Source organism: Pseudomonas sp. MWU16-30322, from assembly GCF_020515535.1.
GTDB lineage: Bacteria > Pseudomonadota > Gammaproteobacteria > Pseudomonadales > Pseudomonadaceae > Aquipseudomonas > Aquipseudomonas fluorescens_H.
The window spans coordinates 1-54818 of sequence record NZ_JAIWYL010000013.1; the positions used below are offsets into that span (position 1 = coordinate 1).

Below are 54818 nucleotides of genomic sequence, written 5' to 3' on the forward strand. Positions count from 1 at the left end.
TTGCTCGCGAAGGCGGCCTGACAGCCGACCAATCTCTTACTGATATACCCGGCCCTACTGTGGGAGCGGGCTTGCTCGCGATGGCGGCCTGACAGCCGACCAATTTCTTACTGATATACCCGACCCCACTGTGGGAGCGGGCTTGCTCGCGAAGGCGGCCTGTCAGCCGAACAATCTCTTACTGAATACACCCAATCCCATGTGGAGCTGCCGAAGGCTGCGATCTTTTGATCTGGCTCTGGCTCTGGCTCTTGATGTGGCTTTTGATCTTCAAGCCCCATCGGCAGGCCGAGCGAAGGTGTCCATCAGGGGGTAGGCGCGCAGCGCCATGCGGCGGAGCCGCATACATCGAGAGGAGGTGCAGCGAAGCAAACCGGAGGCGATGCCCCCGGATGGACACCGTAGCGAGGGAACACTGAGCCTAAGCGAAGTGCCGTACGCCGGGGCAAAGCCTTTTGGGTCACCTTTTCGGCGTTTGGAAAAGGTGACTCGCTGTAAGAGCGAAACCGCCAGCGGCAGCACCCGCAACAACGGATATGTCCCCAATCCAACTCCAACCAAAACAAAAAAGGCGCGATCCTCACGAATCACGCCTTTCTCATGTGCTGCGGTCTATCAGCTACCCAACGCTTTGGACGCCAACCAGAACAACCCAGCCGACAACGCCACAGTCGCCGGCAGTGTAAGCACCCACGCCAGCAGGATAGTGCGAACAGTCCCGCCCTGCAGGCCGCTCTTGTTGGCGACCATGGTGCCGGCCACGCCCGAGGACAGGACGTGGGTGGTGGACACCGGCAGGCTGAAAATGTTGGCCATACCGATCAGACTGGCAGTGGTGATCTGCGCCGACATGCCCTGAGAGTAGGTCATGCCTTGCTTGCCGATCTTCTCGCCGATGGTCAGTACCACGCGTTTCCAGCCGACCATGGTGCCCAGGCCCAGGGCCAGTGCGACCGCCAGAATCACCCAGAACGGCGCGTATTCAGTGGTGGTGGTCAGGTCTTTGCGCAGTTTGTCCAGGTCAGCTTTTTCACGCGCTTCGAGGCCTGGCAGCTTGCCGACTTTCTTCGCGGTGTCGTCCAGGCAGAGCAAGTAGCGACGGACTTCGATGCGGCTTTCCGAGGACAGCGAATGGTAGTCCGCTACACCTTTAAGGGTGCCAAGCAGGGCGTTGATGGTCGGTTCGGTCTGCTGCGGGTTGCAGCGGAATTTTTCCGGCAGATCGCCTTCAACACTTTTGCCCAGGGCCAGGAATTCGCCCAGGGAGTCGGCGTTGCGCTTGTAGAACTGGCTCAGGTGCAAGGTCGCGTCACGGGTGCGCTCGATCTGATAGGTGGTGCTGCTCAGGTCAAGCACGAACTGCGCAGGCACGATACCGATCAGTACCAGCATGATCAGGCCGATGCCTTTCTGACCATCGTTGGAACCGTGCACGAAGCTCACGGCCATGGCCGAGATCACCAGGACCAGGCGATTCCAGAACGGCGGATGCTTCTTGTCGTCGATCTTGCGGCGCTGTTCCGGAGTCTTGTGCATCTTCGACAGCGGGCGCCACCACTTCAGGCCGATCAGGATCAGCGCGGCGATCAGGAAACCGGCCATTGGCGAGAACACCAGCGAGGCGCCAATGTCGATCGCTTTCTGCCAGTTCACGCCGTCGGCCAACGGGATGTTGTTGATCAGGGCGTTGGCCAGGCCGACGCCGAGGATCGAGCCGATCAGGGTGTGGGAGCTGGAGGCCGGGATACCGAAGTACCAGGTGCCCAGGTTCCAGGTGATCGCCGCGGCGAGCAACGAGAACACCATCGCCAGGCCATGGCCGGTGTTCACATTGATCAGCAGTTCTACCGGCAGCAGGTGAACAATGGCATACGCCACGCCAACGCCGCCCAGCAACACGCCGAGGAAGTTGAACACACCGGAGAAGAACACCGCCAGGTGAGGCGGCATGGCTTTGGTGTAGATAACAGTGGCTACCGCGTTAGCGGTGTCATGAAATCCATTGATGAACTCGAAGGCGAGGACAAACGTCAGGGCGAGCAAGAGGCTCACAAGCACCCAAGCATCCAGTCCGCTGAATAAATCGATCATGAAGGTTTTCTGACCCGGTCATAAGGGGGCGCGATTATGCCAGAAAAGACTGGAAATCGATCCCCTACCTGCTCATCGGTAGCAATCAATGTCGAATTAAATTGTTGCAAGGTGCAAAGCCCGAGCGTGTTGCAGGGTTTTTCAAGTGCTTGATTGGCTTGGAAAAACTTTCAGGCAGCAGGCATTTTGTCGAGCGCGCAGGGGCCTCAAACGTTTGTGTGAAATATCTCTGAAACGAGTCAGACACGCTCCTTTCCCGTGCAGGACGGGGGAGGTGGCCGCTGCCCGCGGGTAGCGGGCGCGCAAGGCATCATCGGGTCACCGTGCTTGTAGCCGGTGGCGACGCAGGCCCTCGAAAAACTCAGGATCGCCCGTTCATGGCTCTTCGGTTTTGAGTTCTTCTTCCATTTTTTTCAGTTCTTGCTGGAAAACCTGATCCTGAACTGTGGGGCGTTTACGCCATGCCTTGCGTTCCGGTTCGGGTTGGGCGGCGTAGGTGGTGACTTCCCCGCCGTAAACTTCCTTGTAACGTTGTTCCTGGCGCTCAAGTTCCGCGCGCAGTTCGTCTTTCGTCACAGTGCTACCTGTTTGAGTTGAGATAAATGTCTGGTGAAACGCACGGCAACGAGTCGATTGAACACGTCCACCGAGGGGCAATGCCAGTTCAGGCATTGGAGTTGTCGGCAGGGCGATCAAGACTTCCATGTTGCAGGCGGCTACGGCACCAGATTAAAACTGACGCAGCATCAGTTTCCTGTTTCAGCAAGCGCGCTGGCGGTGCATGAATAATGAGCGTCAGGCGCTGGCCGGGGCTGACGGCAATAGGCAGCGCATCAGCGGGCGGCACCCTCGGCCAGTGAAAACGCGGCGCCACTGATGTGCATTATAGCGGTCGAATCGGGATTGACTATCTTTGCCAAGTTAAAAACGGTTCGGGATGTGTGATCGTTTTGTTGCTGACAAGTTTTATCGCTAGTTGAAATTTGTCGAAACCTTTAAGGACGCGCGTTCAGTTTCTGGCGCCATTAAGTCGAGCAACTAATGGGTCATGCAAAGTTGGCTGAACAGGTTGGCCCAACGATTGAAGAAGCCGCGAAGGACGGCGGCTGATGGATTGCGATAATCGGTCGGCGGTTCGATAATCGCCCAATCTTGGCGTCTCGGCCCTTGTGCATCTGTCGGCGAGCCGCTTGTATAGCCATTGATCCGTGATGCAAAAGGACAAGAAATGAACGATCAAATGCGCAACTCCTTCACCTCCGTGGCGCCGCCGATCGTCGCTTCGCCGGCCAAGCGCATCCAGGCGCTGACCGGCGACCCGGATTTCATGACCTCGCTGGCCCGTGGCCTGGCGGTAGTGCAGGCGTTTCAGGAGCGCAAGCGACACCTGACCATCGCCCAGATCAGCCACCGCACGGAAATTCCCCGCGCCGCCGTGCGTCGTTGCCTGCACACCTTGATCAAACTGGGTTACGCCACCACCGATGGCCGCACATATTCGTTGCTGCCCAAAGTCCTGACCCTTGGCCACGCCTATTTGTCATCGACGCCGCTGGCGGTGTCGGCCCAGCCGTACCTTGATCGCATGAGCGAGCAACTGCACGAAGCCTGCAACATGGCCACACTTGAAGGCGACGACATTCTGTACATCGCCCGTTCGGCGACCACGCAGCGGCTGATTTCGGTGGACCTGTCGGTGGGTGGGCGGCTGCCGGCCTATTGCACGTCGATGGGCCGCATCCTGCTGGCGGCGCTGGACGACACCTCGCTGGGCGAATACCTCGACCATGCCGAACTGGTGGCCAAAACCAGTCGCACGCTGCACACCCCGGAAAGTCTGCTCGAATGCCTGCAGGAAGTTCGGCAGCAGGGCTGGTGCATCGTCGATCAGGAACTCGAGCAAGGCCTGCGTTCGATTGCCGTGCCGGTATACGACGCATCGGGCCAGGTGGTCGCGGCGCTCAACGTCAGCACCCACGCCGGCCGCGTCAGCCGTACCGAGCTGGAGCAACGCTTTCTGCCGGGCCTGCTCAGTGCCAGCCGCGACCTCAGCGCCCAGTTGTTCGCCTGATGAAGCTGTTCGATAAACGCACAGTGTTGCGTTTATCGAATTGACGCTAAAAGCCTCGGATCATTAATGTCGCGGCAGCGTCATCCGGCGCAGATGTGAATGAGCCTGCCGGATTGTCGACTCCCATAATAATGACAAGAGGCAACTCACCATGCGCATGCTCCCCGACTGTCTCAGCCCCATTCCCTGTTGTCGTATTCACCGCAACGCCTGATTCCAGCCTTCTATTCTTGTGACCGTGCCGCTTTTTGGCCGGCCGCCGTTCGACTGCGTTTTTTGCGTGGAATAAAAATAATGAACCAGCCTCAGTCCGCTGTAGGTAACTGCCTCGACGTGCAGACCTTCATCAATGCCCAACCGATCTCGCGCTATCAGTGGCGGGTGGTGATCCTGTGTTTCCTGATTGTGTTTCTCGATGGCCTCGACACCGCGGCGATGGGCTTTATCGCCCCGGCCTTGTCCCAGGACTGGGGCATCGACCGCGCCAGCCTCGGCCCGGTGATGAGTGCCGCGCTGATCGGCATGGTGTTCGGCGCACTGGGTTCCGGCCCACTGGCTGACCGCTTCGGGCGCAAAGTGGTACTGGTCGGCGCGGTGCTGCTGTTTGGCGCTTTCAGTCTGGCTTCGGCCTACAGCACCAACGTCGAACAATTGCTGGTGCTGCGTTTCCTCACCGGCCTCGGTCTGGGCGCCGGCATGCCCAACGCCACCACGCTGCTCTCGGAATACACCCCGGAGCGCAAGAAATCCTTGCTGGTGACCAGCATGTTTTGCGGTTTCAACCTCGGCATGGCCGGCGGCGGATTCATTTCGGCGAAGCTGATCCCGGCGTTCGGCTGGCACAGCCTGTTGCTGATCGGCGGGATCCTGCCGCTGATCCTCGCCGTGGTGCTGCTGTTCTGGCTGCCGGAATCCGCGCGTTATCTGGTGGTGCGTAATCGCGGCACCGACAAAGTGCGCAAGACCTTGTCGCCGATCGATCCGGTCACCGTGGCGCAAGCGGCGAGTTTCAGTGTGCCGGAACAGAAAACCGTCAAGGCGCGCAACGTGTTCGCGGTGATTTTCTCCGGCACCTACAGCGCCGGCACCTTGCTGCTGTGGCTGACCTACTTCATGGGCCTGGTCATCGTTTATCTGCTGACCAGTTGGCTGCCGACCCTGATGCGTGACAGCGGCGCGAGCATGGAGCAGGCAGCGTTCATTGGCGCGCTGTTCCAGTTCGGCGGGGTATTGAGCGCGGTGGCTGTAGGCTGGGCGATGGACCGCTTCAATCCGCACAAGGTCATCGGCACTTTTTACCTGCTGGCCGGGGTGTTTGCCTACGCGGTAGGGCAGAGCCTGGGCAATATCACCTTGCTCGCGACCTTGGTGCTGGTGGCGGGGATGTGCGTCAACGGCGCGCAATCGGCGATGCCGTCGCTGGCGGCGCGGTTTTATCCGACCCAGGGGCGCGCAACCGGGGTGTCGTGGATGCTCGGGATTGGCCGGTTTGGCGCGATTCTCGGGGCGTGGATGGGCGCGACGTTGCTGGGGTTGGGCTGGAACTTTGAGCAGGTGTTGACGGCGTTGGTGATTCCGGCGGCGTTGGCGACGACGGCGGTGGTGATTAAAGGCGTGGTGAGTCATGCGGATGCGACTTGAGTCGAGTCATTTTGATTTGCGTTGAATGTTCCGACGCCTTCGCGAGCAAGCCCGCTCCCACAGGGAAAACACATTTCAAATGTGGGAGCGGGCTTGCTCGCGAAGCTTTTGCTTGTGATTGATAGGGGGGTAACAATCTGTTCGATAAACGAACACTCAGTCGATTATCGGATTGTTTGGCGATTTTCAGCGGCTTAATCTGCAGTGACTCCGGCGCTGAACCTCGCGCCTTTTTATCACTGGCGATTCACTACAAAAACGGGAGCCTGCTCCATGGCTGAGATCCTTTCGCTGCACGCCGCGGTGAAGCAATTCGTCAACGACGGTGACACCGTCGCGCTCGAAGGCTTCACGCACCTGATCCCTACGGCGGCAGGTCATGAAATCATACGTCAGGGCAAGAAAGATCTGACCCTGGTGCGGATGACGCCTGACCTGATCTACGACCAACTGATCGGTGCCGGTTGTGCACGCAAGCTGATCTTTTCCTGGGGCGGCAATCCGGGTGTGGGTTCGCTGCACCGTCTGCGCGATGCGGTCGAGAAACAATGGCCGCATGCCCTGGAAATCGAAGAACACAGCCACGCTGACCTCGCCAATGCCTACGTCGCCGGCGCGTCCGGCCTACCATTCGCCGTGCTGCGGGCCTACGCCGGTTCCGACTTGCCGAAGGTCAATCCGCTGATCAAAACGGTCACTTGCCCGTTCACCGGTGAAGTGTTGGCGGCGGTGCCGTCGGTACGTCCGGACGTGACCGTGATCCACGCTCAGAAAGCCGACCGTCAGGGCAATGTGCTGCTGTGGGGCATTCTCGGGGTGCAGAAAGAAGCGGCACTGGCGGCCAAGCGCTGCATCGTCACCGTCGAGGAAATCGTCGACAACCTCAACGCCCCGATGAATGCCTGCGTGCTGCCGACCTGGGCTTTGAGCGCGGTGTGCCACGTTCCCGGTGGCGCGCATCCGTCCTACGCCCACGGTTACACCGAGCGTGACAATCGTTTCTATCAGGCGTGGGATCCGATCGCTCGCGACCGTGAGACGTTTACCGCGTGGATCAACGAATACATCCATGGCTGCGCTGACTTCAGCGAGTTCCAGGCCAAACTGGCTGCTGCTTCGGAGGCCAAGTAATGACTTACACCACCAATGAAATGATGACCGTCGCCGCGGCCCGTCGCCTGAAGAACGGCTCGGTGTGCTTCGTCGGCATCGGCCTGCCATCGAAAGCCGCCAACCTCGCGCGCCTGACGTCGTCGCCGGATGTGGTGCTGATCTACGAATCCGGCCCGATTGGCGCCAAGCCCAGCGTGCTGCCGCTGTCGATCGGTGACGGCGAGCTGGCGGAAACCGCTGACACCGTGGTGCCGACCGGTGAGATTTTTCGCTACTGGCTGCAGGGCGGGCGCATCGACGTCGGTTTTCTCGGCGCCGCGCAGGTCGACCGTTTCGGCAACATCAACACCACGGTGGTCGGCGACTATCACGCACCGAAAGTGCGCCTGCCGGGTGCCGGTGGCGCGCCGGAAATCGCCGGTTCGGCGAAAAGCGTGCTGATCATCCTCAAGCAGTCGGCGCGTTCGTTCGTCGACAAGCTCGACTTCATTACCTCGGTCGGGCACGGCGAGGGCGGCGATTCGCGCAAGCGTCTGGGCCTGCCGGGTGCCGGCCCGGTCGGGATCATCACCGACCTGTGCATCATGGAGCCGGAAGCGGGCACTCACGAATTCGTGGTCACCGCCCTGCACCCGGGCGTGACCCGCGAGCAGGTGGTCGCCGCCACCGGTTGGTCCATCCGCTTTGCCGACAACGTTGAAACCACGGCGGCACCGACCGAAGTCGAACTGACTGCACTGCGCGATCTCGAAGCGCGCACCGCCGCCGCCCACGGCCAGGCACCAGGAGAAGCATGATGCGTGACGTGTATATCTGCGATGCGATTCGCACCCCCATCGGCCGTTTTGGCGGCGGTTTGTCCGCCGTGCGCGCAGACGATCTGGCCGCCGTGCCGATCAAGGCGCTGATGGAACGCAATCCCTCGGTGGACTGGAACGCGATCGACGAAGTATTCCTCGGCTGCGCCAACCAGGCCGGCGAAGACAACCGCAACGTGGCGCGCATGGCGCTGCTGCTGGCGGGCCTGCCGGACAGCGTGCCGGGGGTGACCCTCAACCGTCTCTGCGCTTCGGGCATGGACGCGATCGGCACGGCGTTTCGCGCCATTGCCAGTGGCGAGATGGAGCTGGCGATTGCCGGCGGCGTCGAGTCGATGTCCCGCGCGCCGTTCGTGATGGGCAAGGCGGACGCGGCGTTCTCGCGCAACATGAAACTGGAAGACACCACCATTGGCTGGCGTTTCATCAACCCGCTGATGAAGGCTCAATACGGCGTCGATGCGATGCCGCAGACCGCCGACAACGTTGCCGACGACTATAAAGTGTCGCGCGAAGATCAGGACGCGTTTGCCCTGCGCAGTCAGCAGCGCACCGCCGCTGCACAAGCCGCGGGCTATTTCGCCGAAGAAATCATCGAAGTGCGGATCGCCCACAAGAAGGGCGAAACCGTGGTCAGCCAGGACGAGCATCCACGCGCCGACACCACGCTTGAAGCCCTGAGCAAACTCAAACCGGTCAACGGCCCGGACAAGACCGTCACCGCCGGCAATGCGTCCGGGGTCAACGACGGCGCGGCGGCGCTGATTCTCGCTTCGGCCGAAGCGGTGAAAAAACACGGCCTGACCGCCCGCGCCAAAGTGCTCGGTATGGCCAGCGCCGGGGTTGCACCTCGGGTGATGGGCATCGGCCCGGTGCCGGCGGTGCGCAAACTCACCGAGCGCCTTGGCGTGGCGGTCAGCGATTTCGACGTGATCGAACTCAACGAAGCCTTCGCCAGCCAGGGTCTGGCGGTGCTGCGTGAATTGGGTCTGGCCGACGATGCACCGCAGGTCAACCCGAACGGTGGCGCGATTGCCCTGGGCCATCCGCTGGGCATGAGCGGCGCGCGACTGGTACTGACGGCGTTGCATCAGCTGGAAAAGACTGGCGGCAGGAAAGGTCTGGCGACCATGTGCGTCGGCGTCGGGCAGGGTCTGGCCCTGGCCATCGAACGCGTCTGACGCACAGCTGCACCAATAAGAACTGAGGAAAGCGAAATGACTGACAAGCCTGGCTACCGTCGTCCGCAGGAAGGCACCCAGCCTGAGTACCTGCACCCGACGTATCAATCCACCAACCTGCGCTCGCCGTCCAAGCCATTGGTGTTTCTGCCGCATTCGTTGTCGGAGATCACCGGCCCGACCATTGGTGCCGAACGCGTCGCCGAGAAAGACAACGACCTGACTGCCCAGCACGACGGCGAGCCGTTGGGCGAGCGGATCATCATTCACGGCCGTGTGCTCGACGAAAACGGTCTGCCGGTGCCGGGGATTCTGGTGGAGATCTGGCAGGCCAACGCCGCCGGCCGCTACAACCACCAACGCGACCTGCACGACGCACCGCTGGACCCGAACTTCACCGGCACCGGCCGCACCGTGACCGACGCCGACGGCTGGTATCAGTTCCAGACCATCAAGCCCGGCGCCTATCCGTGGGGCAACCACCACAACGCGTGGCGCCCGGCGCACATCCATTTCTCGCTGTTCGGGCCGAGCATCCTCACCCGTCTGGTGACGCAGATGTATTTCCCCGGCGACCCGCTGCTGGCCTACGACCCGATCTACAACTGCGTGCCGGACACCTCCGCGAAGGAACGTCTGATCGCCGCTTTCGATCTGGAAAAAACCATTCCGTCCTACGCCCTCGGCTATCGCTGGGACATCGTCTTGCGCGGCCGCGACGCCACGCCGATGGAGAAATAAGATGACGCTGACTGCCACCACGTCCCATACCGTCGGGCCGTACTACCACATCGGCCTGACCTGGCTGAACCGCGAAAACCTCGCGGTCGAACAAACCCTCGGCGAGCGCGTGGCGATCACCGGCCAAGTCGTTGACGGCAACGGCGATGTGGTCAACGACGCGATGCTCGAAGTCTGGCAGGCCAACGCCGCCGGCAAATACGCGCACCCGGAAGACGAGCAGGACAAACCGCTGGACCCGCACTTCGAAGGTTTCGGCCGGGTGCCGGTGGACGCCGAAGGGCGCTTCCGTTTCACCACGATCAAACCGGGCACGGTCGAAGGCCTGAAGGGCTCGACCCAGGCCCCGCACCTGGTGGTGCTGGTGTTTGCCCGTGGCCTGGTCAAACACTTGCTGACACGCATCTACTTTGAAGGCGATCCGGCGAACGTCAATGATCCGCTGCTGGAATGTGTGCCGGCCGAGCGCCGCGGGACGTTGCTGGCGAAGCCGGATGGGGCGGGGGGTTATCAGTGGAATGTGATTTTGCAGGGCACTGAGGCTGAGACGGTGTTCTTCGATTATTGAAGTACACCACAAAACCTTGTAGGAGTGAGCCTGCTCGCGATAGCGGTGGATCAGACGAATAAGGGCTGAATGACACACCGCCATCGCGAGCAGGCTCACTCCTACAAGGGAACTGTGTTGGATGTATCTGTGGAACGGGACTGTTGCGAAGTGTGTCTAGACTCTCACCTGTCCCCTCAGAGTAAAAACAATGACAACTACCACCGCTCATTACACCGGCGAAGAGCGCAGCAAGCGCATCTTCGCCATTGTCGGTGCCTCGTCCGGCAATCTGGTCGAATGGTTCGACTTCTATGTCTATGCCTTCTGCGCGATCTATTTCGCCCCGGCGTTTTTCCCCTCCGACAACCCCACGGTGCAACTGGTCAACACGGCCGGGGTGTTCGCTGCCGGATTCCTGATGCGCCCGATTGGCGGCTGGATTTTCGGGCGGCTGGCGGACAAGAAGGGCCGCAAGACTTCGATGATGATTTCGGTGCTGATGATGTGCTTCGGCTCGTTGCTCATCGCCTGCCTGCCGACTTACGCCAGCATCGGCGTGTGGGCACCGCTGCTGTTGCTGTTCGCGCGTCTGCTGCAAGGTTTGTCGGTGGGTGGCGAATACGGCACCACCGCGACCTACATGAGTGAAGTTGCGCTCAAGGGCCAGCGCGGCTTTTTCGCTTCGTTCCAGTATGTGACGCTGATCGGCGGACAACTGCTGGCGGTGTTGCTGGTGGTGATCCTGCAGCAGTTCCTCAGTGAAGACGAACTGCGTGCCTACGGCTGGCGGATTCCGTTTGTGGTCGGTGCGGTGGCGGCGGTGATCTCGCTGTTCCTGCGGCGTTCGCTGAAAGAAACCGCCAGCAAGGAAATGCGCGAGAACAAGGACGCCGGCAGCATTCGCGCGCTGTTCCGTGATCACAAAGCCGCGTTCATCACCGTGCTCGGTTACACCGCCGGTGGCTCGCTGATTTTCTACACCTTCACCACCTACATGCAGAAGTACCTGGTGAACACCGCCGGCATGCACGCGAAGACCGCCAGCTACATCATGACCGGCGCGCTGTTCCTGTATATGTGCATGCAGCCGCTGTTCGGCATGCTCGCCGACAAGATCGGCCGACGTAATTCGATGCTCTGGTTCGGCGCGCTCGGCACGCTGTTCACCGTGCCGATCCTGTTGAGCCTGAAAAGCATCAGCAGCCCGATTCTGGCCTTTGTGCTGATCACCGTGGCGCTGGCAATTGTCAGTTTCTACACCTCGATCAGCGGCCTGGTGAAAGCCGAAATGTTCCCGCCGGAAGTCCGCGCCCTCGGCGTCGGTCTGGCCTACGCGGTGGCCAACGCGATCTTCGGCGGCTCGGCTGAATACGTGGCCCTGAGCCTGAAGGCCGGGGGCATGGAAAACGCCTTCTACTGGTACGTCACGGTGATGATGGCGGTGGCGTTCCTGTTCAGCCTGCGCCTGCCGAAACAGGCGGCGTACTTGCATCACGATCTGTAAACCGATGAGCGCGGGCCGTGAAGGCCCGCGCCGGCAAGGACTGTTTATGACTCAGCGACCGGGCAATCAATTGTTCGATGCCTACTTCACTGCCCGCGATATGCGCGACGTGTTCTGCGATCAGGGCCGGGTGCAGGCGATGCTCGATTTCGAAGCGGCGCTGGCCCGGGCCGAAGCGCGGGTCGGGGTGATTCCGGCGTCCGCCGTCGAGCCGATTGCCGCCGCCTGCAACGCCGGTCTGTATGACTTCGCGGCGCTGGGCGAGGCGATTGCCACGGCCGGTAACTCGGCGATTCCACTGGTCAAGGCGTTGGGCAAGCAAATCGCCGCGAGCAGTGCCGAGGCCGAGCGCTATGTGCATCTGGGGGCGACCAGTCAGGACGTGATGGATTCCGGGCTGGTGCTGCAATTGCGTCAGGCGCTGGAGCTGATTGAAAGCGATCTGGCAGCGCTCGCCGATTCGCTCGCCGCCCAAGCCCAACGTCATGCGGCGACGCCACTGGCCGGGCGCACCTGGCTGCAGCACGCCACGCCCGTCACGCTCGGGATGAAGATTGCCGGTTGGCTCGGCGCGGTGACCCGCAGTCGTCAGCGTCTGCGTGAACTCAAGCCACGGCTGCTGGTGCTGCAATTTGGCGGAGCGTCCGGCACCCTCGCGGCACTCGGCGGGCAAGCATTACCGATCGCCCAGGCCTTGGCGGAAGAATTGCGACTGACGCTGCCTGAGCAACCGTGGCACACCCAGCGTGATCGCATTGTCGAGTTCGGCGCGGTACTCGGTTTGATCGCCGGCAGCCTCGGCAAACTCGGGCGCGACGTCAGTCTGTTGATGCAGACCGAAGCGGCGGAAGTGTTCGAGCCGTCGGCGCCGGGCAAGGGCGGTTCGTCGACCATGCCGCACAAGCGCAATCCGGTCGGCGCGGCGGTGTTGATCGGTGCCGCGACGCGGGTGCCGGGGCTGGTCTCGACGCTGTTCAGCGCCATGCCGCAGGAGCACGAACGCAGCCTCGGTCTGTGGCATGCCGAATGGGAAACCCTGCCGGACATCTGCTGCCTGGTGTCCGGTGCGCTGCAACAGGCACGCCTGCTGGCCGATGGCCTGGAAGTCGACGCCGAACGCATGGCGCGCAATCTCCAATTGACCCAAGGCCTGGTGCTCGCCGAAGCGGTGAGCATCGTCCTCGCGCAGCGGGTCGGACGCGACACCGCGCACCATTTGCTCGAACAATGTTGCAAACGCGCGGTGGCCGAACAGCGCCACCTGCGTGCGGTACTCGGCGACGAGCCGCAAGTAACTGCCGAACTGAGCAGCACCGAACTCGATCATCTGCTCGACCCTGCGCATTACCTCGGCCAGGCGCAAACCTGGGTCGAGCGCGCAGTGGCCGAACACAATGCTTTGACTGTCTGAAGGAGAGGGCTGTGGCTTTCGTTCAACTCGCCGATGGCGAACTGCACTATCAATTGGATGGGCCGGTCGATGCGCCGGTGCTGGTGCTGTCCAACTCGCTGGGCACCGACCTGCACATGTGGGACGCGCAGATACCGGCGTTCACCGAGCACTTCCGGGTGCTGCGTTTCGACACGCGCGGGCACGGCCAGTCGCTGGTGACGCCGGGGCCGTACAGCATCGAGCAACTGGGTCGCGACGTGCTGGGTCTGCTGGATGCGCTGCACATCGAGCGTGCGCATTTCTGCGGATTGTCGATGGGCGGGTTGATCGGCCAGTGGCTGGGGATCAATGCCGGTCATCGTCTGCACAAACTGATTGTGTGCAACACCGCCGCGAAGATCGGCGACCCGTCGGTGTGGAATCCGCGCATCGAAACCGTGTTGCGTGACGGCCCGGCAGCGATGGTCGCACTGCGTGATGCGTCGATTGCCCGTTGGTTTACCCCGGACTTTTCCACGGCCAATCCGGCCGCGGCGAAGAAGATCACCGACATGCTCGCGGCGACGTCACCTGAAGGGTATGCGGCCAATTGCGCGGCGGTACGCGATGCCGATTTCCGTGAGCAACTGGCGTCGATCAACCTGCCGCTGCTGGTGATCGCCGGCACCGAAGATGCGGTGACGCCACCGTCCGGCGGGCATTTCATTCAGGAGCATGTGCGCGGCGCCGAGTACGCCGAGTTCTATGCCGCGCACCTGTCCAACGTGCAGGCCGGTGCCGCTTTCAGTGATCGGGTATTGGCGTTTCTGAACGCTTAGTGAGGGAAGATTTGTGGACGAGAAACAACGTTACGACGAAGGCTTGCAAGTACGCCGCGCGGTATTGGGCGATGCCCATGTCGATCGCAGCCTGAATGCGCTGACCGAGTTCAACTCGGAATTCCAGGAGATGATCACCCGTCACGCCTGGGGCGACATCTGGACCCGCCCGGGTCTGCCTCGGCATACCCGCAGCCTGATCACCATCGCCATGCTGATCGGGATGAACCGCGAGGCCGAGCTGAAATTGCATCTGCGTGCGGCGGCCAACAACGGTGTGAGCCGGGGCGAGATCAAGGAAGTGATCATGCAGAGTGCGATCTATTGCGGGATCCCGGCGGCGAATGCCACGTTCCATCTGGCGGAGTCGGTGTGGGATGAGCTGGGGGTCGAGTCTCGGGAGTGATGGTGTTTGAGCCGACGCCTTCGCGAGCAAGCCCGCTCCCACATTTGGAATGCATTTCCCCTGTGGGAGCGGGCTTGCTCGCGAAAGCGGCAGAAGCCGTGATGCATTAATCAGCACAGGCACTCAGACCCTGGCGACAATGAAAATCCGCTTGAACGGAAACAGCGTCTGCCCGTTTTTCTCCGGCGGATAATGCTTATGCACCCGCATCAGATAGTGGTAGATAAATCGCGCCTGTTCCTGTGGCGTCAGCGCCTGCATCACCGGCCGTAGCGCCGAGACCTTCACCCAGTCGTAGATCGGCGACTTGCCGCCGACCACCTGCAATTGCTCGGTTTCCCAGATATCCAGCGACGTGGTCAGCGGCGCCAGCAAGCGGTAGTAATCCTCCAGCGACAATAGCGGTCGCGCCGCCATGTACTGGCGCAGTTGCGGCGTGCCGATGGAGGTATGGCCCGGGCCGGCGTCTTCCAGGGTGTCGAGCATCAGGCGATACCACAAGGCATCGCGCCAGTCCGGCATGTGCGCCGCCAGACAGCCGCCGGGGTTCAGATGCCCCAGCAGGCGCGGCAGCAGTTGTTGATGATCGCCAATGAAATGCAGCACCGCCGCGGCGAGCAGCAGGTCGGCGGGTTGTCTGGGTTGCCATTCGAGCAGGTCGCACTCTTGCCAGCGGGCGTTGATCGGCAGACATCGGGCCTGATCCAGCATCTGCCGCGAACTGTCGACGCCCAGCAACTGCGCTCGCGGCCAACGTTCGGCCAGCAGCTGCGTGGCAATGCCAGTGCCGCAGCCCAGGTCGTAAATGTGTTTGGGGTTATCCAGTTCGACGCGATCGAGCAATTCGTTGACCGGGCGCTGGCGTTGACGGGAAAACTGCTGGTACGCCTTGGCGTCCCAGTCGAGGGCTGCGTTGAGTGGGTTGATCATGAGGTGGTCCTCCGATGATCAGCAGTGTCTTCCGATGACAATCTGGCCAAAACTTGAGGACCAACAACTTTGGATAGCGGAAGCGGGGAGGGTGTGGCGCCTGAGTCCTTCAGGTGTTTCCTACTCTACCCGAGGCTTTGCGAAGCGCTACAGATCCTGACGGATGGCACAACACCCCTGTGGGCGCGGGCTTGCTCGCGAAGGCGGAGGGTCAGGCAGCATTGAAGTGACTGATAAACCGCTTTCGCGAGCAAGCCCGCTCCCACAGGGACTTGGTGTTTACAGCAAGCTGATCGGATAGCTGATGATCAGGCGGTTTTCGTCGAACTCGTTGTTGCTGAAGTCGCGGCGCATGGTCGAGTTGCGCCAGCGCACGTTCAGGTCGCGCAAGGCGCCGCTCTGCACGGTGTAGCCCAGTTCCGATTCGCGGCCCCATTCCTTGCCATCGGTGATGGTTCCGGTGTGCACGTTGTCGCCGCTGATGTAGCGGTTCATCAAGGTCAGGCCGGGGATGCCCAGGGCGGCAAAATTGTAGTCGTGGCGCACCTGCCAGGATCGCTCCTGAGCGTTGTCGTAGCTGGAGTTGTAGCTGTCGTTGGCCAGGGTGCCGCCGCTGGTGCCGTTGACGCGCATCCAGGCGCTGTCGCCGGTGAGTTTCTGCAGGCCGACGTAGAAGGTGTTGCCGCCGTAGCGGGCCGAGAACATCCCAGACCAGGTCTTGTTGTCGAGTTCGCCGGCGCGGGCGCTGCCGTCATCCTTGCCATAGAAGAAGCCGAGGTTGGCGCCCAGCGTCCAATCGCCCAGTGGCTGGCTGTGCGTCAGGTTGACGTATTGCTGGCTGTAGATGTCCTTGAGTTCGGCGTTCCACAGGCCGATCTGCGTGCGCTTTTCGTTGAAAACGTATTCACCGCCCTGAAAGTTGAAGCGGTCCGAGGTGAACGCCGGCTTACCGAACATCGACATGTCGCTCATGCTGCTGTCGTCGCGCGGACTGTTGGCGCGGAACTGCCCGCCGTACAGGGTCAGACCGTTGATCTCCTTCGAGGTGATCTGCCCGCCACGGAAGGTTTGCGGCAGCGAACGGCCGTCGTCCGAACGCAGGATCGGCAGCACCGGCATCCATTCGCCAACCTTGATTTCGGTCTGCGACAGCTTGGCCTTGAACGCGACGTTGGTGCGGCCGAAATTGTCCGCCGGGCGCCCGTCGTGATCCAGTGGCAGCAATTGCGTGCCGCCGGTGCCCTTGCCGCCGTCGAGCTTCACCGAATACAGGCCCAGCACGTCCATGCCGAAGCCGACGGTGCCTTGGGTGAAGCCGGATTTGGCGTCGAGGATGAAGTTCTGCGTCCACTCTTCAGCCTTGCCCTGAGCCTTGGTCGGGTTGGTGAAGTTGCGGTTGATGTAGAAGTTGCGCAGGTTCAGGTTGGCGCTGGCGCCTTCGACAAAACCGGCTTCTTCGGCTGCGGCGGGTAGGGCGACGCCGGTCAGTGCGAGGGCGATCAGGCCGGGGAGGGCGTACGGCGCAGTTGGATGAGTCATCGCAGGGTCTCTTGTTATTTTTTTTGGGTCGAACGGGTCCGTTGCCGCCACTTTCGGGGCAGGCAAGAACTTGCAGAATCTGGAATGCAGCGGCGGCGATCAGCCGGACGGGACAGGGCGCGGGGGCATGGTGTCGAACCTGTTGTTATTGGTTTTGTGGAACGAATGGTGCGGGGCGCGGATGTTTTGATTCAATTGGTAAAAGCGGGTTCTGGGCGATTATCGAACGCAAGATTGAGCCGGGTTTTGTGGTGGTCGATAAGGCGCTATCGCGAGCAGGCTCACTCCTACAATTGGTATGCGTTCCCCTGTAGGAGTGAGCCTGCTCGCGATAGCGCCATTCCAGACAACACATTTGTTGCAGGCAACAAAAAGCCCGCCAAGTGGCGGGCTCCCTGTGTTCACCGGATGATCAGAACAGCTTCATCTTCGGTGCTTCTTCTTTCAGCGGTTCGTTCTGCGCGGTCTGCGCATTCCAGCCACCACCCAGCGCCTTGTACAGGTTGACCGCACTGGTCAGCTGCGCGAGGCGGTCGGTGATCAGCGCCTGTTGCGCGCTGAACAACTGACGCTGGGCGTCGAGGAAGGTCAGGTTGCTGTCGACACCGATGCGGTAACGACGCTCGGCCAGGCGATAGTAATCCTGGTTGGCCGCGACGAAGTCACGTTGCGCTTGCAACTGCTCGGTGTAGGTCTGGCGGGCGGCCAGGCCGTCGGCGACTTCCTGGAAGGCGGTCTGAATCGACTTCTCGTAGTTCGCCACGTCGATGTCTTTCTGGATCTTCGCCGCGTCGAGGCTGGCGCGCAGGCTGCCGGCGTTGAAGATCGGCAGGTTGATCTGCGGCGAGAACAGCCAGGTACCCGAACCACCCTTGAACAGACCGGACAGGTCCGGGCTCAGCGTACCGGCGTTGGCCGTCAGGCTGATGCTCGGGAAGAACGCTGCACGGGCCGCGCCGATGTTGGCGTTGGCCGCTTTCAGGTTGTACTCGGCTTGCAGGATGTCCGGACGACGTTGCAGCAGGTCCGAAGGCAGGCCGGCCGGTACGTCGCTGAGCAGGTCATCCGAGAGCGGTTTGGCCGCTTGCAGGTTGGCCGGGATACCGGTGCCGAGCAGCAGGGTCAGGCTGTTTTCGTCCTGAGCCACCTGACGGGTGTACTTGGCCAGTTGCGCCCGGGCGTTTTCCACCGAGGTACGCGACTGCGCCAGGTCCAGCGCCGAGGCGACACCGACTTCGTTGCTGCGGCTGGTCAGCTTGTAGCTTTCTTCGAAGGCACCGAGGGTGTCCTGCGTCAGCTTGAGCAGTTCCTTGTCGGCCTGCCAGGTCAGGTAGGCGTTGGCCACGCTGGCCACCAGGCTGATCTGGGTGCTGCGACGCGCTTCTTCAGTGGCGAAGTATTGTTGCAGCGCTTGTTCGCTCAGGCTGCGCACCCGACCGAACAGGTCGAGTTCGTAGGCGCTGATGCCGACGGTGGCGGAGTAGGAGCTGGTGATGCCCGCTTCACCGGTCTGCGAAGCCCGTGCCGGAACGCGCTGGCGGCTGCCGGTGGCGTTCGCCGAAACCGCCGGGAACAGATCGGCCCGCTGGATGCGGTACTGAGCGGCGTAGGCGTCGATGTTCAGCGCCGCGACGCGCAGGTCGCGGTTGTTTTCCAGCGAGACCTGGATCAGCTGTTGCAGGGCAGGATCATGGAAAAACTGCTTCCAGCCTTGCTCGGCAGCGGCTTGCGCCGGTGCCTGGGCCGGCGAGTACGCCGGGCCCTGCGGGAACTGGTTCGCAACCGGTGCTTCTGGTCGCTGATAATCAGGAATCAGCGAGCAACCGCTCAGCACGAAGGCTGCGACCGCGATGGAGAGTAGCGACTTGCTCATTGGCCAGCCTCTTTAGGAGTTTCTGTGGTGTCATCCTGGTCCGCATTTTTGCGCTGGCCCATGGACGACACGGTGACGAAGAACAGGGGGACCCAGAAAATTGCCAGGATCGTGGCCGTGAGCATACCGCCAATCACGCCTGTACCGATTGCGTGTTGACTGCCCGAGCCGGCGCCGGTGGAGATCGCCAACGGTACTACACCGAGGACGAATGCCAGCGAGGTCATGATGATCGGTCGCAGACGCATGCGGCAGGCTTCGATCGCCGCATCGCGCAGACTGCGCCCTTGCTCATGCAGCTCCTTGGCGAATTCGACGATCAGAATGGCGTTTTTAGCTGCCAGACCGATGGTCGTCAACAGGCCCACCTGGAAGTACACGTCGTTGGACAGACCGCGCAGGCTGGTAGCCATCAGCGCACCGATGATCCCCAGCGGTACCACGAGCATGACCGCGATCGGAATCGACCAGCTTTCATACAACGCCGCCAGACACAGGAACACCATCAGCAGCGACAGGGCGTACAGCGCTGGCGCCTGCGAACCGGACAGACGTTCCTCGTAGGACAGACCCGTCCAGGAGATACCGACACCGGCCGGCAGCTTCTTGGCAATCGCTTCGACTTCGGCCATCGCTTCACCGGTGGAGTAACCCGGCGCCGGAGAACCGAGGATCTCCATCGCTTCCACACCGTTGTAACGCGCCAGTTTCGGCGAACCGTAGATCCACTCGCCCTTGGCGAACGCGGAGAACGGCACCATGGTCCCGGCGCTGTTGCGCACGTACCACTTCTTCAGGTCTTCAGGGCTCATGCGCGAACCGGCCTGGCCTTGCACGTATACCTTCTTCACACGACCGCGGTCGATGAAGTCGTTGACGTAGCTACTACCGAAGGAAATCGACAGGGTGCTGTTGATGTCGGTAATGCTCACGCCCAGGGCGCGGGCCTTCGCATCGTCGATTTCCAGGTGGTATTGCGGCTCGTCGTTCAGACCGTTCGGACGGACCTGGTAGAGCACCTTGCTCTGTGCGGCCATGCCGAGGAACTGGTTACGCGCTTCCATCAGTTTTTCGTGACCGATACCGGCGCGGTCCTGCAGGAACACGTCGAAACCGGTGGCGTTACCCAACTCCAGTACTGCCGGCGGGGCAAAGGCAAACACCATCGCGTCGCGGAAGCTGAAGAAGTGCTGCTGGGCGCGCTGGGCCAGGGCAAACACGCTGTTGCTCGCATCACGCTCGTGCCACGGCTTGAGCATGATGAATGCCAGACCCGAGCTCTGACCACGACCGGCGAAGTTGAAGCCGTTCACGGTGAACACCGAGGACACCGCACCGGACTCTTTTTCCAGCAGGTAGGAGCGCATTTCGTCGATCACGACTTGCGTACGTTCGGCACTGGAACCGGCCGGGGTCTGCACCTGGGCGAACAGTACGCCCTGGTCTTCTTCCGGGAGGAACGCGGTCGGGATGCGGGTGAACAGCCAGATCATGCCGACCACGATCAGTACGTAGGCCAGCAGGTACGGCGCTTTGCGCGACAGCATGTTGCCGACACCGCGCTCGTAGCTTTTCACGCCACGGTCAAAGCTGCGGTTGAACCAGCCGAAGAAGCCTTTTTTCGGTGTGCCGTGCTCGCCTTTCGGAATCGCCTTGAGCATGGTGGCGCACAGCGCCGGGGTGAAGATCAGCGCCACCATCACCGACAGGGCCATGGCCGAAACGATGGTGATCGAGAACTGCTTGTAGATCACACCGGTGGAGCCGCTGAAGAACGCCATCGGCAGCAGTACCGCCGACAGAACCAGGGCGATACCGACCAGAGCGCCCTGGATCTGGCCCATGGACTTCTTGGTCGCTTCCTTCGGTGACAAGCCTTCTTCGCTCATCACCCGCTCGACGTTTTCCACCACGACGATGGCGTCGTCCACCAGCAAGCCGATGGCCAGCACCATACCGAACATGGTCAGGGTGTTGATGCTGAAACCGAACGCCGCGAGGATGCCGAACGTACCAAGCAATACCACCGGCACGGTCATCGTGGTGATGACGGTCGCGCGGAAGTTCTGCAGGAACAGGAACATCACCAGGAACACCAGCACGATCGCTTCGACCAGGGTTTCAACCACACCCTTGATCGACTCGGTCACCACCGGAGTGGTGTCGTACGGGAACACCACTTCCATGCCTTGCGGGAAGAACGGGCTGAGCTCGTCGATCGTTTTACGCAGGGCTTTGGCGGTGTCGAGGGCGTTGGCGCCGTTGGCCAGTTTTACCGCCAGACCGGAAGAAGGCTTGCCGTTGAACTGGGCCGAGATGGTCGAGTTTTCACCGCCCAGGCCAACGTCGGCAACATCACCGATGTGTACTTGCGAGCCGTCCTGGTTGACCTTCAGCAGAATTGCCTTGAACTGCTCGGCAGTCTGCAGACGGGTTTTGCCGATGATCGTGGCGTTCAGTTGCTGGCCAGGCAGCGCCGGCAAACCACCGAGCTGACCGGACGACACCTGGACGTTCTGCGCCGAAATCGCGGTGCTGACATCGGCCGGGGTCAGGTTGTACTTGTTCAGCTTGGCCGGGTCGAGCCAGATGCGCATCGCGTACTGGGCACCGAAGACCTGGAAGTCACCGACACCGGCAGTCCGCGATATCGGGTCCTGCATGTTCGACACGATGTAGTTGGACAGGTCGTCCTTGGACATGCTGCCGTCACGCGACACCACGCCGATCACCAGCAGGAAGTTCTTCACTGCCTTGGTCACGCGGATACCCTGTTGCTGCACTTCCTGCGGCAGCAGCGGGGTGGCCAGGTTCAGCTTGTTCTGAACCTGAACCTGCGCGGTGTCGGAGTTGGTGCCTTGCTCGAAGGTCGCGGTGATGGTCATGCTGCCGTCGGAGTTACTTTCCGAGGACACATAACGCAGGTTGTCGATACCGTTGAGCTGCTGCTCGATCACCTGGACCACGGTGTCCTGCACGGTTTGTGCCGAAGCACCCGGGTAGGTCACGGAGATCGCGATGGCCGGAGGCGCAATGCTCGGGTACTGGTTGATCGGCAATTTCAGGATCGATAGTGCCCCGACCAACATGATCACCAGGGCAATTACCCAGGCGAAAATCGGACGGTCGATAAAAAATTTCGACATGAGTTACTCCCCTTTGCCGCCAGCGGCTTTGTCAGCTGCCTGAGCGGGGGCCGGGTTCTTGGCTACGTTGGTCGCTTCAGTCGGGTTGACCTGAACACCTGGTCGAACATATTGCAGGCCTTCGGTGATCAGACGATCGCCGGCTTTCAGGCCATCCTCGATCAGCCACTGGCTGCCGACGGTGCGACTGGCCTTGAGCTGACGCAGTTCAACCTTGTTGTCCGGGCCGACAACCAGTGCGGTCGGGGTGCCCTTGAGGTCGCGGGTCACGCCTTGCTGCGGCGCCAGAATGGCGGCAGCGTTGACCCCAGCCTGCAACTGGGCACGGACGAACATGCCGGGCAGCAGGGTGTGATCCGGGTTCGGGAACACGGCACGCAAGGTCACGGAGCCGGTAGTCGGATCAACCGACACTTCGGAGAATTCCAGCTTACCGTCGAGCTTGTACTGGCTGCCGTCTTCGAGGGTCAGTTTGACCGCTGCCGAGTTGTCGCCGACCTTCTGCAGGCGACCGCTTTCCAGCTCGCGGCGCAGTTCCAGCAGTTCAACCGAGGACTGGGTGACATCGACGTAGATCGGGTCCAGTTGCTGGATCGTCGCCATCGCGTCAGCCTGGCCATTGCTGACCAGCGCACCTTCAGTCACCGAAGAGCGGCCGATACGCCCGGAGAGCGGTGCGTAGACCTTGGTGTAACGCAGGTTGATCTGCGCGCTCTGCAGCGAGGCTTCCGACTCCATGCGGTTGGACACGGCAGTGTCGTATTCCTGGCGGCTTACGGCCTGCTCGTCAACCAGTTGCTTGTAGCGGTCGGAGATCGACTTGGTCGAACGCAGGTTGGCTTCGGCGCTTTTCAGGGTGGCTTCATAGACGGCCGGGTCGATCTGATACAGCTGCTGACCGGCCTTGACGTCGCTGCCTTCCTTGAACAGGCGCTTGAGAATGATGCCGTTGACCTGTGGTCGAACTTCAGCGATGCGGTACGCACTGGTGCGGCCCGGCAGTTCGGACGTGAGTGTAAAGGCTTGTGGTTGCAGGGTGACGACGCCGACCTGAGGAGGCGGAGCGGCTGGGGCCGCTTCTTCCTTTTTACATCCGCTGAGCAGCGATGCCAGGGCGACGGCAGTGACCAGAGCGGTAACAGCTGGCTTGAATTGCATGAAGATCCTCGGGTCAGGCGCGCACAGTGCGCACAAGAAGTGTGGAAGGGTAAAAAAATCGGGTCGAGTGGATAAGTAGCTTGCTAAGGAATATACTTACGTTCATGGTTGTTTGTAAATAGCTTGGCGTCGTACCCACCCTGTTACAAAATGCGTCGCAACGTTTGAAATTGTAGGCCGGGGAGCCGATTCGTGAGAGATCGGCCCCCTCTTTATTCAGCGGATATTCAGCCATCCCTGAAACATCCTGTTTGAGGTTTTACTGCCATGGTCCGTCGTACCAAAGAGGAAGCTCAGGAAACGCGCAGCCAGATTCTCGAAGCGGCCGAGAAAGCGTTTTATGAAAGAGGCGTGGCCCGCACGACCCTGGCGGATATCGCAACGCTGGCTGGCGTCACGCGCGGTGCCATCTACTGGCATTTCAGCAACAAGGCGGATCTGGTGCAGGCGATGCTCGACAGCCTGCATGAACCGCTGGATGAATTGGCGAAGGCCAGCGAGAGCGAGGACGAACTCGACCCACTGGGGTGCATGCGCAAGCTGTTGATCCATCTGTTCCATCAGGTAGCCCTGGATCCGAAGACCCGTCGCATCAACGAGATTCTTTTTCATAAGTGCGAATTCACCGATGAAATGTGCGATCTGCGCCAGCAGCGCCGCACGGCCAGTCTCGATTGCAACCTGCGCATCGGCCTGACCTTGCGTAATGCGGTAAATCGCGGCCAGTTGCCGGAAGATCTCGACACTGCCCGGGCGGCCATCAGCATTCATGCGTATATCGATGGCCTCCTGTATGGATGGCTATTGGCGCCGGACAGCTTTCAATTGCATGCCGAAGCCGAGCGCTGGGTCGATACAGGGCTGGACATGCTGCGCCTGAGCCCCAGCCTGCGCAAATGAAACAAAATGCGTAATTGGCACAGGTTATGTCAATCGGCCTGCTTTTATATAGACCCGAACCGCGAGTTTAAACGTAGCGAGCTACGGATTTTGTAGGGATTTTGTGTCTTCGCTGTGAACGAATGTTAGCTGTCGCCAATAATGACAGCATCACCTTGTGGGAGCAGGCTTGCTCGCGAAGGCGTCTGAACATTCAATACATCTGCCGACGGTCATACCGCTTCGCGAGCAAGCCCGCTCCCACAATGGAGCTTCAGCGATTGCGGGGCAAAACCCAAGAAAAAGCCCCCGACTTTCACAAGTCGGGGGCTTTTGTGTTTCTGCGGCTTCGTACTGAATAACGCTTACAGCGTCGGGTAGTCGATGTAACCGACCGGGCCCTTGCCGTAGAACAGCTCAGGGCGCGGATCGTTCAGCGGTGCATCGGCCTTCAGACGTGCCGGCAGGTCCGGGTTGGCAATGAACGGTACGCCGAACGCCACCGCGTCAGCCTTGCCTTCTGCCAGCCAGGCATTGGCGCTGTCCTTGGTGAAGCGTTCGTTGGCGATGTACGCGCCGCCGAAGGCTTCTTTCAGCTGTGGGCCGAGGCTGTCGGCGCCTTCTTTTTCGCGGGAGCAGATGAAGGCGATGCCACGCTTGCCCAGCTCGCGAGCCACGTAAGTGAAGGTCTCGGCCAGATTGTCGTCGCCCATGTCGTGGGAGTCGGCGCGTGGCGCCAGGTGCACGCCGACGCGGCCGGCGCCCCAGACGTCGATCGCCGCGTCAGTCACTTCCAGCAGCAGACGTGCACGGTTTTCCAGGGAGCCGCCGTAGTTGTCGGTGCGCTGGTTGGTGCTGCTTTGCAGGAACTGGTCGAGCAGGTAGCCGTTGGCGCCGTGGATTTCCACGCCGTCGAACCCGGCGGCCTTGGCGTTCTCGGCACCGGTGCGGTAGGCGTCCACGATCTCGGCGATTTCAGCGGTTTCCAGGGCACGTGGAGTCGGGTAGTCGGCCAGTGGGCGAACCAGGCTGACGTGACCTTTAGGCTGGATGGCGCTCGGCGCGACCGGAGTTTCACCGTTGAGGTACGACGGGTGCGAGATGCGGCCGACGTGCCACAGTTGCAGGACGATCTTGCCGCCGGCAGCGTGCACGGCCTTGGTCACGTTGGTCCAGCCGCGCACCTGATCGTTGGACCAGATACCCGGGGTGTCCGGGTAGCCAACGCCCATCGGCGTCACCGAGGTGGCTTCGGAGAGGATCAGGCCGGCAGAGGCGCGTTGCACGTAGTACTCGGCCATCAGCGCGTTCGGCACGCGGCCTTCATCGGCGCGGCAGCGGGTCAGCGGGGCCATGATGATGCGGTTGGACAGCTCGAGGTCGCCCAGTTTGATCGGATCGAAAATAGTTGCCATGTGTACAACCCTCGTCAGTTAAGTGGTTAATCAGTGGGTAGCAGGGGCCAGGCCGGCATCGCCGTTCTGACGGAAAGTGATCAGGGTCACCAGCAGCGCGAGCACGGCCAGCGCGGCGGCGGCCAAGGGCACGCTGGTCAGGCCGAAACCGTGGGCGATGACGCTGCCGCCGACCCAGGCGCCCAAGGCGTTGCCGATGTTGAAAGCGCCGATGTTCAGGGTCGACACCAGGTTCGGTGCGGCCTTGCCGAAGGTCACCACGTTGACTTGCAGCGCCGGGACGGCGGCAAACGAAGCGGTGGCCCAGAGGAACAGGGTGATTTCAGTCGGGATCAGCGCCACGCTGGTCCAGCTCAACACGGTGGAGACCACCGCCATCGCCACGAACACGCCGATCAGGGTCGCGCCGAGGCGCTTGTCCGCCAATTTGCCGCCGATGATGTTGCCCACCGTCAGACCGAGGCCGATCAGCAGCAGGGTCCAGGTCACGCCTTTGGGCGAGACGCCGGTGACATCGCCGAGCAGCGGCGCGACGTAGGTGAAGAGGGTGAACATCGATGCGGCGAACAGCGCGGTCATGCTCAGCGACAACCAGATGCCGGCGCCTTTCAGGGCGGCGAGTTCGGCGCGCATGTCGAGTTTTTCTTCGTCACGCTTGGCCGGCAGAAAGCGGATCAGACCGATCAGTGCCACAACACCAATCACGGTCACCGCCCAGAACGTCGAACGCCAGCCGGCTTCCTGACCCAGTGCTGTGCCCAGCGGTACACCGAGGACGTTGGCCAGGGTCAGGCCGGTGAACATCAGCGCCACGGCGGATGCGCGTTTGTTCGGCGCTACCAGTCCGGCAGCTACAACAGAACCGATACCGAAGAACGCACCGTGGCACAGCGCGGTGACGACACGGGCGAACATCAGCACGTTGTAGTCACTGGCAATGGCGCACAGCAGGTTACCGACGATGAAAATGCCCATCAGCGCTACCAGTGCGGCCTTGCGCGGCAGTCTGGCGGTGGCCAGTGCCATGAACGGCGCACCGATGGCCACGCCCAGGGCGTAACCGGTCACCAGCCAGCCGGCGCCCGGGATCGACACACCGAGGTCGGCCGCCACATCGGGCAGCAGGCCCATGATGACGAACTCGGTGGTACCGATGGCGAAGGCGCTCAAGGCCAGGATGAGTAGCGAGAGGGGCATTTGAATCAATTCCTTGTGGGAGCGCTGAGCTCTTTGACGATGGCGTCGAGGAACGCCTGGATCACGTCCTCGTTGCGTTTGAAGAAGTGCCACTGGCCGGCTTTCTGGCTGCTGATCAAACCTGCGCGTTGCAGGGTCGCCAGGTGGGCGGAAACGGTCGACTGCGACAGGCCGCAGCGTTGATCGATCTGCCCGGCGCAGATGCCGTACTCGTGGTTGTGAATCTGCTCAGGAAACTGGGCTTTGGGGTCTTTCAGCCAGATGAGAATGTCTCGCCGTACTGGGTGTGCCAGGGCTTTTATTATTTCGTCGAGGTCGAGGTTCATGGCTTTATGCTCGTGATGTGTAGCGTTATATCGCGATGAGGCGAACTTTAAATCGGTATTTCGCGATATACCAATATGAATTTGATCTGACGACCGCATAAATCGGTATATCGGGTTATAACGATATGTGTGCTGTAACGATGAAAGCGCGCAGTGCTAAGCTGCGCCCATGAACTATCTCGCACATTTACACCTCGGAGGCCAGCGCCCCGAGCAATTACTTGGCAGCCTGTATGGCGATTTCGTCAAAGGACGGCTGCAGGGGCAGTTTGCTCCGCAGATCGAAGCAGCGATTCAGCTGCACCGGCGAATCGATGTGTTCACCGATCGCCACCCTTTGGTGGACATCGCCCTCGGACGTTTCTCCGAGACCCGGCGGCGTTATGCCGGGATTGTCCTTGATGTGTTTTTCGACCATTGCCTGGCGCGGGACTGGAGGCAGTACGCCGATCAGCCGCTGGAGCACTTCACCCGCGACGTTTATCGAGTGCTGTCGAGCGAGCCGCAACTGCCGGAACGCCTGGCGAAAATCGCCCCGCACATGGTCGCCAATGACTGGTTGGGTTCGTATCAGCAATTCGAAGTGCTGGACCAGGTGCTGCGCGGGATCTCGCGGCGTCTGACTCGGCCTGAGGAGCTGGCGGGGGCGATGCAGGAATTGCGGCGGTTGTATGAGCCGCTGAGTGAGGATTTCCGCTTGTTCTATCCGCAGCTTCAAGAATTTGCACAACATCAGCCATCCCCCTGAAACCTTGTAGGAGTGAGCCTGCTCGCGATAGCGGTGGATCAGTCAAATAAATATCGACCGACCCTCCGCTATCGCGAGCAGGCTCACTCCTACAAATGGGATCTGTGTTTCAGGCGGCGATCAATTCGCCGGCGCGACGCGGTTCGGCAGGTTTGGCCACTTCACCAAACAACGCCTTCTGCACCGCCTGCTGTGCTTCGAACGCCAGTGCTGCACGCTCGCGACCCACGCAGGCAATCGGCTTGAGCACATGAATCTCGACATCGCCGCAGTCGTTGCTGAACAGACGCATCAGGTGCGACAGCAAATCATCGTCGCCAATGAACGGTGCCAGCGTGTCGATTTCGCCATCGCGCAGATAACGGATCGCCACCGGCTGCAGCATCACCTCCGAATCAATCGCCGCCGACAGCAGGCGACCATGGAAGGTGCGCAGCGAACGGCCATCGGTGGTGGTGCCTTCCGGGAACATCAGCAGCGGATGTTGCGTTTGCAGGTGACGGGTCATCTGTTTGCGGATCAACTGGCTGTCGCCCGAGCCGCGACGGATGAACAGACTGCCGGCCTTCGCCGCCAGCCAACCGGCCACCGGCCAGGTGCGCACTTCGGCCTTGGACAGAAACGACAGCGGCGTGAGCATGCCCAGCAGCGGAATGTCAGTCCATGACACATGATTGCTGACCCACAGCATCGGCTGCTTCGGCAACTCGCCGTGCACGGTTACGCGAAAGGGCAGGGCATTGCTCAGACGCGCCATGAAAAACCGCGACCAGCGCTGCCGACGTTGCATCGAGTGCGCCAGGCCCAGACGTTCGAACATCCCGAAGACGCTGGCCATGGTCAAGCCCAGCGCCACCACCAGCAGCACCCGCGCGATCCGCGCGTACACGCGCAACCGGCTCATCACACGGCCGCCTTGAAGTGTTTGGCGTAGCGCGGGCAGAGTTCGTCGCGCTTGAGCAGGATGAACACGTCGGCGACCTGGAAGTCTTCGTCCCAGCACGGCTCGCCGCAGATCTTCGCACCCAGGCGCATGTAGGCCTTGAGCAGCGGCGGCATTTCGGCGATCACGTTCGACGGGATATCCAGCGACGGCAGCGGATTCTTCGGTTCGGCGCGCAAGTGTTCGGTGCACAGATAACGTTCGCGCAGACGCTGCATGATCGCGTGGGCCTGCACACCGCCGTCCTGCATCGGAATACTCGCGCAACCCATCAGGTAGCTGTAGCCGCCCTGATTCAACACTTCGGCCAGTTCACCCCAGAGCACGGCGATGGTGCCGCCGTTGCGGTAGGCCGGGTCGACGCAGGTGCGGCCGATTTCGAGGATCGGCCCTTGCAGATGGGCGAGGCCATGCAGGCTGAATTCTTCTTCGCTGTAAAAACGGCCCAGACTGCTGGCAGCGGTGTGATCGAGCAGACGGGTAGTCGCCACCAGGCGCCCGGTGTTCAGGTCACGCACGCCGATGTGGCTGCAGTGAACATCATAGTCATCCATGTCCAGACCCAGCTCCGCGCCTTTCAGCTTGGCGTTGAACTCGCCGCTGAACACGTTGAAGCGCAGGGCCTGGGCTTGCTGCAAGGCCTCGGCGCCGATCAGGCGTTCGGCTTGCAGGCGGCGTTCATTGCCGGTGTCGCTGATGCGGGCGATCTGAGTCATTGGAATCTCCGTACGGGCCTTGAACCCGTCGTGGGTTGCAGTCGATCGACTTTCTTTATGCAGCCATGTTGTGCAAAGTCAGGCTATGTAGCCCCGGTGTCATCGCCATGAACGTTTGGTGATGCTTGTATGACAGCCCACAAGGAGCCTCTTATGCCCTGGCCAACCCTGCTCGAAAGTCGTGAACGCCTGCCCGCCGTCGCTGATCTGGCGGAAGGTTTCGCCACGTTGTTGCATCAACTGGGCAGCGTGACGCCGTTCGAACTGGCGGTGGCCGGAGGGCGGCGGATGGCGACGCCGGGGCTGGCGTTTCTGGTGGGGTATCAGGCGGCATTGCGCATGCTCTGGCCGAGCGCTCCGCCGAGTCTTGGCGCGTTGTGTGCGACCGAACAGCGCAGCTTGCGCCCGGCGGACATGCAGACGCGTCTGACGGATTTGCGCCTCAACGGACAAAAGGATTTCGTCACCGCAGGGGATGCGGCGGATTGGCTATTGATCGCCGCGCGCAGTGACGAACCCGGCGAAACGCCGCGCCTGAGTCTGGCGGTGGTCTATCCCGGCGAACCCGGCGTGCGCGTGGAAAAACTCCCGGCGCTGCCGCTGATGCCGGACATCAGTCACGGTCGTCTGCATCTGGACGACGCCTTGTGCGAGTTGCTCGCGGGGGACGGCTGGGATGCTTATGTGAAGCCGTTCCGCACTCTGGAGGATGTTTACGTGTTGAGCGCGATGACCGCGTGGCTGTATGGCGTCGGTCAGGACAGCGGCTGGTCGCAGCCGCTGCTGTTACGCTTGCTGGCGCTGCTGGGCGGGTGTGCGGAAGCGAGTCGCCAGCCGCCGAACAACCCGGCCGGGCATGTGCTGTTGGGTGGGTTGTTTGCGCAGTTCGATGCGTTCAAACCCGAGATCGATCGGGCGTTGGCCGAGGGTAATCCGGAGTGGGCGTTGATGTGGCAGCGTGATCAGTCAGTGATGCAGTTGGCGGCGGGCGCGCGGGCCAAGCGCTTGGCCAAGGCTTTGGCGGTGGGCTGACGGGCCCCTTCGCGAGCAAGCCCGCTCCCACAGGTTGACCGAGTTCCTTCAGCAGGAATGCGATCAAACTGTGGGAGCGGGCTTGCTCGCGAAGGCGGCCGCAAAATCACCACACCCCTGTCATAAACCCCGACTACTCTGAGCAAAGTCATTCCCAGAGCCCTCAACATGTACAAAGGCCTGTCCCTGTTTCTGCTGCTGATCAGCTTCACGGTTCAGGCCGGGCAATGGCCCGATGAACAATGGCCGACTGGCGCAAAAATCAGCGGCGCCGCGGTCGAGGCATTGGAAACTTACGCCTTCCCGCCTCGCGACGACACCACCCGCCAAGGCATCCGCACCGACGCCTTGCTGATCATCCGCGACGGCCAGTTGATCTACGAACGCTACGCCGGCCCGACCCGTGCCGAGACCCCGCACCTGACCTGGTCGATCAGCAAAAGCCTGATGGCCACGGTGCTTGGCGTGGCGTATGGCGAAGGGCTGTTCAAACTGGATGATCCGGTCTCGACGTTTTATCCGGCGCTGGAAAAACACCCGGCGATCACCGTGGCGGATCTGCTGCACTGGGCTTCCGGGCTGGACTGGCAGGAAGACTACGAATACGCGCCGCTGAAATCCTCGGTGGTAGCGATGCTCTACACCCGTGGGCACCGCGACATGCCAGGGTTCACCGCCGATCACGACGCCTACGCGCCGCCGGGGCAGGCGTTCCGTTACTCCAGTGGCGACAGCAATCTGTTGGCCGCTGCGTTGAAAGCCATGGTTGGCCCCCAGCGTTATCCCGACTATCCGTGGTCGGCGCTGTTCGAGCCGCTGGGCATCCGCCATGCCGTGTGGGAAACCGATGCCGGCGGCACGTTTGTCGCCTCTTCTTACGCGTATCTCACGGCGCGGGACCTGGCGCGGGTTGGCCTGTTGATGCAGCGCGATGGACGTTGGGGTGACCGGCAATTGCTGCCCAAGGATTGGGTCGCCTTCAACCGCACTCCCTTCGCCGGCTACAAGGCGCATCAGGACGAAGCGGTGCCCGGCGGCCAATGGTGGCTCAATCGCCCGGTGGATGCTGCCGCCGCGCCGTGGCCCGACGCGCCGCCCGACACCTTCGCCGCCCTTGGGCATTGGGGGCAGGCACTGTATGTGATCCCCAGCGAGAAACTGGTGATCGTGCGTTACGCCGATGATCGCGACGGCAGCTATCGCCATAACGAACTGCTCAGGCGCGTGCTCAAGGCGGTGCAGCCATGAAGCTGTTGAAACGGGCGCTGCTGCTGGTGCTGATCGTGCTCCTCTGCTGGATCTGGCTCGAGCGGGACAACCTGTGGGCCTTCCCCGATATCATCAGCGCGTACACCGCCAAGGAATATTGTTCGTGTCGTTATGTGATGAACAACGACGCCGAATATTGCCGCGGCTATGTGAAACAGTGGCTGCCAACCAGCCGCTTTACCGATGACAGCGCGAGCAAAACCATCACCGTCAGCGGCATTGGCCGCAGCAATAGTGCGCAGTGGTTGAGTGAACGGCAGGGCTGCCGCCTCAATCCCTGAAATCCTCGATCCTTCAGTCAATGAACAACCCTGTGGGAGCGGGCTTGCTCGCGAATACGGTGTGCCATTCAGCATTTGTGTTGACTGATTCACCGCCTTCGCGAGCAAGCCCGCTCCCACAGGGATTTTCACCAATCGATAGATTTGCGGCGATCAGTTTGCAATAACGGCGTGGGCGGTTAAGGTTCGTGCAGGTTTATCGCCCCCACGAGTATTCAATGTTCAACCGCTCCCTCTATAAAGCCCTCGCCAGTCTGCTGCTGGCTGCCGCCGCGCTGCCGGCGCAGGCCAACTGGTATCTGGATGGCGAGTCGTCGCGGCTATCGTTTGTCAGCACGAAAAACGCCCACATTTCCGAAGTGCAGCGCTTTCTGGTGTTGCACGGCAAGGTCGATCCCAGCGGTCGGGCCGAGGTTGAAGTCGAACTGGAGTCGATCAACAGCGGCATCCCGCTGCGCGACGAGCGCATGCGCAAGGAACTGTTCCAGATCGAGCAATTCCCCGAAGCGACCATCAGCACCCGGATCGACCTGCGCCCGATCAACGATCTGGCCCCCGGTGCGCAGCTGGAATTACGCTTGCCGCTGACCGTCAACCTGCACGGCAAGCAACATGAATACCCGGCAGAGTTGCTGGCCACCCGTCTCGATGACCGACGTTTTCAAGTGGTGACGCTGGAGCCGCTGGTGATCAACGCCGAGGATTTCGACCTGGTGCCGGGTTTGGAAACTCTGCGCAACCTGGCCGGTCTTTCGGCCATCAGTCTGTCGGTGCCGGTGGGTGCGGTGCTGATTTTCACGGCGCGCTGACATGCGCGGCGCGGTGTTCCCATGGCGCGACGGCAACCGCTTCGAGCTGTTGATCGACGGCCCGCAATTCTTCCCGCGCATGCTGGTGGAGATTGCCCGCGCCGAGGAACAGGTCGAGCTGGAGTTGTATCTGGTGGAGGCGGGCGCCTGTGCCGAAGCCGTGGTGCAGGCGCTGGTGCAGGCCGCCGAGCGCGGTGTGCGGGTGCGCTGCCTGTTCGATGACTACGGCAGCCTCGCGTTTACCCTGCACCTGCGTCAGCGCCTGATTCAGGCCGGGGTCGAGCTGCGGTTCTACAATCGCCTGAGCTGGCGGCGCTGGGTCGGCAACTTCTATCGCGATCACCGCAAACTGCTGCTGGTCGACCAGCGTCTGGCATTCGTCGGCGGCACCGGTGCGACCGATGAATTCTGGACGCCGGAACAGGACAGCAGTGAATGGCATGAAGTGATGGTGGAAATCAGCGGCCCGCTGGTGCTCGACTGGCAGATATTGTTCGACCGCCAATGGATCGCCAACCGCCATCGCCGGGCCTGGAAACCGTCGGCGCATGTCGGCCTGCCACGCCTGCCCAAGATGCCGGACATGGGCGAGGGCATGGGCCGTGTGGCCTACGCCGATGCGCGCCAGCATCGTGACATTCTGCAATCACTGTTCCGCGCCTTGAACAGCGGGCAGAAACGCATCTGGATGGCCACCCCGTATTTCCTGCCGACCTGGAACATTCGCCGTTCGCTGCGCAAGGCCGCTGCTCGCGGTGTCGACGTCCGGTTATTGCTCACCGGGCCGCGCACCGATCACCCGTCGGTGCGTTACGCCGGCCATCGCTACTACCCGCGCCTGCTCAAGGCCGGGGTGCAGATCTTCGAATACCAGCCGTGCTTCCTGCATCTGAAAATGGTGTTGGTGGACGAGTGGGTGAGTATCGGATCGTGCAACTTCGATCACTGGAACCTGCGCTTCAATCTGGAGGCGAATCTGGAGGCGCTGGACCCGTCGTTGACGGCAGCGGTGGTGCAGAGTTTCGAGAAGGATTTCGGTCTCAGCCAGCAGGTCAGTCTGGAGGAGTGGCAGCGCCGGCCGTTGTGGCGGCGGGTGAAGCAGAGGATCTGGGGCTGGGTGGATCGGTTGGTGGTCAACATTCTCGACAGACGTGGATAACGTCAATTTCGAAAATTACAGAAATCTAATGTGGGAGGGGGCTTGCTCCCGAAGGCGGAGTGTCATTCAGCATATAGGTAGCTGATACACCGCCTTCGGGAGCAAGCCCCCTCCCACAGGGTTTATGTGTTACATGAATAATTACAGCAACTCAAAGCTCTGCTGCGTCACATCCTGCGAATCCAGGCCAATCTGCACGTTGAACTTTCCAGGCTCGGCCGCGTACTTGAGCTGGGCGTTGTAGAACTTCAGGTCATCCTCGGTGATGGTGAAGTGCACGACTTTCTGTTCGCCGGCCTTGAGCATGATTTTCTGGAAGTTCTTCAGTTCTTTCACCGGGCGGATGATCGAGCCGGTGACGTCCTGAATGTACAGCTGCACCACGGTTTCGCCGTCGCGCTGACCGGTGTTTTTCAAGGTGACACTGGCGTCGAGCTTGCCGGTCTTGTTCAGGGTGGTCGAGGACAGCGCCATGTCGCTCAGGGCGAATTGGGTGTAGCTCAAGCCATAACCAAACGGGAACAGCGGCCCGGTGGTGTCATCGAAATACTGCGAGGTGTAGTTGCCCGGTTTGCCCGGTGTGAACGGCCGGCCAATGCTCAGGTGGTTGTAGTAGGTCGGGATCTGGCCCACCGAACGCGGGAAGGTCACCGGCAGTTTGCCCGACGGGTTGTAGTCGCCGAACAGCACATCAGCGATGGCGTTGCCGCCCTCGGTGCCGCTGAACCAGGTTTCCAGAATCGCATCAGCCGACTGGTTCTCTTCGAGAATGGTCAGCGGACGGCCGTTCATCAGCACCAGTACCAGCGGCTTGCCGGTGGCCTTGAGGGCGCGGATCAGCTCGCGCTGATTTTCCGGGATGTTCAGATCGGTGCGGCTCGAGGATTCGTGGGACATGCCACGGGACTCGCCAACGGCGGCGACGATCACGTCAGCGTCCTTGGCTGCCTTCACCGCTTCGTCGATCAACACGTTGGCCGGGCGTGGGTCATCGACCACTTCCGGGGCGTCGAAGTTGAGGAAGTTCAGGTAATCCAGCACTTTCTTGTCGCTGGTGATGTTCGCGCCACGGGCGTAGATCAGGTTGGCCTTGTCGCCAATCACCGAGCTCATGCCGTCGAACAGCGTGACCGATTGCGCCGGTTTACCCGCAGCAGCCCAGCTGCCCATTATGTCGATCGGCGCCTTGGCCAGCGGGCCGACCAGCGCGACTTTCGCGGTTTTCTTCAGCGGCAGGGTGTCGTTCTGGTTCTTCAGCAGCACCAGGCTGCGACGCGCGACGTCACGCGCGTCGGCGCGGTGCAGACGACTGTCGGCGTAGGTGTCCGCCGGATCATCCTCGGCTTTGCCGATACGCAGGTACGGATCCTTGAACAGGCCCATGTCGTACTTGGCGGCGAGCACTTCGCGCACCGCGTTATCGATGTCTTTCTGTTCGATCTCGCCGGACTTGAGCAGCCCCGGCAGCTCTTTGCCGTACAGGGTGTCGTTCATGCTCATGTCGATGCCGGCCTTGATCGCCAGCTTCGCCGCTTCGCGACCATCGGCGGCTACACCGTGCTTGATCAGCTCGAAGATCGCCCCGTGGTCGCTGACGGCCAGGCCCTTGAAGCCCCAGTCCTTGCGCAGCAGATCGTTCATCAGCCAGGTATTGGCGGTGGCCGGGATGCCGTTGATCGAGTTCAACGCCACCATCACCCCGCCGGCACCGGCGTCGATCGCCGCGCGGTACGGTGGCAGATAGTCCTGGTACATCTTCACCGGGCTCATGTCGACGACGTTGTAGTCGCGACCGCCCTCGACCGCGCCATACAGGGCGAAGTGCTTGACGCTGGCCATGATGCTGTCGGCCGCGCTCGGCGTGTCGCCCTGGTAGGCCTTGACCATCACTTTGGCGATGCGCGAGGTCAGGTAGGTGTCTTCACCGAAGCCTTCGGAGCTGCGGCCCCAGCGCGGATCGCGGGAGATGTCGACCATCGGCGCGAAGGTGATGTCGAGGCTGTCAGATGCAGCCTCTTTGGCGGCAACGCGCCCGGACCGACCGATGGCGTCCATGTCCCAGCTCGATGCCAGGGCCAGCGGGATCGGGAAAATCGTACGGTGACCGTGGATCACGTCGTACGCAAAAAACATCGGAATCTTCAGGCGACTGCGCATCGCCGCGTCCTGCATCGGACGGTTTTCCGGGCGGGTGATCGAGTTGAACGTTCCGCCGATATTGCCGGCGGCGATCTCTTTGCGGATCAGTTCGCGGGGCATTTCCGGGCCGATGCTGATCAGGCGCAACTGGCCGATCTTTTCATCGAGGGTCATTTGTTTCATCAGATTGCTGATGAACGCGTCCTTGTTTTCCAAGGGTACCGGGGTCGTGGCGGCCAATACTTGATGACTGGCCAGGCTGACGAACAGGCCCAGCAAACACAGCTTCTTCATGAATATTTTTCTCAAGGGCCCAAGCGGCAATGCAATGCCGGCCAGCCAAAAGTTAGGGAGCGACTATTGTTGTTCGGGTGCAGGCTCAAAATGACCGAGCCAAAAACGCCCACCGACCTTCGGCAGCGTTTGCGCAGGGCCTCTTTTTAGCCCATCGGCCCGTTGCAATCCAGTGGCGCCGCCGATTATGCCCGAACCGCCGATGCAGAAGGTTTCACGGTCGGTTTTTTATGAAATACGCCAGGGAGCATCACTTTGATGAATGTCAGTCCAACCTACCGCTCGCGTTTGCAGGTCGCCACGCTGCTGGTGATGGCAACGCTGTTGACCGCGTGCGGCATCAACAATATTCCGACCCTCGACGAACAGGCGAAAGCGGCCTGGGGCCAGGTACAGAACCAGTACCAGCGTCGTGCCGACCTGATTCCCAATCTGGTGGAAACCGTCAGAGGCTATGCCAAGCATGAAGAAGCAACCCTGACGGCAGTGGTCGAGGCGCGGGCCAAGGCAACTTCGATCCAGGTCGATGCCAGCACCCTCGACAACCCGGAAAAGCTCAAGCAGTTCCAGCAGGCCCAGGATCAGTTGAGCGGTGCGCTCAGCCGGTTGATGGTGGTCTCGGAGCGCTACCCGGACCTCAAGGCCAACCAGAACTTCCTTGCCCTGCAATCGCAGCTCGAAGGCACGGAAAACCGGATTGCCGTGGCGCGGCGCGATTTCATTCTGGCGGTGCAGAAGTACAACACCGAGATCCGCACATTTCCCGGTCGCCTCTGGCACAGCGTGATGTACAGCGATCTGCCGATTCGCGAAACCTTCGAAGCCACCACCCCCGGTGCGGAAAAGGCCCCGGAAGTGAAGTTCTGATTCGAGGTTGCCCATGCGTGTGTTGAAGATAGGCCTGGTGCTGATGCTCTGGCTGTTCACCGTCAGCGCCCGGGCCGAGTTGACGTTCCCGGCGCTGAGCGGGCGGGTGGTGGACGAGGCGCAGATGATCGAGCCCTCGGTGCGCATCCAGTTGAGCCAGCAATTGCAGGCTCACGAGCAAGCGACCGGCGAGCAACTGGTGGTGGTCACGGTGCCTGATCTGCAGGGCACCACCATCGAGGATTACGGCGTGCAACTGGGCCGGCACTGGGGCATCGGCCAGAAAGACAAGAACAACGGCGCGCTGCTGATCGTCGCCCGTGATGAGCGCAAGCTGCGCATTGAAGTCGGTTACGGGCTGGAAGATCGGCTGACCGATGCGCAGACCTCGGTGATCATCCATCAAGTGATCACCCCGGCGTTCAAGTCCGGCAATTTCAGCAAGGGCATCAGCGACGGCGTGGCGGCGATGCTGGTGGTGCTGGGCGGCAACCCGCTGGACGAGCCCTCGACGGTGTACGAGTCGAGCGGTGATCCGCAAAGCGATTTTGTCTCGCGCCATCCGCTGTTGTTTGTTTTTCTGGTGGTGTTGTTCATCCTGACCGTGTTTGTCTGCCAGATGCTCGGTATCCTTCCCGCCGGCCGTGGCGGCTCCGGAGGCGGGGGCGGTTTCGGCGGTGGTGGATTTGGCGGCGGCGGTGGAGGCGGGGGCTTCAGCGGCGGCGGGGGCAGTTTCGGCGGCGGTGGTTCGTCCGGCGGCTGGTGAACACACAACAATAATGATCAGGCATTTTTCGACATGGCATTACTGAGCGAACACGAACAACGCAAAGTCGCCGAGGCGATCGCCCGGGTCGAGCGCGACACCGACGCCGAACTGGTGACCGTGCTGGCGGCCCGCGCCGATGACTACGCGTACATCCCGTTGCTGTGGGCCAGCCTGTTGGCGTTGCTGGTGCCAGGCATCGTCCATTACCTGACCGGCTGGCTGACCATGCACAGCCTGTTGCTGGTGCAGTGGGGGCTGTTCATTGTCCTGTGCCTGCTGTTTCGTCTGCCGCAAGTCACCACCCATCTGATCCCGCGCCGTGTGCGCCACTGGCGTGCGTCGAACCTGGCGCGGCGCCAGTTCCTCGAACAGAACCTGCACCACACCGTGGGTAGCACCGGCATGCTGATTTTTGTCTGCGAGGCCGAGCGCTACGTGGAGATTCTGGTGGACGAGGGGATTTCCCGGCGGCTGGACAACAAGAGCTGGGACGCGATTGTCGCCGCGTTCACCGAGCAGGTGCGGCAGGGGCGCACGCTTGAGGGGTTCGTGACCTGCATCGAGGCGTGCGGTGAACTGCTCAAGGTGCATGTGCCGGTGACGCAGGTGAGGAATGAATTGCCCAATCGGTTGATTGTGTTGGGTTGATTCTCTGGCCGCAGTCATCCCCTGTGGCGAGGGAGCTTGCTCCCGCTGGGGCGCGAAGCGGCCCTGAACCCGGTAAACGCGGTTTGTCTGGTTAGTAATCGCCTGTTTTAACGACTGCTGCGCAGCCGAGCGGGAGCAAGCTCCCTCGCCACAGAAGCCCCGGTGTACTGGGTTCTTTTGCCGTTGGGTAAATAAGAACGTGTCCCCAACCCCCATCCCCCCTAAAATACCCGCCATTCCCGTTTCGCCCCGCCCGAGGCCGCTTGTTCATGTCCGTTACCGCCCCATCCGCGCCGTCTGCCAAACCCGCGCCCGATCATCACGCCCAGTTCATCGAGCTGCTGCAAACCAGCCTCGAAGACAACGGCTTCATCAAACTGGTGCTGGCCAAGTACGTGGGTGAAGAGGCGGATCTGCAGCGGATCATCATCAAAGCGGTGACGGTCAAGGCGCAGCCAAACCTGTCGTTTGTCTATCGCTACAAGACCCGCGACATCACCAAGAACCTGCCGCTGAGTGAAGGTGTGGCGGTGATTGCCGAGCTGTTGCCGGCGGCGTTCAAGAATGCGCATTTGCTGACCGTGACCGACGAAGCCCAGCTCGAATACAGCAAAAAGGGCAAGTCTTCGCTGTTCAAGAGCAAACCTCAGCAATTGCGTGAAGCGCCGTCCGCCGAGCACAACCGCGAGAAAAACCGCTTTCTGGACCTGAGCCGGCCGTTCCTCAAGGACCTGGGCGTGACCAACGCGCAACACGAGCTGATCCCGGCGATGTCGCGCAAGTGGAAGCAGATCAACAAATTCATCGAAGTCTTCAGCCACGCCCTGACCTCGTCACCGCTGGCGCTGGACAAACCGGTGCGGGTCGCGGACTTCGGTTCGGGCAAGGGCTACCTGACGTTCGCGATTCACGATTACCTGCGCAACACGCTCAAGGCCGAAGGCGAAGTCACTGGCGTCGAGTTGCGTGAAGAGATGGTCAACCTGTGCAACGCCGCCGCGGCGAAACTTGAGCACCCGGGCCTGGTGTTCAAGTGCGGTGACGTGCGCAGCGTGGCGCCGAGCGAACTGGACGTGATGATCGCCCTGCATGCCTGCGACATCGCCACCGACTACGCGATCCACACCGGCATCCGTTCCGGCGCGTCGATCATCATGTGCTCGCCGTGCTGCCACAAACAGATTCGCCTGCAGATCCAGAGCCCGGCGCTGCTCAAGCCGATGCTGCAATACGGTCTGCACCTGGGACAACAGGCGGAAATGGTCACCGACAGCCTGCGTGCGCTGTTCCTCGAAGCCTGCGGTTACGAGACCAAAGTGTTCGAGTTCATCTCGTTGGAACACACCAACAAGAACAAGATGATTCTCGCGGTGAAACGCGCCGAGCCGGCGGACCCGGCTCAATTGCTAGTGAAGATTGCTGAGTTGAAGGCGTTCTACAACATCAGCGAGCACTGCCTGGAAACCCTGCTGCGCGCCGACGGTTACCTGGCCTGACCTTGACCTTGTGGGAGCGAGCCTGCTCGCGAAGGCGGACTGCCAGCCAAGGATGATGCTGGCCGTTATGGCCCCTTCGCGAGCAGGCTCGCTCCCACATGGGGTTTGATGGCGGTCTTGCGCCCGAGCATCACCGTTGCGATGACCCCGCAGGCAAACACCCAGGTGATCGGCTCGACATGTTCGCCAAAGAACAGCGCCGAAAACGCGATGGTGAAGAAGATCTGCAGCAACTGGATCTGACTGACCCGCGCGATCCCGCCCATCGCCAACCCGGCGTACCAGGCGAAGAAGCCGAGAAACTGCGAAAACAACGCCACGTAGCCAAACGCCCACCAGGTCTTGGCCGACACCGCGCCCTGATGTTGCAGCGCCAGATACAACACTGGCCCGATCAGCAGCGGCGTCGACAGCACCAGCGCCCAGCAGATCACCTGCCAGCCGCCCATCTCCTTGGCCAGCCGACCACCCTCGGCATACCCCAGACCGCCCACGGCAATCGCGCCGAGCATCAGCAAGTCACCGGCCTGAATGCTCCCGGCTCCGGTGTACAACGCGTAGCCGAGCACCAGCGCACTGCCCAGTGCGGCGCAGGCCCAGAAGGCTTTCGACGGCCGCTCGTGGGACAGCCAGGCGGCATACAGCGCCACGCACAGCGGCTGCAAACCGTTGACCAGTGCGCCATGGGACGCCGGCAAGGTCTGCATGGCCCACGCCGACAGCACCGGAAAGCCGAGAATCACCCCGGCGATCACCAGGCTCAGGCCTTTGACTTGCTGCCAGCTCGGCCACTTCTCGCGCCGCCATAACAACAGCGCCGCCGCCGGAATCGCCGCGAACAGCGCCCGGCCGAGGCCGTTGAGCAGCGGATGCAGTTCCTGCACCACGATCCGCGTGAAGGGCAGGGTCAGGCTGAAAATCACAACCCCGAGCAGGCCGAGGGCCATACCGGTGTTTTCGCGCGAGGACATGTGAGTGACCAGAATTGAAGGTGACAGGGAAGTGGCTTCATCTAGCCATAAACCGGGCGGGTCGGGCTGTTACAGCTAGGCACAGAGTTATCCATACAGTTGGAACAAGTCCTGTGGCGAGGGAGCTTGCTCCCGCTCGCCTGCGCAGCAGGCGCCAAACCTGAATGCATTCTTTACTCACGGAAAGCGAGGGGACGCTTCGCGCCCCAGCGGGAGCAAGCTCCCTCGCCACAAAGGCGGGGAGGCGTAGTAGCCGGTTGTTACCCGCCCGAACGGATAAGGTCTACCTTGAATACTCCTGCAAGCCCTTTCCCAGAGGAGTCCTCCCCATGGCCGCGAAAAAAATCCTGATGCTGGTCGGCGATTACGTCGAAGACTACGAAGTGATGGTGCCGTTCCAGGCCCTGCAAATGGTCGGTCACACCGTGCACGCCGTGTGCCCGGACAAGCCATCCGGTAGCACTGTGCGCACCGCGATCCATGACTTCGAAGGCGACCAGACCTACAGCGAAAAACCGGGTCACCTGTTCGCCCTCAATTTCGACTTTGCCAAGGTCGCCGAGGCCGATTACGACGCGCTGCTGATTCCCGGCGGTCGTGCGCCGGAATACCTGCGCCTGAATGAAAAGGTGCTGGCGCTGGTAAGAGCATTCGACAAGGCTGGCAAGCCGATTGCCGCTGTGTGCCACGGCGCACAGTTGCTCGCGGCGGCGGGCGTTCTGGAAGGTCGCGAATGCAGCGCCTATCCGGCCTGTGCGCCGGAGGTACGCCTGGCCGGTGGCACGTTCATCGATATCCCGGTGACCGACGGCCACGTTCAGGGCAATCTGGCGACTGCTCCGGCGTGGCCGGCGCATCCGAACTGGCTGTCCGGATTCCTCGGCCTGCTTGGCACCAAAATCACCCTGTAACGAGGATGCGCCGATGTGCGAGCTCTACGTCAAGGCCGACCCGATTCTCTACGAATCCCGCTCGCGCTCGCTGCGCATCTGTGGCGTGGTGACGACATTGCGTTTGGAAAACCAGTTCTGGGACATCCTCAGCGAAATCGCCGAAGTCGATGGCATGACCACCAATCAACTGATCGCCAAGCTGTATGAAGAAGTGATGGATTATCGCGGGGAGGTGGTGAATTTTGCCTCGTTCCTGCGGGTGAGCTGCACGCGATATCTGAGTCAGCGGCGGGTGACGGAGCCGCAGTTGTCGGTGGTGCGAGCAGTTGTGAAATAGCCCACTGCGGGTCGACCCCTTCGCGAGCAAGCCCGCTCCCACAGTGGATCTCCAGTGATCACAAAAACAGGTGAGCACTCGGTAACCAATGTGGGAGCGGGCTTGCTCGCGAAGAGGCCGTCACAGGCGACAGAAATCCTGGGCTGGTCTTTACTCACTGGCGCGAAACCTCTCAACCGCCAAGGAGATTCGAGCATGTCCGGATGGTACGAAGTGAGCAAACGCAGCAACGGCCAGTTCAGGTTTGTGCTGAAGGCCGCCAACGCTGAAACCATTCTCACCAGCGAGCTCTACACCACTCGCGCGGCAGTCGACAACGGCATTGCTTCGGTGCAGACCAACAGCCCGCTGGATGAACGCTACGAGAAGAAATCGACGAAGGATGGCCACCCATACTTCAACCTCAAGGCCGCCAACCATCAGATCATCGGCAGCAGCGAGTCGTACTCCACGGACGCCGCGTGCGCCAAAGGCATCGCCAGCGTCAAGGCCAACGGGCCGAGCAAAGTGATCAAGGACAAGACGTTGCCGGTGCTTTGAAATAACTCCACGACTCAGTCGCCAAAACAATGGCGACTGAATTCTGGCTATGTGCCACTACATCGCTTATCCTTCGCGACCAATCCATGGAAGGGGCGGCGTTCAATACTCTTTCGTGTGTTTTTTATGTTTACGCGAGAGTTTTCCCTTTGATGATTCGCTTTTTCGCTGTTCTGACGGCGCTGCTCGGCCTGAGTGGTTGCTACAGCATGTCACCCACCCACATTGACGATGAACTCAAGCCAACCGCCGATTCCGGCGTGGCTTATGTGGTAGGTGTGGTCGGCATCTGGCCCAAGACGAGGTTTTCAGCGAAGGAACAAATGCTGATGATCCGTAAGCGTGGAAGCGATGATTTCGCCACTGCACGCCTGCACAACGAGTTTTACGCCCGAACCGAGCGAGATGTACGCGAGACCGATCACGGCATCGGCACGTTGTTTGTGATGCCGCTCAAACCCGGTCGTTACGAGATCTACAACGTGCGTTTCGATCATGGGCAGTCGGTGACGTGGAGCCGTGAAGACTTCACCATCGGGATGCAACTCGAGGCGGGCAAGGCTTATTACATCGGCGATTTTCGCGCCGGGTGCCTGATCGGTCTCCAGCTGTCATGCCTGTTCCTGCACAGCGATCATCTTGAACGTGATGCGGCGCTGGTTCGTGCCAAATACCCGCAAGTACCGGGATTGCAGCGTCTGGACCTGCCGAATCTGGACACTGCCACGCCGTTCATTCGCGAAGAAAACGGCCCCAGCGCCTCTGTCTATAAAGCCATGCTGTCAGGAAAACTCTAATGCGCCTCAAGCTTCTGTTTCTGGGATTGCTCATGTTGCTGGGTGGCTGTCAGGCGACCCACAGCCTCAAGGCCCCCGACGTCGACTACAGCCAGCAACTGCCGGCGATCAACGTCAATGTGCTCGGTCTGCCGAGCTGGATGTTGCGAGACGAACTGCGTCGGCGCGGCACTTTCGACGAAGTTCGCGCCGGTCGAAGCGAGGATGGCTACAACGTTCTGGTCGTCGCCAACAGCGATGTCGGCGCGCTTCAGCCTCAGTTGTTCCTGAGTGCCTTCACACTGTTCCTGGTACCGGTACCGGTGAGCTTCGACAGCACAGTGGTGTTCAGTCTCAGCCATGGCAAGGAGATACTGGGTGTCTATGCCGTGCACAATCACACTGAATCCTGGCGGGGCGCCTTCAACGCCTCGGGCGGGCAGTTCGAACATGTGCGCTTGATCACTGACACGTTCATTGCGCAGGTCCTGAAGGATCAGCCCTTCCACCGCGAAGCGATGAAGCACGCCGCCAGTCTTTGACCGACAGGCAGGAAAAATCCCGCCCGGAGTGTTCCGGGCGGGATTTTTTTCATCAGCGCAAAACGTTGAGCAGCGCTGTGAGGTGATGTCTGCCGGTGTCACTCAACGGGAACACTGGCAACCGGGGATCGCCGACCTCCAGCCCCGTCTCGCGCAATCCAGCCTTGATCGTCGCCGGCAAGCCGCCCTTGAGGATGAAGTCCAGCAGCGGCAACTGGCGGTAGAACACTTCACGTGCCCGCTCCAGATCGCCGGCCAGCGATGCCGCGTACAGATCCAGATTCAGTTGCGGGATCAGGTTCGGCGCGGCAGTGCACCAACCCTTGGCGCCGGCGGCAAACGCTTCCAGCGCCAGCGGATTGCAGCCGTTGTAGAACGGCACCTGGCCTTCACCGAGCAATTGCAGTTTGTGCATGCGCTGAATGTCGCCGGTGCTCTCCTTGACCATGGTCACGTTTTCCACGGCATTGACGATGCGCAGAATCAGCTCGACCGACATGTCGGTGCCGCTGGTGGCCGGGTTGTTGTAGAGCATGATCGGCACGCCGATGCTGTCGCCGATGGCGCGGTAATGGGCGAGGATTTCCGCCTCGCTGAGCTTCCAGTACGAGGCCGGCAGCACCATCACCACGTCGGCGCCATGCGCTTCGGCGAAGCGCGCGCGGCGCAAGGCTTTGGCGGTGGTCAGGTCGGACACGCTGACGATGGTCGGCACCCGTTTGGCCACGTGTTTGATGCTGAACTCGGCGACCTGATCCCACTCGGCGTCGCTCAGGTAAGCGCCTTCGCCGGTGCTGCCCAGCGGGGCGATGGCGTGGACGCCGCTGTTGATCAGGCGATCGATCGATTGGCCGAGGGCAGGCAGATCCAGGCCTTCGCCCTTGGCGCCGAACGGGGTGATGGTGTAGCCGATGATGCCGTGAATGTTGGACATGCGGTGTCTCCTTGAAAAGCTGAAATCAGTTCAGGCAATCGGCGTGCTGGCGCAGGTTCTGCCGGGCGTAGTAGTTGAAAGCGGCGGCGTGGCGCTTGGGTTTCGACACCCAGTCATGGGCCTCGCGCCCCAGCGCCGGCATGATCGGCTTGATCGTGCCAGCGGCCATTGCCAGCAACTGAAGTCTGGCGGCGCGCTCGATCAGTTGGGCGATGACACACGCTTCTTCGATCGTATTGCCGGTCGACAGCTGGCCGTGGTGCGACAGCAGAATTGCACGCTTGTCGCCCAGTGCACCGGCAATCAGTTCGCCCTCTTCGTTACCCACCGGCACGCCCGGCCAGCCTTCGAGAAACGCACAGTCCTCGTATAACGGGCACAGGTCCATGTGGGAAATCTGCAGCGGCACTTCCAGCATCGACAGTGCGGCAATGTGCGTCGGATGGGTGTGGATGATGCAGTTCACGTCCGGTCGGGCGCGGTAGACCCAGCTGTGGAAACGGTTGGCCGGGTTGGCCATGCCGTGGCCTTCGAGCACTTCCAGGTCTTCGTTGACCAGCAGCAGATTGCTCGCGGTGATTTCATCGAAACCCAGGCCCAGTTGCTGAGTGTAATAGGTCCCCGGTTGCGGGCCACGGGCGGTGATCTGTCCGGCCAGACCGGAGTCATGACCGCTCTCGAACAGGATCCGGCAGGTCAGCGCCAGCTTTTGCCGGTCAGTCCACGTATTATCCGCCAGGGTGTTTTGCATCTGGGTCAGCGCTTGCTTGACCAGTTGCGCTTTGGGTAGTGCTAATGTCTTGGCCATGTCTGTGTCCTTTGGGTGATTGCAAATGACACTAAAGAGCCTATATGACACAAAGTGTCATAAGCAAGCATGAATCGTCGTTTCCTTGATGGAATAACTGCTGAGCATGTCTATCCGTTTGAAATTATTGAGAAAAAAACTTGGGGTAACGCTTGAGGCGCTGGCCGAAAAATCCGGTATGACCAAGAGCTATCTGTCGAAAGTCGAGCGCGGGTTGAACACCCCGTCGATTGCGGCCGCGCTGAAACTGGCGAAGGCGCTGAACGTGAAAGTCGAGGAATTGTTCTCCGAAGACAACGTCAGCCTCGACAGCTACAGCCTGGTTCGCAGCCACGAGCGCCAGTCACTGGCGGCCAACGATCAGAGCCCGGGGTATGCGGTGCTGGCGCATCAGGTCAGCGAGCGCAACCTGCTGCCGTTCATCATTTACCCGCCGAGCGAATTCACCGACAAGACCTTCAAGGAGCACTTGGGCGAAGAGTTTCTGTTCGTCCACGAAGGGCAGGTGGAAGTGGATTTCATGAACGAGCGAGTGCTGCTGGAGCGCGGCGATGCGCTGCATTTCAATGCGCAGAAACCGCATCGGATCAGATCGGTGGGCGAGGTGCAGGCGCAGTTGCTGGTGGTGGTGCACAGCTCGGAAGAATGAGCCGATTCTGCTGTTGTGGCGAGGGAGCAAGCTCCCTCGCCACAGGTGATGTATTGGCTTCAGACTTCGACGGGAACCGAAAGCTTCGGACTCCCCAACGCATGTGTCTTCGCATCAAAAAACCGCAACTCAACCCCGGTCCCTTCGAACACCTTCGCGTAATGCCGCTTCTGGTGCTGAATGAACGCCGCACTGCGCGGATAGATCGAGATGGCCACGCTCGCCGGTTTCGCCAGGCGCAGCGCCCTGACGATGTGAGCATCCTGCTCGCCCAGCGCATGCCCGAAGATGCACAGGTTCTGCGCGTGGCCCAATAACTGCTCATAGCAGAACGACAGATAATCCGAGCTGCGAATGGTCTTCAGCTTGTCCGCACTCGGCCCTTCGTTGACGAACAGTGGCACGTCGTCGAGGGTCTTGATCGTGTTGTTGATCGCGAAACTGCCGAGCAGGGTGCCTTCGGTCGAAGTCAGTTTGCGGGCGGTGCCGTCCTGATTGCGCACCAGGTGCAGACCACCGTGCAGATACAGCAGACGCGGTTTTACGCTGGCGCTTTCGCTCAGATCAAAACTGGCGTCGGGGCCGTTGAACAGGTCGTCGATCGCCTCGCTGCGGTGCTGGATCGCCCAGTAGCTGAGCAGGTCGTAATTGGTGGTGAACACCATGCGATAACGCGCCAGTTCTTCGTTGAGCGTCGCCAGGGTCGAGGCCTGCACCAGTCGCCATGGAATGTGCACCGCATGCACGGTGTTGATCAGCGCTTCCTTGATCGCGTAGTAGCGATTGCGCGGTGCGGCCGAGCTGACCGCCAGCGCCTTGTTGACCCGGCTGGTGGTTTTCAGCGCACCGAGCACCTGCTCGAAGCTGCGCGTCTGCATCGCATCGAACACGCTCAGCTCCGACGGACTCAGTGGTTTCTCTTCCACGGTGCGCGCGTTTTCGAACAACGAGTCGTAGCCGAAATCGTCCCACACCGCGCGGCTGGCGCCATTGCCCACCAGCAGACCGTTGAAGTCGGCGGTGGCGCGCAGGGCGCTCCAGTCTTCGAGGGTGGCATCGACTTGCAGAAAATCAGTCATTGCGTGGGCAGTCTCAAAACAAAGGGCAGATGGGCGGCGACTTTATCACGAGCGGGCATTGAGCCAGATCAACATCGGTGGTGACCGATCGGTCGATCCTGTGCACATCCGCCGTATCGGAGCAGTCGATTCGGCCCCAGTCAGGAGACGCGCATGAGCAGCACCTTTTTCATTCCAGCCGTAAACATCATGGGCAACGGATGCCTCGACGAGGCCATGCTTGCGATCCGCAACTACGGTTTTCGCAAGGCGCTGATTGTCACTGACGCGGGGCTGGCCAAGGCTGGCGTGGCGGACATGGTCGCCGAGAAACTGGCGATGCAGGACATCGACTCGGTGATCTTCGACGGTGCCAAACCGAACCCGAGCATCGCCAACGTCGAGGCCGGACTGGCGCTGCTCAAGGACAGTCGCTGCGATTTCGTGGTGTCGCTCGGCGGCGGTTCGCCCCATGACTGCGCCAAGGGCATCGCCCTGTGTGCGACCAACGGTGGGCAGATCCGCGACTACGAAGGTGTCGATCAATCGAGCAAGCCGCAGTTGCCGCTGATCGCCATCAACACCACCGCCGGCACTGCCAGCGAGATGACCCGTTTCTGCATCATCACCGACGAATCGCGCCACGTGAAAATGGCCATCGTCGACCGCAACGTCACGCCGCTGCTGTCGGTCAACGACCCGGCGCTGATGGTCGCCATGCCGAAAAGCCTGACCGCCGCCACCGGCATGGACGCGCTCACCCACGCCATCGAGGCCTACGTTTCAACTGCCGCCAACCCGATCACCGACGCCTGCGCACTGAAGGCCATGGCCCTGATCAGCAATAACCTGCGCCTGGCCGTGCGTGACGGCAGCGACCTCGCGGCGCGCGAGAACATGGCCTACGCGCAGTTCCTCGCCGGCATGGCGTTCAACAACGCATCGCTCGGCTACGTGCACGCGATGGCCCACCAGCTGGGCGGTTTCTACGACTTGCCCCATGGCGTGTGCAACGCCGTGTTGCTGCCGCACGTGCAGACCTTCAACGCGCTGATCTGTGCCGAACGCCTGACTGACGTCGCCCACGCCATGGGCGCGGATATTCGTGGGTTCAGCCCGGAAGAGGGCGCCCAGGCGGCGATCAACGCGATCCGTTGCCTGGCCAGGGACGTCGAGATTCCGGGTGGCCTGCGTGAACTCGGCGCCAAGCTCAGCGACATCCCGGTGCTCGCCACCAACGCGCTGAAAGATGCATGCGGCCTGACCAATCCACGGGCGGCGGATCAACGGCAGATCGAGGAGATTTTCCGTAACGCGTTTTGAGATGCGCCGTTCTGATATTTTTTAGCTGAGCTCAATGGCCCCTTCGCGAGCAAGCCCGCTCCCACAGTTGAAATGCGATCAACTGTGGAAGCGGGCTTGCTCGCGAAGACGTACTCGTCAACACCACAAAACCATGCGTTTTCACATCAGCCAACCGCCGCCACATTCCTCTCGAAAACCCCGCCAAACTGAATCAACACCACCCCGCCAATCAGCAGCAACGCGCCCAAAACCCGCGACATCGTCAGCTGTTTCTCCACCAATCCAAACAGCCCGAAGTGATCGAGCAGCATCGACGCGATCACCTGCCCGGCCAACGCCAGCGCAACAAACCCGGACGCGCCGAGTTTGGGCAGCAACATCACCGCCAGCGCCACAAAGCACACGCCGAACGCACCGCCAGCCCACATCCACAACGGCGCCTTGCTGATAAACCCCAGCGACGGCAGCGGCAGGCGCAACGCCAGAATCACCGGCAACAGCACCAACACACTCACCAGCAACGAGGCCAAGGTCGCCCACAGCGGATGTCCCAGTCCCCGCGCCAGATTACTGTTGATCGCACTCTGAAACGGCACCACCGCCCCGGCAAACGCGGCCAGCAGCAACAAACCGACCCACTGCAACGTACTCATGATCATTCTCCAACAGGTTTTGCTGGACTCTAGAGTATTCGTCGCGCAGATTTAAATTCCGTTTTGTCATCCAGAACATGCACAAGATGAATGATCTGCGCCGTATCGATCTCAACCTGCTGGTGGTTCTCGACGCCTTGCTCAGCGAGCAACACGTCACCCGCGCCGCCGAGCGGCTGCACCTCAGCCAACCGGCAGTCAGCCATGCGCTGGCGCGTCTGCGCGACTTGCTCGGCGATCCGCTGCTGGTGCGCGCCGGTTCGACCCTGGTGCCCACGGCGCGGGCGCTGGAACTGGTCGCACCGCTTGCTGAAGCATTGGCTCAGGTGCAATCGTTGCTGGCGCCAAACACTTTCGATCCGGCCACTGCGCGGCGGACCTTTCGTGTGGCGATGTCCGACTACGGCGCGGCCATCATCCTGCCCGATCTGATCCGCACCTTGCGTCGCGAGGCACCGGGCATCGACCTGCAAATCAGCCACGCCAGTCGCGAAGGCATGCTCGAAGGTGTGCTCAACGGCGACATTGATCTGGCCGCCGGGGTGTTCCCGGAAATGCCCAACGAATTGCGCAGCACGCTGCTGTTCGAAGAGCGCTACGTCTGTTTGCTGGATCGCCGCAGCCTGCCGGCCGAGGGGCTTCTGGATTTGCCGACCTACCTGTCGCGCCCGCATGTGTTACTGGAAATGCGCGGCAGCGGCACCCCGGAAATCGAACGGGCGCTGACCTCATTGCGCGAACGCCGCCGAGTCGCCATCAGCCTGCCGCACTGGAACGTCGCGCCGCAGTTGATCAGCGGTACGGATTTGATTCTCACGGTGTCGTCACGCAGCGTGCGCGAGATTGATCAACAGGAATTGATTGTGCTGCCGCCACCGTTCGAGATCGCGCCGTTCACGTTTGTGCTGGCGTGGCATAAGCGCCGGGGTGGGGATCAGGCGTTGAACTGGTTGAATCGCAGGATTGAGGAGGGGATAGATCGATCCGGGAGCCGCGATTGATAATGGCCTACCACGTGCGCGGAGGAAGCCTGCGAGTATGAAAAACGCGCAGAACCTGAAGCCGGCCCTGACGAACGCGGTAAGGAATCAGATAGGGGCGATCAGGGAGTGCCCATTCTCTGGTTCCGGGCAAACGTCCCTCGCGCCCGGAGGCGGGAAAGCGGGCAAGCTGATCGACGCAGTCGAGAATGGCTTGAACAAACTCGGAGGCCGCCTGCGGATTTTCAATCGCGATGTAGGCGGCTTCGTCATCGAGATTCTTTAGTGCAGTACGCAGCCACTCAACGCGCATTGGCATTCCATTTGTTGGCGATCGCCCTGACATCATCGGCAGAAGCAAAATCACCGGCATCGGCTTCGTTCAGCGCTTTTTGGATTTCTTCAATTTGCCAGGCTTCACGAGCCAGGTACTCGCGCAATGCATCGACTGCCAGATAGGACTTGCTGCGCCCGGTCGCTTTGGCGAGGTTGGCCAGCGTATCTGCAATTTCGTCGGGAAGCCGCAAAGACATGACGGACATGGTGGTCTCGGTGTAGTGGTTTGTAGTGCAACATACTACAGCGTCATACTTGCCCCGGCCCGCCATTCGTCTAACGGTTGCGCACAAGACTTTATCAAGGAAGAAAAATGACCTGCAGAAACACCTTCATCCTGGCTTTTGCATTCCTGGCCATCACCCCCCACGCCCACGCCGCCTGCACCACCAAGAGTTTCGACGGCAAATCCATGTCGCGTTGCAATGTCTGGCCGGCGTTTCCGAGTCAAGCGATCTCGGTCAAGTCCACTTATCTGGCCGATTCTGGCGGCGACGATGCCGGGGCGTTCGATCTGGATCTGGCGCTGCTCAATGCGAGCAACGCCAAACCCATCGCCACCTACCGTAAACCGGGCGCCTACAACTCTGATGCCGTGCGCCTGGATGATGTGCGCATCGACACGGCGCGCTACCGTTTGACGCCGGATATCCGCGCTTTTGGGCTGCGAGCCAAGTTCGTCCACAGTTCCCGTGCCATTCCCTACGAGAAAACCGATCTGGCGCTGTATGTGCGCGAGGGTGACAGCCTGCGTCCGGTGCTCGAAGGCCTGGTGGTCTTCAAGGACAACGGTGAGTTCGTGAATGACTGCGAGGGCTACAGCAAAAAAATCCGCCGAACCCTCGAGATCGCTCCAACGAGCCACAATGGTTTCGCCGATCTGATCGTCACCACCACCGGCAGTAAAATGAAAAACACCAAGTCCGGCAATCAGTGCGTTTCGACAAACACCGACCTGAAGAAAAAACAGATCACCCTGACGTACGATGGTCAGCAGTACAACGTTCCTGAAGACCTCAGAGGTTACTGACCCCATGCTCACTGGCCTTAACCACCTGACCCTCGCCGTCAGTGATTTGCCCCGCAGCCTGGCGTTCTACCGCGATGTGCTGAGTCTGCGCGTCGAAGCCACATGGGACGCCGGTGCCTATCTGTCGTTGCCGGGGCTGTGGTTGTGTCTGTCGCTGGATGCGCAGCGCCCCACCGAGCCGTCCGTCGAGTACACCCATTACGCGTTCAGCCTCGCCGAGGCGGATTTTCCGTTGTTTGTGCAGACGCTAAAAGCGGCGAATGTGAGGGAATGGCGCGACAACCGCAGTGAAGGCGCGTCGTTCTACTTTCTCGACCCTGATGGCCACAAGCTCGAGGCTCACGTCGGCGATCTCGCGTCGCGACTGGCAGCCTGTCGGCACAAACCGTACGCGGGCATGCGTTTTTACGACGCGTCGTGATCTGGCGTTGCGGGCTGATATAGACTGGCCATCATTTGTACTGGCGCCAGCAGGTTTTTCATGACTCCATCGCTGCTAATGGCCGTTCTGGCCTCGGGTTTCATTTACGGCATCACGCCTGGGCCGGGCGTGCTGGCGGTGTTCGGCATTGGCGCGGCGCATGGGCGGCGGGCCGGGGCGGGGTTTCTCTGCGGGCACCTGCTCGGTGATGTGGTCTGGTGCAGCACCGCGCTGATCGCCATCGTCGGTGCCCGCGAAATCGGCAGCACCGCGTTCGATGTGCTGGGTGTGCTCAGCGGTTTGTACCTGTTCTGGCTCGGCTGGCGCGCAGTGCGGGCCAAACGGCGCAGCGATGATCAGCCCCAGGGCGCAGCGCGTCAGCCGTTCTGGCACGGCATCCTGTTCGGCCTGACCAATCCCAAGGCGTATCCGGTCGCGGTCGCGACGTTTACCGCGCTGCTGTCGAGCCGTGCCGAACTGCTTAACTGGTCGATGCTGCCGGCGCTGATCGCCCTGAGTTTCCTCGGCGGTTTGCTGGCCTACGCTATTCTGATCGGCGTGGTTGGCGCCCGACGGGTGCGCACGTTGTATCAGCGCCACGAGCTGATGATCACGCGTTTGTGTGGCGTGATGTTCATCGGTTTTGCCATAAACGCACTGGTGCACGCACTACCGGGATTGCTGCCGAACAAGGCTTGAAGTTGTGTGCAGGGATGCGTGAACAAAGGGTCAGGGATGGTTGAACAGTGCTGCATTGTCCGGACACCCACGCTGAACCATGGAAAGCCGAAATTCCGCGCCGTTGGCGAGTTATATGGACCTGTTGCTCGATGCCGTCTGTGCGGTGGACACGCAGGGCCGTTTCGTTTTTGTCAGCGCCGCCTGCGAGCGCATTTTCGGCTATACGCCTGACGAGTTGATCGGTCGGCCGATGATCGAACTGGTGCATCCTGCAGACCGCCAGCGCACCCTCGCCGCCGCCCGCGACATCATGGGCGGCGAACCCAAACACAATTTTGAAAACCGTTACGTGCGCAAGGATGGCCGCATCGTCAACATCCTCTGGTCGGCGCGCTGGTCGCAGGTCGATCAACTGCGCATCGCCGTGGCCCGCGACATCACTGAACGCAAGCAGGCCGAGTCACGTCAGGCGGCGTTGTATGCGATTTCCGAAGCAGCGCATGTCGCCGAAGACTTGCTGGCGCTGTTCAAGCGCGTTCACCTGATCATCGGCGAATGGTTGCCGGCGCTGAATTTCTCCGTGGCGCTGTACGACGAGCACTGTGCGCAGCTGAATTTTCCCTATCACGTCGACGATCACGAATTGCAGCCCGAGCAGCCGGGCACTGTCACCGGGCGTTTGTGTGCGGAGGTTATCCGCAGCGGTCAGCCGATTCTGCTGACGCCGGACAGACCCGACGCCCCACCCGACTTCGCGGCGCTGGTGGCGGGGCAGGATTCACCGTGCTGGCTCGGTGTGCCGCTGAATTCGAAGAACGGCACCATCGGTGCGCTGATCGTCAAAAGCCTGCCGGGTGGCGAGCGTTACACCGAACAGGACAAGGAACTGCTGCAATACGTCTGCGCCCAGGTCGCGACCGCCATCGAGCGCCAGCAACTGCACGCGCGGCTCAAGCGCATGGCGCAGTACGATCAATTGACTCAGCTGCCCAATCGAGGATTGCTCAAAGACCGCCTCAAGGCTGCGCTGGCCGGTGCCCGCGAAGCGTCGGGAAACATGGCGCTGCTGTACGTTGATCTGGATCGCTTCAAGCAGGTCAACGACACCTTTGGCCATGCGGTCGGCGACATGCTACTACAAACGGTGGCGAGTCGGCTCAAGGGCTGCGTACGCGATACCGATACCGTGGCGCGCATTGGTGGCGACGAATTCGTGGTGCTGTTGCACAGTGTTCATGCCGCTGAAGACGCCGACAGCGTGGCCAGAAAAATCCGACAGGTGCTGATGCAGCCCATGCGCCTGGACGGTCACAACCTGTGCATCGAGCCGAGCATCGGCGTGGCCCGTTATCCCGAACATGGCCGCGAAGAGCAACAACTGTTCCGGCACGCCGACCAGGCGATGTACGCCGCCAAACGCCTCAATCATCGGGTAGTGGATACCTGAAACAGTGCGCGCCGTTCGTCGCGGCGCGGGCAACTTTTCTAAACCTTTATCGGTCTGGCAATTCTCAATCTAGGCGGGCACCTGCTCGCCAACGATCAACACCAAGAGGAAGAGAATCATGCCTAATTCAAGAAACTCGAACTCGGGAAACTTCGCCAACGATCGAACCAAGGCCTCTGAAGCCGGTCGCAAAGGTGGGAAAACCACCACCACGACAGTCGACAAAGAGCCTGCGAAAACCGAAATGGGCCGCAAGCCAGCTCAGAAGTCGAAGTAGTCGGTGAGGTAGTTTTGATTGAGAGGCGGGGGCGCAAGCCCCCGCTTGAATTTGCAAAGATAGGAGGGCGCGACCATGAGCCGGATGGCCACCCAGATACGTCGTTTCAGTTTTGCCACGCTGTTGGGTTTGTTCGCTGGCAGTGCATTCGCCCAGTCGCCTGCCGACTTCATCAACGATGCGTCCGCCAAAGGCATGGCCGACATCGAAGCCAGTCGTC

General features: G+C 61.1%; 56 protein-coding genes and 1 pseudogene (1 of these 57 running past the window's edge). 36 read left to right on the forward strand and 21 right to left on the reverse strand.

Going from position 1 to position 54818, the window contains the following annotated elements; genetic code table 11:
• Positions 1–615: 615 nt before the first annotated feature.
• Positions 616–2091, reverse strand: coding sequence for an inorganic phosphate transporter (locus tag LCH64_RS24220; RefSeq protein ID WP_003222397.1), 1476 nt, complete (start codon positions 2089–2091; stop codon positions 616–618).
• A 375-nt stretch (positions 2092–2466) separates the two neighbouring features.
• A complete protein-coding gene (locus LCH64_RS24225; protein ID WP_003222398.1) occupies positions 2467–2667 on the reverse strand; it encodes a hypothetical protein in 201 nt (66 codons plus the stop codon).
• A 652-nt stretch (positions 2668–3319) separates the two neighbouring features.
• Here LCH64_RS24225 and pcaR point away from each other — a divergent pair.
• The 11 genes from pcaR (at position 3320) to pcaC (ending at position 14327) form a co-directional block, all read left to right on the forward strand.
• Positions 3320–4162: a pca regulon transcriptional regulator PcaR gene (gene pcaR / locus LCH64_RS24230; protein WP_003222399.1), complete on the forward strand. Its 843-nt coding sequence runs from the start codon at positions 3320–3322 to the stop codon at positions 4160–4162.
• Positions 4163–4456: 294 nt separating this feature from the next.
• Complete coding sequence (locus LCH64_RS24235; RefSeq protein ID WP_226501526.1) at positions 4457–5803, forward strand: MFS transporter; 1347 nt, start codon at positions 4457–4459, stop codon at positions 5801–5803.
• Between the two features lie 273 nt (positions 5804–6076).
• Positions 6077–6934: a CoA transferase subunit A gene (locus LCH64_RS24240; protein ID WP_226501527.1), complete on the forward strand. Its 858-nt coding sequence runs from the start codon at positions 6077–6079 to the stop codon at positions 6932–6934.
• Positions 6934–7713 carry a CoA-transferase subunit beta gene (locus LCH64_RS24245; RefSeq protein ID WP_226501528.1) on the forward strand — a complete coding sequence of 260 codons (780 nt, stop codon included), beginning with the start codon at positions 6934–6936 and terminating at the stop codon, positions 7711–7713. The genes LCH64_RS24240 and LCH64_RS24245 overlap by 1 nt, the downstream gene beginning before the upstream one ends.
• Positions 7710–8915, forward strand: a complete 1206-nt coding sequence (pcaF, locus tag LCH64_RS24250) for a 3-oxoadipyl-CoA thiolase (protein ID WP_226501529.1) — start codon at positions 7710–7712, stop codon at positions 8913–8915. Before LCH64_RS24245 ends, pcaF begins: the two co-directional genes overlap by 4 nt.
• Before the next feature lie 36 nt (positions 8916–8951).
• Positions 8952–9656 (forward strand): protocatechuate 3,4-dioxygenase subunit beta, encoded by a 705-nt coding sequence (gene pcaH, locus LCH64_RS24255; RefSeq protein WP_025110743.1) that lies wholly within the window; start codon positions 8952–8954, stop codon positions 9654–9656.
• Between the two features lies 1 nt (position 9657).
• Positions 9658–10224 carry a protocatechuate 3,4-dioxygenase subunit alpha gene (gene pcaG / locus LCH64_RS24260; RefSeq protein ID WP_226501530.1) on the forward strand — a complete coding sequence of 189 codons (567 nt, stop codon included), beginning with the start codon at positions 9658–9660 and terminating at the stop codon, positions 10222–10224.
• A 190-nt stretch (positions 10225–10414) separates the two neighbouring features.
• Complete coding sequence (locus LCH64_RS24265) at positions 10415–11710, forward strand: MFS family transporter (RefSeq protein WP_201135608.1); 1296 nt, start codon at positions 10415–10417, stop codon at positions 11708–11710.
• A gap of 46 nt (positions 11711–11756) precedes the next feature.
• A complete protein-coding gene (locus LCH64_RS24270) occupies positions 11757–13121 on the forward strand; it encodes a 3-carboxy-cis,cis-muconate cycloisomerase (RefSeq protein WP_226501531.1) in 1365 nt (454 codons plus the stop codon).
• Between the two features lie 11 nt (positions 13122–13132).
• Complete coding sequence (gene pcaD, locus LCH64_RS24275; RefSeq protein ID WP_226501532.1) at positions 13133–13921, forward strand: 3-oxoadipate enol-lactonase; 789 nt, start codon at positions 13133–13135, stop codon at positions 13919–13921.
• Positions 13922–13934: 13 nt separating this feature from the next.
• Positions 13935–14327, forward strand: coding sequence for a 4-carboxymuconolactone decarboxylase (gene pcaC, locus LCH64_RS24280; protein ID WP_003222417.1), 393 nt, complete (start codon positions 13935–13937; stop codon positions 14325–14327).
• 123 nt (positions 14328–14450) lie between these two features.
• Here pcaC and LCH64_RS24285 read toward each other — a convergent pair whose 3' ends face one another.
• The 5 genes from LCH64_RS24285 to emhA all read right to left on the reverse strand — a co-directional run bounded on the left by LCH64_RS24285 (position 14451) and on the right by emhA (position 22973).
• On the reverse strand, positions 14451–15257 hold the full coding sequence (locus LCH64_RS24285; RefSeq protein ID WP_226501533.1) for a methyltransferase domain-containing protein: 807 nt from the start codon (positions 15255–15257) through the stop codon (positions 14451–14453).
• Between the two features lie 279 nt (positions 15258–15536).
• A complete protein-coding gene (locus tag LCH64_RS24290) occupies positions 15537–16796 on the reverse strand; it encodes an OprD family porin (RefSeq protein ID WP_226501534.1) in 1260 nt (419 codons plus the stop codon).
• Between the two features lie 412 nt (positions 16797–17208).
• Entirely contained in the window at positions 17209–18669 is a 1461-nt protein-coding gene (emhC, locus tag LCH64_RS24295) for an efflux RND transporter outer membrane subunit EmhC (protein ID WP_003222424.1), read from the reverse strand.
• Complete coding sequence (gene emhB, locus LCH64_RS24300; protein ID WP_003222425.1) at positions 18666–21815, reverse strand: efflux RND transporter permease subunit EmhB; 3150 nt, start codon at positions 21813–21815, stop codon at positions 18666–18668. Before emhB ends, emhC begins: the two co-directional genes overlap by 4 nt.
• Positions 21816–21818: 3 nt before the next feature.
• The gene (gene emhA, locus LCH64_RS24305; protein WP_003222427.1) at positions 21819–22973 is read right to left on the reverse strand and encodes an efflux RND transporter periplasmic adaptor subunit EmhA; all 1155 of its coding nucleotides are present in this window, start codon (positions 22971–22973) and stop codon (positions 21819–21821) included.
• Between the two features lie 267 nt (positions 22974–23240).
• On the opposite strand from emhA, the gene emhR reads away from it, so the two are divergent.
• On the forward strand, positions 23241–23873 hold the full coding sequence (gene emhR, locus LCH64_RS24310; protein WP_045122322.1) for an efflux system transcriptional repressor EmhR: 633 nt from the start codon (positions 23241–23243) through the stop codon (positions 23871–23873).
• Positions 23874–24217: 344 nt separating this feature from the next.
• Here emhR and LCH64_RS24315 read toward each other — a convergent pair whose 3' ends face one another.
• From LCH64_RS24315 to LCH64_RS24325, 3 genes are read right to left on the reverse strand one after another with little or no spacing between them, the layout of a single operon-like run.
• Positions 24218–25267, reverse strand: a complete 1050-nt coding sequence (locus tag LCH64_RS24315) for an alkene reductase (protein ID WP_003222432.1) — start codon at positions 25265–25267, stop codon at positions 24218–24220.
• A gap of 30 nt (positions 25268–25297) precedes the next feature.
• Positions 25298–26464 carry an MFS transporter gene (locus tag LCH64_RS24320; RefSeq protein ID WP_003222434.1) on the reverse strand — a complete coding sequence of 389 codons (1167 nt, stop codon included), beginning with the start codon at positions 26462–26464 and terminating at the stop codon, positions 25298–25300.
• A gap of 5 nt (positions 26465–26469) precedes the next feature.
• Positions 26470–26790, reverse strand: a complete 321-nt coding sequence (locus tag LCH64_RS24325) for a helix-turn-helix transcriptional regulator (protein WP_003222436.1) — start codon at positions 26788–26790, stop codon at positions 26470–26472.
• A 169-nt stretch (positions 26791–26959) separates the two neighbouring features.
• Here LCH64_RS24325 and LCH64_RS24330 point away from each other — a divergent pair, with 169 nt between their 5' ends.
• A complete protein-coding gene (locus LCH64_RS24330) occupies positions 26960–27538 on the forward strand; it encodes an ACP phosphodiesterase (protein WP_226501535.1) in 579 nt (192 codons plus the stop codon).
• 109 nt (positions 27539–27647) lie between these two features.
• On the opposite strand, the gene LCH64_RS24335 is transcribed toward LCH64_RS24330, so the two are convergent.
• Together LCH64_RS24335 and olsB are read right to left on the reverse strand one after the other, a co-directional pair.
• Positions 27648–28442, reverse strand: coding sequence for a lysophospholipid acyltransferase family protein (locus LCH64_RS24335; protein WP_201135602.1), 795 nt, complete (start codon positions 28440–28442; stop codon positions 27648–27650).
• The gene (gene olsB / locus LCH64_RS24340; RefSeq protein ID WP_003222441.1) at positions 28442–29197 is read right to left on the reverse strand and encodes an L-ornithine N(alpha)-acyltransferase; all 756 of its coding nucleotides are present in this window, start codon (positions 29195–29197) and stop codon (positions 28442–28444) included. Before olsB ends, LCH64_RS24335 begins: the two co-directional genes overlap by 1 nt.
• Positions 29198–29350: 153 nt before the next feature.
• On the opposite strand from olsB, the gene LCH64_RS24345 reads away from it, so the two are divergent.
• From LCH64_RS24345 to LCH64_RS24355, 3 genes are all read left to right on the forward strand, one after another.
• Complete coding sequence (locus tag LCH64_RS24345) at positions 29351–30229, forward strand: acyl-CoA dehydrogenase family protein (RefSeq protein WP_226501536.1); 879 nt, start codon at positions 29351–29353, stop codon at positions 30227–30229.
• Between the two features lie 168 nt (positions 30230–30397).
• Positions 30398–31477: a serine hydrolase gene (locus LCH64_RS24350; RefSeq protein WP_226501537.1), complete on the forward strand. Its 1080-nt coding sequence runs from the start codon at positions 30398–30400 to the stop codon at positions 31475–31477.
• Positions 31474–31779, forward strand: coding sequence for an amidase (locus LCH64_RS24355; protein WP_103485668.1), 306 nt, complete (start codon positions 31474–31476; stop codon positions 31777–31779). Before LCH64_RS24350 ends, LCH64_RS24355 begins: the two co-directional genes overlap by 4 nt.
• 30 nt (positions 31780–31809) lie before the next feature.
• Here LCH64_RS24355 and LCH64_RS28405 read toward each other — a convergent pair.
• Positions 31810–31923: pseudogene (locus LCH64_RS28405) on the reverse strand (metal ABC transporter ATP-binding protein); the annotation flags it as partial.
• Positions 31924–31997: 74 nt separating this feature from the next.
• On the opposite strand from LCH64_RS28405, the gene LCH64_RS24365 reads away from it, so the two are divergent.
• Positions 31998–32588, forward strand: coding sequence for a YceI family protein (locus LCH64_RS24365; protein WP_003222450.1), 591 nt, complete (start codon positions 31998–32000; stop codon positions 32586–32588).
• A 1-nt stretch (position 32589) separates the two neighbouring features.
• A complete protein-coding gene (locus tag LCH64_RS24370; protein WP_226501538.1) occupies positions 32590–33747 on the forward strand; it encodes a phosphatidylserine/phosphatidylglycerophosphate/cardiolipin synthase family protein in 1158 nt (385 codons plus the stop codon).
• A gap of 141 nt (positions 33748–33888) precedes the next feature.
• On the opposite strand, the gene bglX is transcribed toward LCH64_RS24370, so the two are convergent.
• The gene (bglX, locus tag LCH64_RS24375; RefSeq protein ID WP_103522409.1) at positions 33889–36180 is read right to left on the reverse strand and encodes a beta-glucosidase BglX; all 2292 of its coding nucleotides are present in this window, start codon (positions 36178–36180) and stop codon (positions 33889–33891) included.
• Between the two features lie 258 nt (positions 36181–36438).
• Between bglX and LCH64_RS24380 the strand changes: the two genes are divergently transcribed.
• The 4 genes from LCH64_RS24380 to LCH64_RS24395 all read left to right on the forward strand — a co-directional run bounded on the left by LCH64_RS24380 (position 36439) and on the right by LCH64_RS24395 (position 39960).
• A complete protein-coding gene (locus LCH64_RS24380; protein WP_226501539.1) occupies positions 36439–37047 on the forward strand; it encodes a LemA family protein in 609 nt (202 codons plus the stop codon).
• A 13-nt stretch (positions 37048–37060) separates the two neighbouring features.
• On the forward strand, positions 37061–37813 hold the full coding sequence (locus LCH64_RS24385) for a TPM domain-containing protein (protein ID WP_226501540.1): 753 nt from the start codon (positions 37061–37063) through the stop codon (positions 37811–37813).
• Positions 37814–37846: 33 nt separating this feature from the next.
• The gene (locus LCH64_RS24390) at positions 37847–38464 is read left to right on the forward strand and encodes a hypothetical protein (protein ID WP_103485673.1); all 618 of its coding nucleotides are present in this window, start codon (positions 37847–37849) and stop codon (positions 38462–38464) included.
• A gap of 269 nt (positions 38465–38733) precedes the next feature.
• Positions 38734–39960 (forward strand): SAM-dependent methyltransferase, encoded by a 1227-nt coding sequence (locus LCH64_RS24395; RefSeq protein ID WP_226501541.1) that lies wholly within the window; start codon positions 38734–38736, stop codon positions 39958–39960.
• Between the two features lie 65 nt (positions 39961–40025).
• On the opposite strand, the gene LCH64_RS24400 is transcribed toward LCH64_RS24395, so the two are convergent.
• Positions 40026–40931, reverse strand: a complete 906-nt coding sequence (locus tag LCH64_RS24400; protein WP_226501542.1) for a DMT family transporter — start codon at positions 40929–40931, stop codon at positions 40026–40028.
• 329 nt (positions 40932–41260) lie between these two features.
• Here LCH64_RS24400 and LCH64_RS24405 point away from each other — a divergent pair, with 329 nt between their 5' ends.
• The 5 genes from LCH64_RS24405 to LCH64_RS24425 all read left to right on the forward strand — a co-directional run bounded on the left by LCH64_RS24405 (position 41261) and on the right by LCH64_RS24425 (position 44019).
• Positions 41261–41842 (forward strand): DJ-1/PfpI family protein, encoded by a 582-nt coding sequence (locus LCH64_RS24405; RefSeq protein ID WP_003222466.1) that lies wholly within the window; start codon positions 41261–41263, stop codon positions 41840–41842.
• Positions 41843–41855: 13 nt separating this feature from the next.
• Positions 41856–42161, forward strand: a complete 306-nt coding sequence (locus LCH64_RS24410) for a ribbon-helix-helix domain-containing protein (protein WP_003222468.1) — start codon at positions 41856–41858, stop codon at positions 42159–42161.
• Between the two features lie 195 nt (positions 42162–42356).
• Positions 42357–42701, forward strand: coding sequence for a YegP family protein (locus tag LCH64_RS24415; protein ID WP_226501543.1), 345 nt, complete (start codon positions 42357–42359; stop codon positions 42699–42701).
• A gap of 152 nt (positions 42702–42853) precedes the next feature.
• Entirely contained in the window at positions 42854–43498 is a 645-nt protein-coding gene (locus LCH64_RS24420; RefSeq protein WP_045122715.1) for a hypothetical protein, read from the forward strand.
• Positions 43498–44019, forward strand: a complete 522-nt coding sequence (locus LCH64_RS24425; RefSeq protein WP_098967625.1) for a hypothetical protein — start codon at positions 43498–43500, stop codon at positions 44017–44019. The genes LCH64_RS24420 and LCH64_RS24425 overlap by 1 nt, the downstream gene beginning before the upstream one ends.
• Before the next feature lie 52 nt (positions 44020–44071).
• On the opposite strand, the gene LCH64_RS24430 is transcribed toward LCH64_RS24425, so the two are convergent.
• Together LCH64_RS24430 and LCH64_RS24435 are read right to left on the reverse strand one after the other, a co-directional pair.
• Positions 44072–44953 carry a dihydrodipicolinate synthase family protein gene (locus tag LCH64_RS24430; protein WP_226501544.1) on the reverse strand — a complete coding sequence of 294 codons (882 nt, stop codon included), beginning with the start codon at positions 44951–44953 and terminating at the stop codon, positions 44072–44074.
• A gap of 25 nt (positions 44954–44978) precedes the next feature.
• Positions 44979–45761: an aldolase gene (locus LCH64_RS24435; protein ID WP_226501545.1), complete on the reverse strand. Its 783-nt coding sequence runs from the start codon at positions 45759–45761 to the stop codon at positions 44979–44981.
• A 106-nt stretch (positions 45762–45867) separates the two neighbouring features.
• Here LCH64_RS24435 and LCH64_RS24440 point away from each other — a divergent pair, with 106 nt between their 5' ends.
• Positions 45868–46410 (forward strand): XRE family transcriptional regulator, encoded by a 543-nt coding sequence (locus tag LCH64_RS24440; RefSeq protein ID WP_003222480.1) that lies wholly within the window; start codon positions 45868–45870, stop codon positions 46408–46410.
• Positions 46411–46469: 59 nt separating this feature from the next.
• Here LCH64_RS24440 and LCH64_RS24445 read toward each other — a convergent pair whose 3' ends face one another.
• On the reverse strand, positions 46470–47489 hold the full coding sequence (locus LCH64_RS24445) for a DUF4917 family protein (protein ID WP_226501546.1): 1020 nt from the start codon (positions 47487–47489) through the stop codon (positions 46470–46472).
• Between the two features lie 153 nt (positions 47490–47642).
• On the opposite strand from LCH64_RS24445, the gene yiaY reads away from it, so the two are divergent.
• Entirely contained in the window at positions 47643–48791 is a 1149-nt protein-coding gene (gene yiaY, locus LCH64_RS24450) for an L-threonine dehydrogenase (RefSeq protein ID WP_226501547.1), read from the forward strand.
• Between the two features lie 146 nt (positions 48792–48937).
• Here the strand turns inward: yiaY and LCH64_RS24455 are convergent, their stop codons facing one another.
• Complete coding sequence (locus LCH64_RS24455; RefSeq protein ID WP_103485681.1) at positions 48938–49426, reverse strand: DMT family transporter; 489 nt, start codon at positions 49424–49426, stop codon at positions 48938–48940.
• A 77-nt stretch (positions 49427–49503) separates the two neighbouring features.
• Here LCH64_RS24455 and LCH64_RS24460 point away from each other — a divergent pair, with 77 nt between their 5' ends.
• On the forward strand, positions 49504–50427 hold the full coding sequence (locus LCH64_RS24460) for a LysR family transcriptional regulator (protein ID WP_201135589.1): 924 nt from the start codon (positions 49504–49506) through the stop codon (positions 50425–50427).
• 7 nt (positions 50428–50434) lie between these two features.
• On the opposite strand, the gene LCH64_RS24465 is transcribed toward LCH64_RS24460, so the two are convergent.
• Positions 50435–50719: a type II toxin-antitoxin system RelE/ParE family toxin gene (locus LCH64_RS24465; protein WP_103485683.1), complete on the reverse strand. Its 285-nt coding sequence runs from the start codon at positions 50717–50719 to the stop codon at positions 50435–50437.
• The gene (locus LCH64_RS24470; protein ID WP_103485684.1) at positions 50709–50948 is read right to left on the reverse strand and encodes a ribbon-helix-helix protein, CopG family; all 240 of its coding nucleotides are present in this window, start codon (positions 50946–50948) and stop codon (positions 50709–50711) included. Before LCH64_RS24470 ends, LCH64_RS24465 begins: the two co-directional genes overlap by 11 nt.
• Before the next feature lie 107 nt (positions 50949–51055).
• On the opposite strand from LCH64_RS24470, the gene LCH64_RS24475 reads away from it, so the two are divergent.
• The 6 genes from LCH64_RS24475 to LCH64_RS24500 form a co-directional block, all read left to right on the forward strand.
• Complete coding sequence (locus LCH64_RS24475) at positions 51056–51772, forward strand: hypothetical protein (RefSeq protein WP_226501548.1); 717 nt, start codon at positions 51056–51058, stop codon at positions 51770–51772.
• 4 nt (positions 51773–51776) lie between these two features.
• Positions 51777–52193 carry a fosfomycin resistance glutathione transferase gene (gene fos, locus LCH64_RS24480; protein ID WP_226501549.1) on the forward strand — a complete coding sequence of 139 codons (417 nt, stop codon included), beginning with the start codon at positions 51777–51779 and terminating at the stop codon, positions 52191–52193.
• A gap of 60 nt (positions 52194–52253) precedes the next feature.
• Positions 52254–52892, forward strand: coding sequence for a LysE family translocator (locus LCH64_RS24485; RefSeq protein ID WP_103485687.1), 639 nt, complete (start codon positions 52254–52256; stop codon positions 52890–52892).
• 79 nt (positions 52893–52971) lie between these two features.
• Complete coding sequence (locus tag LCH64_RS24490) at positions 52972–54321, forward strand: sensor domain-containing diguanylate cyclase (RefSeq protein WP_226501550.1); 1350 nt, start codon at positions 52972–52974, stop codon at positions 54319–54321.
• 118 nt (positions 54322–54439) lie between these two features.
• Positions 54440–54598, forward strand: coding sequence for a KGG domain-containing protein (locus LCH64_RS24495; protein ID WP_003222499.1), 159 nt, complete (start codon positions 54440–54442; stop codon positions 54596–54598).
• Positions 54599–54673: 75 nt separating this feature from the next.
• On the forward strand, positions 54674–54818 hold the start of the coding sequence (locus LCH64_RS24500) for a DUF4142 domain-containing protein (RefSeq protein WP_003222501.1). 359 nt of this gene lie beyond the right edge of the window; 145 of the gene's 504 nt are visible here — the first part of the coding sequence; the start codon lies at positions 54674–54676; its stop codon lies beyond the right edge, outside the window.

Excerpts from the sequence above, each read along its gene's own strand:
- LCH64_RS24220 (WP_003222397.1), bottom strand. The coding sequence starts at position 2,091 with ATGATCGATTTATTCAGCGGACTGGATGCTTGGGTGCTTGTGAGCCTC.
- pcaR (WP_003222399.1), top strand. The coding sequence starts at position 3,320 with ATGAACGATCAAATGCGCAACTCCTTCACCTCCGTGGCGCCGCCGATC.
- LCH64_RS24235 (WP_226501526.1), top strand. The coding sequence starts at position 4,457 with ATGAACCAGCCTCAGTCCGCTGTAGGTAACTGCCTCGACGTGCAGACC.
- LCH64_RS24240 (WP_226501527.1), top strand. The coding sequence starts at position 6,077 with ATGGCTGAGATCCTTTCGCTGCACGCCGCGGTGAAGCAATTCGTCAAC.
- LCH64_RS24245 (WP_226501528.1), top strand. The coding sequence starts at position 6,934 with ATGACTTACACCACCAATGAAATGATGACCGTCGCCGCGGCCCGTCGC.
- pcaF (WP_226501529.1), top strand. The coding sequence starts at position 7,710 with ATGATGCGTGACGTGTATATCTGCGATGCGATTCGCACCCCCATCGGC.
- pcaH (WP_025110743.1), top strand. The coding sequence starts at position 8,952 with ATGACTGACAAGCCTGGCTACCGTCGTCCGCAGGAAGGCACCCAGCCT.
- pcaG (WP_226501530.1), top strand. The coding sequence starts at position 9,658 with ATGACGCTGACTGCCACCACGTCCCATACCGTCGGGCCGTACTACCAC.
- LCH64_RS24265 (WP_201135608.1), top strand. The coding sequence starts at position 10,415 with ATGACAACTACCACCGCTCATTACACCGGCGAAGAGCGCAGCAAGCGC.
- LCH64_RS24270 (WP_226501531.1), top strand. The coding sequence starts at position 11,757 with ATGACTCAGCGACCGGGCAATCAATTGTTCGATGCCTACTTCACTGCC.
- LCH64_RS24285 (WP_226501533.1), bottom strand. The coding sequence starts at position 15,257 with ATGATCAACCCACTCAACGCAGCCCTCGACTGGGACGCCAAGGCGTAC.
- LCH64_RS24290 (WP_226501534.1), bottom strand. The coding sequence starts at position 16,796 with ATGACTCATCCAACTGCGCCGTACGCCCTCCCCGGCCTGATCGCCCTC.
- emhC (WP_003222424.1), bottom strand. The coding sequence starts at position 18,669 with ATGAGCAAGTCGCTACTCTCCATCGCGGTCGCAGCCTTCGTGCTGAGC.
- emhB (WP_003222425.1), bottom strand. The coding sequence starts at position 21,815 with ATGTCGAAATTTTTTATCGACCGTCCGATTTTCGCCTGGGTAATTGCC.
- emhA (WP_003222427.1), bottom strand. The coding sequence starts at position 22,973 with ATGCAATTCAAGCCAGCTGTTACCGCTCTGGTCACTGCCGTCGCCCTG.
- emhR (WP_045122322.1), top strand. The coding sequence starts at position 23,241 with ATGGTCCGTCGTACCAAAGAGGAAGCTCAGGAAACGCGCAGCCAGATT.
- LCH64_RS24315 (WP_003222432.1), bottom strand. The coding sequence starts at position 25,267 with ATGGCAACTATTTTCGATCCGATCAAACTGGGCGACCTCGAGCTGTCC.
- LCH64_RS24320 (WP_003222434.1), bottom strand. The coding sequence starts at position 26,464 with ATGCCCCTCTCGCTACTCATCCTGGCCTTGAGCGCCTTCGCCATCGGT.
- LCH64_RS24325 (WP_003222436.1), bottom strand. The coding sequence starts at position 26,790 with ATGAACCTCGACCTCGACGAAATAATAAAAGCCCTGGCACACCCAGTA.
- LCH64_RS24330 (WP_226501535.1), top strand. The coding sequence starts at position 26,960 with ATGAACTATCTCGCACATTTACACCTCGGAGGCCAGCGCCCCGAGCAA.
- LCH64_RS24335 (WP_201135602.1), bottom strand. The coding sequence starts at position 28,442 with ATGAGCCGGTTGCGCGTGTACGCGCGGATCGCGCGGGTGCTGCTGGTG.
- olsB (WP_003222441.1), bottom strand. The coding sequence starts at position 29,197 with ATGACTCAGATCGCCCGCATCAGCGACACCGGCAATGAACGCCGCCTG.
- LCH64_RS24345 (WP_226501536.1), top strand. The coding sequence starts at position 29,351 with ATGCCCTGGCCAACCCTGCTCGAAAGTCGTGAACGCCTGCCCGCCGTC.
- LCH64_RS24350 (WP_226501537.1), top strand. The coding sequence starts at position 30,398 with ATGTACAAAGGCCTGTCCCTGTTTCTGCTGCTGATCAGCTTCACGGTT.
- LCH64_RS24355 (WP_103485668.1), top strand. The coding sequence starts at position 31,474 with ATGAAGCTGTTGAAACGGGCGCTGCTGCTGGTGCTGATCGTGCTCCTC.
- LCH64_RS24365 (WP_003222450.1), top strand. The coding sequence starts at position 31,998 with ATGTTCAACCGCTCCCTCTATAAAGCCCTCGCCAGTCTGCTGCTGGCT.
- LCH64_RS24370 (WP_226501538.1), top strand. The coding sequence starts at position 32,590 with ATGCGCGGCGCGGTGTTCCCATGGCGCGACGGCAACCGCTTCGAGCTG.
- bglX (WP_103522409.1), bottom strand. The coding sequence starts at position 36,180 with ATGAAGAAGCTGTGTTTGCTGGGCCTGTTCGTCAGCCTGGCCAGTCAT.
- LCH64_RS24380 (WP_226501539.1), top strand. The coding sequence starts at position 36,439 with ATGAATGTCAGTCCAACCTACCGCTCGCGTTTGCAGGTCGCCACGCTG.
- LCH64_RS24385 (WP_226501540.1), top strand. The coding sequence starts at position 37,061 with ATGCGTGTGTTGAAGATAGGCCTGGTGCTGATGCTCTGGCTGTTCACC.
- LCH64_RS24390 (WP_103485673.1), top strand. The coding sequence starts at position 37,847 with ATGGCATTACTGAGCGAACACGAACAACGCAAAGTCGCCGAGGCGATC.
- LCH64_RS24395 (WP_226501541.1), top strand. The coding sequence starts at position 38,734 with ATGTCCGTTACCGCCCCATCCGCGCCGTCTGCCAAACCCGCGCCCGAT.
- LCH64_RS24400 (WP_226501542.1), bottom strand. The coding sequence starts at position 40,931 with ATGTCCTCGCGCGAAAACACCGGTATGGCCCTCGGCCTGCTCGGGGTT.
- LCH64_RS24405 (WP_003222466.1), top strand. The coding sequence starts at position 41,261 with ATGGCCGCGAAAAAAATCCTGATGCTGGTCGGCGATTACGTCGAAGAC.
- LCH64_RS24410 (WP_003222468.1), top strand. The coding sequence starts at position 41,856 with ATGTGCGAGCTCTACGTCAAGGCCGACCCGATTCTCTACGAATCCCGC.
- LCH64_RS24415 (WP_226501543.1), top strand. The coding sequence starts at position 42,357 with ATGTCCGGATGGTACGAAGTGAGCAAACGCAGCAACGGCCAGTTCAGG.
- LCH64_RS24420 (WP_045122715.1), top strand. The coding sequence starts at position 42,854 with ATGATTCGCTTTTTCGCTGTTCTGACGGCGCTGCTCGGCCTGAGTGGT.
- LCH64_RS24425 (WP_098967625.1), top strand. The coding sequence starts at position 43,498 with ATGCGCCTCAAGCTTCTGTTTCTGGGATTGCTCATGTTGCTGGGTGGC.
- LCH64_RS24430 (WP_226501544.1), bottom strand. The coding sequence starts at position 44,953 with ATGTCCAACATTCACGGCATCATCGGCTACACCATCACCCCGTTCGGC.
- LCH64_RS24435 (WP_226501545.1), bottom strand. The coding sequence starts at position 45,761 with ATGGCCAAGACATTAGCACTACCCAAAGCGCAACTGGTCAAGCAAGCG.
- LCH64_RS24440 (WP_003222480.1), top strand. The coding sequence starts at position 45,868 with ATGTCTATCCGTTTGAAATTATTGAGAAAAAAACTTGGGGTAACGCTT.
- LCH64_RS24445 (WP_226501546.1), bottom strand. The coding sequence starts at position 47,489 with ATGACTGATTTTCTGCAAGTCGATGCCACCCTCGAAGACTGGAGCGCC.
- yiaY (WP_226501547.1), top strand. The coding sequence starts at position 47,643 with ATGAGCAGCACCTTTTTCATTCCAGCCGTAAACATCATGGGCAACGGA.
- LCH64_RS24455 (WP_103485681.1), bottom strand. The coding sequence starts at position 49,426 with ATGAGTACGTTGCAGTGGGTCGGTTTGTTGCTGCTGGCCGCGTTTGCC.
- LCH64_RS24460 (WP_201135589.1), top strand. The coding sequence starts at position 49,504 with ATGCACAAGATGAATGATCTGCGCCGTATCGATCTCAACCTGCTGGTG.
- LCH64_RS24465 (WP_103485683.1), bottom strand. The coding sequence starts at position 50,719 with ATGCGCGTTGAGTGGCTGCGTACTGCACTAAAGAATCTCGATGACGAA.
- LCH64_RS24470 (WP_103485684.1), bottom strand. The coding sequence starts at position 50,948 with ATGTCCGTCATGTCTTTGCGGCTTCCCGACGAAATTGCAGATACGCTG.
- LCH64_RS24475 (WP_226501548.1), top strand. The coding sequence starts at position 51,056 with ATGACCTGCAGAAACACCTTCATCCTGGCTTTTGCATTCCTGGCCATC.
- fos (WP_226501549.1), top strand. The coding sequence starts at position 51,777 with ATGCTCACTGGCCTTAACCACCTGACCCTCGCCGTCAGTGATTTGCCC.
- LCH64_RS24485 (WP_103485687.1), top strand. The coding sequence starts at position 52,254 with ATGACTCCATCGCTGCTAATGGCCGTTCTGGCCTCGGGTTTCATTTAC.
- LCH64_RS24490 (WP_226501550.1), top strand. The coding sequence starts at position 52,972 with ATGGAAAGCCGAAATTCCGCGCCGTTGGCGAGTTATATGGACCTGTTG.
- LCH64_RS24495 (WP_003222499.1), top strand. The coding sequence starts at position 54,440 with ATGCCTAATTCAAGAAACTCGAACTCGGGAAACTTCGCCAACGATCGA.